The 40,805-nt window shown below is 34.2% G+C and carries 30 protein-coding genes; 10 read left to right on the forward strand and 20 right to left on the reverse strand.

Translation table 11 applies throughout. From position 1 onward, the window contains the following. Positions 1-547: 547 nt before the first annotated feature. The 13 genes from AAEO59_RS14155 to AAEO59_RS14215 form a co-directional block, all read right to left on the reverse strand. Positions 548-1,726 carry an aldose epimerase family protein gene (locus AAEO59_RS14155; RefSeq protein ID WP_341701402.1) on the reverse strand — a complete coding sequence of 393 codons (1,179 nt, stop codon included), beginning with the start codon at positions 1,724-1,726 and terminating at the stop codon, positions 548-550. Positions 1,727-1,820: 94 nt separating this feature from the next. Then, positions 1,821-3,329, reverse strand: a complete 1,509-nt coding sequence (araA, locus tag AAEO59_RS14160; RefSeq protein ID WP_055090117.1) for an L-arabinose isomerase — start codon at positions 3,327-3,329, stop codon at positions 1,821-1,823. A 49-nt stretch (positions 3,330-3,378) separates the two neighbouring features. Continuing rightward, positions 3,379-4,080 (reverse strand): L-ribulose-5-phosphate 4-epimerase, encoded by a 702-nt coding sequence (locus tag AAEO59_RS14165; RefSeq protein WP_341701403.1) that lies wholly within the window; start codon positions 4,078-4,080, stop codon positions 3,379-3,381. An 8-nt stretch (positions 4,081-4,088) separates the two neighbouring features. Continuing rightward, positions 4,089-5,756: a ribulokinase gene (locus tag AAEO59_RS14170; protein ID WP_341701404.1), complete on the reverse strand. Its 1,668-nt coding sequence runs from the start codon at positions 5,754-5,756 to the stop codon at positions 4,089-4,091. A 137-nt stretch (positions 5,757-5,893) separates the two neighbouring features. Next, positions 5,894-7,879 carry an alpha-L-arabinofuranosidase C-terminal domain-containing protein gene (locus AAEO59_RS14175; RefSeq protein WP_341701405.1) on the reverse strand — a complete coding sequence of 662 codons (1,986 nt, stop codon included), beginning with the start codon at positions 7,877-7,879 and terminating at the stop codon, positions 5,894-5,896. A 78-nt stretch (positions 7,880-7,957) separates the two neighbouring features. Then, complete coding sequence (locus AAEO59_RS14180) at positions 7,958-9,028, reverse strand: glycoside hydrolase family 43 protein (protein ID WP_341701406.1); 1,071 nt, start codon at positions 9,026-9,028, stop codon at positions 7,958-7,960. A 91-nt stretch (positions 9,029-9,119) separates the two neighbouring features. Next, positions 9,120-10,085 carry an arabinan endo-1,5-alpha-L-arabinosidase gene (locus AAEO59_RS14185; RefSeq protein WP_341701407.1) on the reverse strand — a complete coding sequence of 322 codons (966 nt, stop codon included), beginning with the start codon at positions 10,083-10,085 and terminating at the stop codon, positions 9,120-9,122. A gap of 3 nt (positions 10,086-10,088) precedes the next feature. Further along, positions 10,089-11,072, reverse strand: coding sequence for a glycoside hydrolase family 43 protein (locus AAEO59_RS14190; protein ID WP_341701430.1), 984 nt, complete (start codon positions 11,070-11,072; stop codon positions 10,089-10,091). A 12-nt stretch (positions 11,073-11,084) separates the two neighbouring features. Then, a complete protein-coding gene (locus AAEO59_RS14195; protein ID WP_341701408.1) occupies positions 11,085-12,632 on the reverse strand; it encodes an alpha-N-arabinofuranosidase in 1,548 nt (515 codons plus the stop codon). Positions 12,633-12,775: 143 nt separating this feature from the next. Beyond that, a complete protein-coding gene (locus AAEO59_RS14200; protein WP_341701409.1) occupies positions 12,776-14,392 on the reverse strand; it encodes an arabinan endo-1,5-alpha-L-arabinosidase in 1,617 nt (538 codons plus the stop codon). Between the two features lie 209 nt (positions 14,393-14,601). Continuing rightward, positions 14,602-16,164 (reverse strand): RagB/SusD family nutrient uptake outer membrane protein, encoded by a 1,563-nt coding sequence (locus tag AAEO59_RS14205; RefSeq protein ID WP_341701410.1) that lies wholly within the window; start codon positions 16,162-16,164, stop codon positions 14,602-14,604. A 30-nt stretch (positions 16,165-16,194) separates the two neighbouring features. Next, complete coding sequence (locus AAEO59_RS14210; RefSeq protein WP_341701411.1) at positions 16,195-19,554, reverse strand: SusC/RagA family TonB-linked outer membrane protein; 3,360 nt, start codon at positions 19,552-19,554, stop codon at positions 16,195-16,197. Between the two features lie 97 nt (positions 19,555-19,651). Further along, positions 19,652-20,815 carry a FecR family protein gene (locus tag AAEO59_RS14215; RefSeq protein WP_341701412.1) on the reverse strand — a complete coding sequence of 388 codons (1,164 nt, stop codon included), beginning with the start codon at positions 20,813-20,815 and terminating at the stop codon, positions 19,652-19,654. Between the two features lie 119 nt (positions 20,816-20,934). On the opposite strand from AAEO59_RS14215, the gene AAEO59_RS14220 reads away from it, so the two are divergent. After that, the gene (locus AAEO59_RS14220) at positions 20,935-21,510 is read left to right on the forward strand and encodes an RNA polymerase sigma factor (protein ID WP_341701413.1); all 576 of its coding nucleotides are present in this window, start codon (positions 20,935-20,937) and stop codon (positions 21,508-21,510) included. A 168-nt stretch (positions 21,511-21,678) separates the two neighbouring features. Then, positions 21,679-22,368 carry an NUDIX hydrolase gene (locus tag AAEO59_RS14225; protein WP_341701414.1) on the forward strand — a complete coding sequence of 230 codons (690 nt, stop codon included), beginning with the start codon at positions 21,679-21,681 and terminating at the stop codon, positions 22,366-22,368. A gap of 80 nt (positions 22,369-22,448) precedes the next feature. On the opposite strand, the gene AAEO59_RS14230 is transcribed toward AAEO59_RS14225, so the two are convergent. Then, on the reverse strand, positions 22,449-24,029 hold the full coding sequence (locus AAEO59_RS14230; protein ID WP_341701415.1) for an NADP-dependent glyceraldehyde-3-phosphate dehydrogenase: 1,581 nt from the start codon (positions 24,027-24,029) through the stop codon (positions 22,449-22,451). A gap of 45 nt (positions 24,030-24,074) precedes the next feature. After that, entirely contained in the window at positions 24,075-24,386 is a 312-nt protein-coding gene (locus tag AAEO59_RS14235; RefSeq protein ID WP_341701416.1) for a rhodanese-like domain-containing protein, read from the reverse strand. 326 nt (positions 24,387-24,712) lie between these two features. Between AAEO59_RS14235 and AAEO59_RS14240 the strand changes: the two genes are divergently transcribed. Continuing rightward, positions 24,713-25,348, forward strand: coding sequence for a Crp/Fnr family transcriptional regulator (locus tag AAEO59_RS14240; RefSeq protein ID WP_341701417.1), 636 nt, complete (start codon positions 24,713-24,715; stop codon positions 25,346-25,348). Between the two features lie 70 nt (positions 25,349-25,418). After that, positions 25,419-26,204: a sulfite exporter TauE/SafE family protein gene (locus AAEO59_RS14245; protein ID WP_341701418.1), complete on the forward strand. Its 786-nt coding sequence runs from the start codon at positions 25,419-25,421 to the stop codon at positions 26,202-26,204. Between the two features lie 104 nt (positions 26,205-26,308). Here the strand turns inward: AAEO59_RS14245 and cydB are convergent, their stop codons facing one another. Beyond that, positions 26,309-27,385, reverse strand: coding sequence for a cytochrome d ubiquinol oxidase subunit II (gene cydB / locus AAEO59_RS14250; RefSeq protein WP_341701419.1), 1,077 nt, complete (start codon positions 27,383-27,385; stop codon positions 26,309-26,311). 58 nt (positions 27,386-27,443) lie between these two features. After that, the gene (locus tag AAEO59_RS14255; protein ID WP_341701420.1) at positions 27,444-28,775 is read right to left on the reverse strand and encodes a cytochrome ubiquinol oxidase subunit I; all 1,332 of its coding nucleotides are present in this window, start codon (positions 28,773-28,775) and stop codon (positions 27,444-27,446) included. 189 nt (positions 28,776-28,964) lie between these two features. On the opposite strand from AAEO59_RS14255, the gene AAEO59_RS14260 reads away from it, so the two are divergent. The 3 genes from AAEO59_RS14260 to trxA all read left to right on the forward strand — a co-directional run bounded on the left by AAEO59_RS14260 (position 28,965) and on the right by trxA (position 31,116). Beyond that, positions 28,965-30,383, forward strand: coding sequence for an MBL fold metallo-hydrolase (locus tag AAEO59_RS14260; RefSeq protein WP_341701421.1), 1,419 nt, complete (start codon positions 28,965-28,967; stop codon positions 30,381-30,383). A 79-nt stretch (positions 30,384-30,462) separates the two neighbouring features. Continuing rightward, the gene (locus AAEO59_RS14265) at positions 30,463-30,675 is read left to right on the forward strand and encodes a YgaP family membrane protein (RefSeq protein WP_341701422.1); all 213 of its coding nucleotides are present in this window, start codon (positions 30,463-30,465) and stop codon (positions 30,673-30,675) included. A gap of 135 nt (positions 30,676-30,810) precedes the next feature. Continuing rightward, complete coding sequence (trxA, locus tag AAEO59_RS14270) at positions 30,811-31,116, forward strand: thioredoxin (protein ID WP_341701423.1); 306 nt, start codon at positions 30,811-30,813, stop codon at positions 31,114-31,116. 158 nt (positions 31,117-31,274) lie between these two features. On the opposite strand, the gene AAEO59_RS14275 is transcribed toward trxA, so the two are convergent. Beyond that, the gene (locus tag AAEO59_RS14275) at positions 31,275-34,640 is read right to left on the reverse strand and encodes a PAS domain S-box protein (RefSeq protein WP_341701424.1); all 3,366 of its coding nucleotides are present in this window, start codon (positions 34,638-34,640) and stop codon (positions 31,275-31,277) included. 216 nt (positions 34,641-34,856) lie between these two features. Between AAEO59_RS14275 and AAEO59_RS14280 the strand changes: the two genes are divergently transcribed. Then, a complete protein-coding gene (locus AAEO59_RS14280) occupies positions 34,857-36,239 on the forward strand; it encodes a glycoside hydrolase family 28 protein (protein WP_341701425.1) in 1,383 nt (460 codons plus the stop codon). Positions 36,240-36,250: 11 nt separating this feature from the next. Further along, positions 36,251-37,663, forward strand: coding sequence for a family 43 glycosylhydrolase (locus AAEO59_RS14285; RefSeq protein WP_341701426.1), 1,413 nt, complete (start codon positions 36,251-36,253; stop codon positions 37,661-37,663). Positions 37,664-37,733: 70 nt separating this feature from the next. Here AAEO59_RS14285 and AAEO59_RS14290 read toward each other — a convergent pair whose 3' ends face one another. Both AAEO59_RS14290 and AAEO59_RS14295 read right to left on the reverse strand, forming a co-directional pair. Then, complete coding sequence (locus AAEO59_RS14290; RefSeq protein WP_341701427.1) at positions 37,734-38,777, reverse strand: RluA family pseudouridine synthase; 1,044 nt, start codon at positions 38,775-38,777, stop codon at positions 37,734-37,736. Further along, the gene (locus tag AAEO59_RS14295) at positions 38,770-39,390 is read right to left on the reverse strand and encodes a PASTA domain-containing protein (protein ID WP_341701428.1); all 621 of its coding nucleotides are present in this window, start codon (positions 39,388-39,390) and stop codon (positions 38,770-38,772) included. Before AAEO59_RS14295 ends, AAEO59_RS14290 begins: the two co-directional genes overlap by 8 nt. A 267-nt stretch (positions 39,391-39,657) precedes the next feature. On the opposite strand from AAEO59_RS14295, the gene AAEO59_RS14300 reads away from it, so the two are divergent. Further along, positions 39,658-40,629 carry a D-alanine--D-alanine ligase gene (locus tag AAEO59_RS14300; RefSeq protein ID WP_341701429.1) on the forward strand — a complete coding sequence of 324 codons (972 nt, stop codon included), beginning with the start codon at positions 39,658-39,660 and terminating at the stop codon, positions 40,627-40,629. Positions 40,630-40,805 lie beyond the last annotated feature (176 nt).

Raw genomic sequence — 40,805 nt, forward strand, 5'->3', positions numbered from 1 at the left:
TGCAAATGTAAAACGCTTTTCAAAATCTCACAAGCTTTTTTTAAACTTTTTTTTCAAACTCTCGTTTTACTTTATTACTTATTATTAGCCTGTATTTCTTAGAACGTTTTCGCTGTTGCGGGTGCAAAAGTAGAACCTTTATTCGATTAAACAATAGATTTTATCTACTATTTTTGATTTATTTTTTAATCAATTGAAAACCTGATGCTTATTTTTAAAAGTTTTTTAGGTTTGTAGGAGTTTGGACAGACGAACACCATGATTTATGGCTTTTCGTAAAGATTCGCTAAAGGGGTTTCCTGAATTTAGTGCAAAAAAGTTCTTTTTACCTCAATCCCATAGCCCTGACCTGCCTGCCGGCAGGCAGGTAGTAGCGAAAATCCTTGTTTGCCGGCGTTCGGTAAACAAGATTGTAGCCGATAGCAGGAAAAAGCTCCAAAAAAAACCACTCTTATATATGTATAGAGTTTCAAAGAAGACATAAAAAAACCTGTCTCATTTAGAACGAGACAGGCCTTATAATTTAAACTAACTCTGTTTAACTTTATTATTTAGTCGAAAATTTGAAAGCAGTTTTAGTTTTGTATGTTTCTCCGGGATTTAAAACCGTAGTTGGGAAAGCTTTTTGATTAGGTGAATCTGGATAATGTTCGGTTTCTAAACAAAGACCCGTTCTGTGTGCATAGGTTTTCCCATCTCTTGTTGGCAAAGTTCCATCTAAGAAGTTACCAGTGTACAATTGAATTCCTGGTTCATCTGTATACACTTCCATCACTCTTCCGCTTACAGGCTCATAAACTGAGGCAGCAAAACGGAAACCTTTATCCTGATTATTTAACACCCAACAATGATCATAACCTTTTCCTCTTTTTAATTGCTCGTTAGCCACTTCAATATCTTTACCAATCGCTTTTGGTGTTCTGAAATCGAATGGTGTACTAGCAACATCATCCAACTTACCTGTAGGTATCAAAGTTTCATCAACCGGAACTAATTTATCAGCATCAATAGTGATTACGTTATCCAAAATCGTTTTTGAAAAATCACCTGAAAGATTGAAATAAGAATGTTGAGTCAAGTTCACCACTGTCTTTTTATCAGTAGTAGCTTCATAATCTACTTCTAAAGTATTATCAGACTTTAAAGTATAAGTTACAAAAACCATTAAGTTTCCAGGGAAACCTTCTTCCATATCTTTTGAAACATATTTTAACTTTAAAACACCATCAGCTCCACCTTTAACTTCAACAGCTGTCCAGATTGCTTTATGAAAACCCATTGGTCCACCATGTAAACTATTAGGACCGTCATTAGCAGCCAATTTGTATTCCACTCCATCTAAAGAAAATTTAGCTTTACCAATACGATTTCCGTATCTTCCAATTAAGGCTCCAAAAAACGGATTATCTTTAGTGTATTGTTCGAAATTATTAAACCCAAGCACCACATCTTCAGAAACACCTGCTTTGTTTGGCACTTTTAGAGAAGTAATAATTCCACCATAGGTCATAATATCTACTTCCATCCCTTTTTGATTTTTCAGCTTATAGCTTTCAATCTTTTCTCCTTTGGTCGTAGTACCGTACTCTGATTTTTCAATGGTTACACTATCTTTTTCAGCAACATTTTGTTCTTGGTTTTCTTTCTTATCCCCTTTACATTGAACAGAAAGTCCCACTGTAGTAGCAACTACTAAACTTAAGACACAACTTCTTAATAAATTCATATTTTTTATTTTATTGGTTAATAGAAGAAGTCATAAAGCTAAAAAGAATTTCCTTTCAACTTTATGACTTTATTATTTTAGTTCCTAACTAAGATTACAATCCCGTTTGAAATAAATGGTAGTAAGCTTCATTTGCATTCAAAGTTTCTTTGAAAGAACGAATCTTAGTATCGTTATCGATTACTACTAATTCGATTCCTGCAATATCAGCAAAATCTTCCATAAACTCAGTAGTTACCGCTTGACTGTAAACTGTATGGTGAGCACCACCAGCTAAAATCCAAGCAGTAGCAGCGATATCCAAGTTTGGTTTACAATCCCAAAGTACACGAGCTACCGGTAATTTTGGTAAATCAGCCATTGGTTTTACAGCAGTTACTTCGTTAACGATTAAACGGAAACGAGTTCCCATATCTACCAATGAAACATTGATTGCATCACCTGCAGGTGAATTGAATACTAAACGAACAGGATCTTCTTTTCCACCAATTCCTAATGGGTGAATTTCGCAAGAAGGTTTTCCGTCAGTAATCGAAGGACAGATTTCCAACATGTGAGAACCTAAAACATACGATTTCTCAGGTGTAAAGTGATACGTATAATCTTCCATGAAAGAAGTTCCTCCTTCAAGACCAATGTTCATTACTTTTAAAACACGAACCATAGCAGCCGTTTTCCAGTCACCTTCTCCACCAAAACCGTAACCATCAGCCATTAAACGCTGAGTTGCAATACCTGGTAATTGTTTTAATTCTCCTAAGTTCTCGAAAGTATCAGTGAAAGCACCAAAACCACCTTCTTCTAAGAAAGCTCTTAAACCTAATTCGATTTTAGCAGCATCTAATAATGATTGTCTTTGCTCTCCTCCTACTTGTAATTTTGGAGCTAAATTGTATGATTCTTCATAAACAGCTACTAAAGCATCTACTTGTGCATCAGTAACTAATTTCATTTTATTAACGATATCAGACGAGTCGTATCCGTTTACAGAAACTCCAAAACGAATTTGAGCTTCCACTTTATCTCCACAAGTTACAGCAACTTCACGCATGTTGTCACCAAAACGCGCTACTTTTAAGTTTTGCATTTCGTCCCAACCTAAAGCTACTCTTGTCCAGTTCCCTAATTTTTGTTGAACACGTACATCTTCCCAGTGACCTACAACCACTTTACGTTTTTTACGCATTCTTGACATGATGTAACCAAACTCTCTATCTCCGTGAGCTGATTGGTTTAAGTTCATGAAATCCATATCGATAGATGCCCATGGAATTTCAGCATTGTATTGTGTATGTAAGTGACATAATGGTTTTTTAAGAATACTCAAACCATTGATCCACATTTTAGCTGGTGAGAAAGTGTGCATCCAAGCAATAACTCCAATACAGTTTTTGTTTGTATTTGCTTCCAAGCAAATATCAGTAATCTCACTAGGAGATTTTGCTACCGATTTGTAAACTACTTTTACAGGAACGTGAGATGAAGCATCGATTCCTTTAGCAATAGCCTGAGAGTGAACAGCAACTTGTTTTAAAGTTTCTTCTCCGTATAAATTTTGGCTACCTACTACAAACCAAACTTCTTTTTTAGAAATATCTATCATTTTTTATTTATTGTTTAATCGTTTATTTATGTGTTTTTGAAATCAAAATTTACTGTCCGTAATACGAATCTTTTCCGTGTTTACGTTCGTAATGTTTTTTAATTAAAGAATCCTTCAATCTTGGAGCAGCCGGATTAATTTGCAAAGTCAAATAAGCCATTTCAGCACAAACCTCTAATACTTTAGAGTTATAAACTGCTTTAGCTGCATTTTTCCCCCAGGCAAATGGACCGTGATTTCCAAGTAAAACCATTTCTACTTCTTCATAAGAAAGATTTTTTTCTTTGAAACAATCCAAAATCTGGATTCCTGTATTGTGCTCGTAGTTTCCTTCGATAAGATGATCAGCCATTGGAGCAGCACATGGAATATCAGCTGTTAAATGATCCGCATGAGTAGTTCCAAAAATTGGAATATCTCTTTGAGCCTGAGCCCAAGCCACTGAATAAGTAGCGTGAGTATGAGCAATCCCACCGATATTTGGCCAGTGTTTGTACAAATAAGCATGAGTTTTAGTATCAGAAGAAGGACGTTTGTCTCCTTCGATAATGTTATTATCAAAATCAACAATAACAATATCCTCAGCTTTTAAATCTTCATAAGGCACACCACTTGGTTTAATAGCAAAAACGCCATTTTCTCTGTCAACAGCACTTACATTTCCAAAAGTATATACTACTAAATTCAATTCATTTAGTTGCATATTAGCTTCGTAGCATTCTTGTTTTAACGCTTGAAATTTTGAACTCATCTTATTTATTATTTTGTTATTGATTCAACGAACTGACTTAATTCTGAATAAGAATCCATCAATTCCTGGTATTTTTCAATTTTATCAGCCTGAGGGAAATATTCGCTTTCAAAATCACTTCCCATTTTTTTAGCCGCTTCAATTACATTTGGATAAATTCCGGCAGCCACAGCAGCATAAATAGCAGCTCCTAAAGCAGGCGCCTGATCAGAAGCACAAACTTTAATTGGTTTGTTCAGTACGTTAGCCAAAGTTTGCATGATAAATGGCGATTTTCTAGCCACACCGCCAATTCCGATAACGCTATCAATACGAACACCTTCTTCCTCAAAACGATCTACAATTTTCTTAGAACCAAAACAAATTGAGTTGATTAAGGCTTTGAAAATATGTGGTGCTTTCGTTCCTAAAGAAAGATTCGTCATTGCACTTTTCAATCCTTGATTAGCATCCGGAGTTCTACGACCGTTTACCCAATCCAGCGCCGTTGGAATACTTTCTGACAACGGAATTGCTTCTGCCTGTTCGGTCAAAGTTTTGATGAAATTAGATTCTACCTCTTCTTTCAACTTAGCTTTTTGCTCAGCAGATAAAACTTCAGAAGTATACACTAAATTATTCAAAGGCCATGACAAAGTATCTTTGAACCAAGCCAAAACATCTCCAAAAGCAGATTGTCCTGCTTCTAAACCGATGTATCCAGGAATCACAGAACCATCAACCTGTCCGCATATTCCTTTCACTGTTTTACTTCCCACAGCTTCTTGAGAAGCCACAATAATATCACAAGTTGAAGTTCCCATTACACGAACTAATGCATGCTCATCAATTTTAGCACCTACAGCTCCTGAATGTGCATCAAAAGTTCCAACAGCAATAATAGTATCGGTAGTTAATCCTAATCTTGTTGCCCATTCCTGGTTTAATTTTCCGGCAACTAAATCTGAAGTATAAGTTTCATTGTATAATTTCCCTCTTAATTGAGCCAAATAAGGATCTAATTTTGTCAGGAATTCTTCCGGTGGTAAACCATTCCAGTCTTCGTGCCACATTGCTTTATGCCCTGCTGCACAACGGCTTCTTTTAAAAGTAGCTAAATCTTTATCGTCAATTAACAAGAAAGTCATGTAATCACAGTGCTCCATCCAAGAGTGAGCTGCATTTTTCACCGCTTCGTCTTCACGAACAATGTGTAGAATTTTTGCCCAAAACCACTCAGAAGAATAAATTCCTCCTTCATATTTGGTAAAATCTTCACCTCCCCAGGAAGCAGCTAATTCATTGATTTCGTTCGCTTCGTTGATAGCGGTATGATCTTTCCACAAAATCATCATCGCATTTGGATTATGCTCAAATTCTTTGGTTAAAGATAATGGAGTACCATCGACAGTTACAGGAATCGGAGAAGAACCTGTAGTATCGATACAGATACTTTTTATTTCTGATGGATTAACATTTGCCTGAGCAACAACTGATTTAATTGTTGATTCCAATCCCTCAATATGATCCAAAGGATGCTGACGGAATTGATTAATTGACGGATTACAATATTCATTGTTTTTCCATCTCTTATAATGACAAACGTCTGAGGCTAATTCCTGCCCGTTTTCGGTATCAATTAATACGGCACGAACTGAGTCTGAACCGTAATCTAAACCTATTACATAATTTTTCATCTTCATTTTTTAAAATATGGCTACAAATATATAATAAAAAAACATTAAGTGTACCACTTACACTTAATGTTTTTATTAAATTTTTAATAAATTTAGTTAAATTATTTTTTGACTAAAATTAGCCATTAAAATTTCAACTATTTCAACTTTAATTTCAATACTACAAAAGAATAAGCTGGCATATTCACAACTGCTTTTTTCCCAGCTGTTTTATACTCTTTTTCAACAGGAATAATTTTTGTTGGCTCCGCCAAAGTATTATAATCATCTAACTTTTCATGAGTCAGCACAATCATTTTTCCTTTAGACTCTACTCCATTTCCTGACAAATTAATCGAAAGACCCTGAACTTTAGCTGAAGTATTTACCAATTTCACAATCAGTTCTTTTTGGTTCGCATCTTTGGCTGCCGAAGCATACAAATCATTTTGTCCTGTCAGGGCTTTTCCATCCTTAGTGATTGATAAAACATCTGTTCCTTTATTATTAGAATACAATTTTTGTACATAATAATTAGCCGTTCCGTAAGAATTCAAATTATCAAACCAAATCATATCAGGAGCCCATTGATAAGCCTCAACATGAGCCATTAAAGGCGCATAAGAAGTTAAATGAACCACATCGGCATTACGCTCTAAACCAGTCATAAATGCTGATTCTGAAAGTGCTGACAACCAGTTATTTTCTTTCATTCCGTCTTCAACTCCTTTTGGATGTGCTGCATATTCACCTGCGAAAACCTTAGGTCCTTTACGGTCATAATTATCGTAACGTGCAGCATTATCTTTAAACCAATCCGGATTTTTATAATAATGTTCATCAATAATTTCGGCATTCATTTGTTTCAACTCCTCCCATCCATAATCAAACATTACTCCATCAGGTGAAGGTCCTGAACCGGAAACAATCGTTATGTTTGGGTATTTGGCTTTTATAGCTGCTGCAAAAACTTTATATCGTTCAATATATTGTGGCCCCCACTGTTCGTTACCCACACCGATGAACTTCAGATTAAATGGTTTAGGATGTCCCATATTGGCACGTAATTTTCCCCATTTAGTAGTTACAGCGCCATTGGCAAATTCAATTAAATCCAAAGCATCCTGAACATAAGTATCTAATTCTTCCATAGGCACTAATTCACCTGAATTATACTGACAGGCAATCCCACAACTTAAAATGGGTAAAGGTTGCGCACCTAAATCTTCTGAAAGCTGGAAATATTCAAAGAAACCTAAACCAAAAGACTGGAAATAATCAGGAGCTTGCTTGTTTTTAAACTCCACATTCCATCGATTAATCATCGTTTCACGGTCTTCAACAGGTCCAACTGTTTTTTTCCATTGGTATCTGTTATCCAAAGTCATTCCTTCAACAATACAACCTCCTGGAAATCGGATAAAACCCGGTTTCAAATCGTACAATAACTGAACAATATCTTTTCTCAAACCATTCTTTCTGTTTTTCCAGGTCTCCTCAGGAAAAAGTGAAATCATGTCTAAATCGATAATTCCAGTTCCTTCAAAAGTAATTTTCAATTGGGCTTTCGCTTCTGTAGCTGTTGCTGTAAGCTGAACCGAATAATTTTTCCATTCAGCAGCTGTTGGCGTAATTGCCGTTTCTCCTAAAACATTTTTGTTAGCATCTATAAATTGGATGATTATCTTTTTGATTGCATTATCATGATTGGCTGCTTTTAAAGAAAGATTGTATTTCGCATCCTTCTTAATTCCCATCCCCCTGAAACCTTCATTAATAATTTGGTATCCTTTATCATTATTAATTGTAACTCTGCAAAAATCATCATTCTTTTGATTTTGATTCGCTCGCATCGGCAAGGCTAATCCAGAATCTTTGTTCATGGAATGCGTGTTGCTATTAGGTTGCAACCATCCCATCATCGGTGCATTAAATTCAAATGAGCGGTTTTTTACCATTTCGGCATACAAACCACCATCAGCAGCAAAATTGATATCTTCAAAAAAGACACCGTACATCGTAGGTTGAATTTTGGCTACCGACTTTGTCAAATCGACATTAAGATTTGTTTTTTGAGCATTTGCTAAAAAACTACTCAATAATAAACCGTAAAAGGTTGTTTTGGTTAATAAATTCATTTTCATGTATTAATCGTGCTTTTTTAGAATAAGAATTAACAAGGACAAATTTCACATAAAGATAAAATTTGCCCTGTATACTTTTTAATTATATTCGAAAACTGGTCTTCCGTTTTCATCAAAATTTAATTTCATCATTCTCGCATGGCGATTAGGATCGTATAAAGGATCTGCAATGATTTCTTTCAAAGGTCTTTTATCTGATGCAGGCACTACTTTTGGATCACCAACCGCTTTTTCATAATCTCTCGCATGATAAATTACTAATGGTGCTCCGTTTTTATCAATTGTAAAAGAGTTATGTCCGGGACCATAAATTCCTTTTGACACATCGGTTTTTAATACCGGATATCTTGATTTTTTCCAGGAATTTCTGTCTAATAAATCAGCATTTTCATCTGCTTCCATCATTCCCATAGCGTAACATGCACCTGTAGCACTTGCCGAAAAAGTAATATAAATTTTTCCTTTGTTTTTAATTACAGCCGGACCTTCATTTACCCAAAAATCGATGCGTTCCCAATCATAATCCGGAGTAGTTAGCATAAACTGAACTGTTTTTAGTTTTATAGGAGATTCCATTTCGGCTAAATACAAATTAGAAGCAGCGAACTGTCCACCGGTTTTTTCTGCCCAACAGAAATAGCGTTTGCCTTGATGTTCAAACACAGTACCATCTAAAGAAAAATCAGTAAAACTTTTTGGATCTGCATCAGCAGCCTGCATTTGTCCCAACTCAATCCACTTGTCATGCAAAGGATCCTGACCTGTACACTCCAAAACATATGGTCTTAATTTCCAAATATCGTCTTCTTGGCTTGCTGCAAAATACACATACCATTTTCCATCTAAATAATGAATTTCAGGAGCCCAGACATGACGACTCATCGGGCCACTTTTATGTTTTTCCCAAACCCTAAAAGTTTCAGCATTTTGAAGTTCTTCAATAGATTTGGCACGTCTTAACTCTATGGCATCATAGGTAGGAATTGACCCTGTAAAATAGTAATAGCCATCGGTATGCTTGTAGATAAATGGGTCTGCTCTTTGCAACACAATTGGCTTATTATTTTGGGCTTTTGTTTCGGTACAGAAAACGATACTGACCAAAACAAGAGCTGACAATGCTAGTTTTTTAAATGTATTTGTTTGCATGTTATACGTTATAGTTTGATTAAAATTTATTTGAAAGGAATCCAGAAATCCCACCTCAACCAACTTTTTCTTTATTAAAAAATGTCAGGCTTTATAAATAGGGCCAGAAATCGGAATCCCATTTTATTTCTTTTATCAGCAAAACAGATTTCCCATTTTGTTGCGCATCATAGCCATGATAGACCAAATAATCTACGCCATCAAAAGTATAAGCACTATTATGGCCTACGCCAAAATAATTTTCATCTCCTTTTATTAGAATAGTACCGCCCCCCTGACTTAGTAAATTTCCCTCTTTGTCTACATATGGTCCGCTAACCGATTTGGATCTGCCTACAGCAATTTTATAGGTACTTTCTTTGCCTTTACAACACAAATCCCAGGAAGTAAACAAATAATAATAGTTGTTTTTCTTAAAAATAAAAGGCGCTTCAATAGCTGAATTCCCACCTGACAAAGCCGTATTTTTACGTTTAGCAATCGAATGCCATTCCTGTGGTTGGGCAATAGATAGCAAATCGGAATTCAATTTCACCATTTTTATTCCGTCCCAAAAAGAACCAAAAGACAACCAAGGCGTATTATTATCGTCAATAATCACATTCGGATCTATGGCATTCCACTCGTCTCTGTTGGGATAAGATTGCAGCAGAATTCCATGGTCTACCCATTTAAAATTCGAATCATTTGCATTCAAAGTAACATTAGTAGCCACTCCAATGGCGGAAGTATTTTTCCCAAAAGCTGAAATCGAATAATACAAATAGTATTGATTCTTGTGAAAAATAATATCTGGAGCCCAAATATGATTTCCAAAATCTGGTACAACCTTGTCTGTCCAAATTGGTTTTTCAGGAAAAACTGCTGGTTCTGATTTCCAATTTTTCAAATCGGTTGAACTTAAACATTTTATTCCTTTTCCAGTACAAAATAAATAATACGTATCCTTTTCTTTAATGAGTACCGGATCATGAACGGAAATGCTTTGTGCTTTTGATATAATAAATACCAAAAACAGTAATACGGAATAGTAATATTTAGTGCTATAAAAATTCATCTTTTATTCCTGAATTCCCTCTGAGGTCATAACAACACGTTTCATTGTTCCATCCGGATTGTAATACAAACGATCTACACAAACCGAACGTCTGAAACTTCCACCTTCTGTAGGGATTACACCATTATGATATATAAAATACGATTTGCCTTTAAAGTCAATAATCGACTGATGATTGGTATTCGAATTACCGGCCACCTCGTTCAAAATACCTTTGTATTCCCAAGGTCCATTGATGGATTTACTCATTGCATAAGCTATTTTTTCAGGAAACTGATAAGCATACGATAAATAATACCAGTCCTTTTTTTTATGTATCCAAGGCGCTTCGGTGAAATTTGGCAAATCGATGATTTGCATTGGGCCATCCATTTCAATCATGTTTTCTTTCAATTTCACATAATTACATACGGTATTTCCCCAAAACAAATACGCCTGACCATCGTCGTCAATCCAAACTGATGGATCAATATCATCCCAACTAATGTTGGTTTTGGTTGTCATATCATTCGTAATTAATGCCTTCCCTAAAGCATCTTTAAAAGGACCGGTTGGGCTGTCAGAAACAGCAATTCCGATTGCTTTTCCATGGATTGTACCATGTGTAATAGCCACATACCAATAGAATTTTCCATTTCTTTCAATTACCTGTCCAGCCCATGCATCTCCTTTTGCCCAAGCAAAATCGGAAGTTTTTAAGGGAACTGGATGTTCTTGCCAATGCACCATATCAGTAGTAGAATAAACTAACCAATCGTTCATTCTATAGGATTGTACCCCTTTTTCTGGCACATCATGTCCGGTATATAAATACACCTTATCTTTATAGACTAAAGCGGCCGGATCAGCAGTGTATTTATCCGTAATAATGGGATTGTTCATTTTCAGCGATTGCTGATTTGTATTTGTTACAGTATCTTTTACAGCAGCTGTTTTACAAGAAACAACTGCTGATAAAAGACCTAAACCACATGCTATATTTTTAATTCTCATATGATATCATTTAGCTTCTAACATTACAACTGAAAAAGCAGGTAAAGTAATTTCTAACTTTCCTTTGGATTTTTTAAATCCTTTGAATTCTTTAGGTTCAATAGTATTTGGTTTATCAAAGGAATTGTAGTCCTGTAATTTTTTAGAAGTCAAAATTGTTCCTGTGAAATTTTTCAAGCCAAGTCCGGCCAAATCAATCTCGATTTTGTTTTCTTTTTTGGAATCAATGTTTACCAATGAAACATGCACCAATCCGTTTTTGTCTTTTGAAGCCGAAGCTGAAATTGCAGGCAGACTTTTACCTTCAAAAGTATACATCGGCGAATTAAAACTAACAGGCAACAACTCGGCATCCTGATGCACACGATACATTTTCATCACATGATACGTAGGAGTCAAAATCATTTTTGCTTTATCTGTCAAAATCACCGCTTGCAACACATTAACACATTGTGCCAAATTAGCCATACGAACACGATCAGCATGGTTGTTGAAAATGTTTAAGGAGGCACCTGCAATCATGGCATCACGCATCGTATTTTGTTGGTACAAAAATCCAGGATTAGTTCCTTTTTCTACTTCGTACCAGCCCCCCCATTCATCAACAGCCATAGTTACTTTCTTCTGCGGATCATATTTATCCATAATCGCAGCATGTTTTGTAACCAATTCTTCCATTTTTAAAGCCGATTTCATCGTTTCAAAATATTGATCTTCGGTATAATCGACAGCATCACCTTTTTTATTCCAATTGATAACAGCATAATGATGCACTCCTAAACCACCTAACATGTTTGTTGGAATATTTTTCATCAAAACTTCTGTCCAATTATAATCTGCGCTATTAGAACCTGAAGCAATACGTGTCAGACCTCCTGTATTTTCCCAATCAGACATGAAAGTCGCATATTTTCGGTATTCCCCAGCGTAATAATCGGCTGTCATATTTCCACCGCATCCCCAGGCTTCATTTCCTACTCCCCAGAATTTTACTTTCCAAGGTTCCTTTCTTCCGTTTTTGATACGCAAGTCACTCATTGGGCTTTTCCCGCCAAAGTTTACATATTGTACCCAATCAGCCAATTCTTGAACGGTTCCACTACCGATATTTCCTGCCAAATAAGGTTCAGCTCCCAGAACTTCGCATAAATTTAAAAAATCATGTGTCCCAAAACTATTATCTTCCGTAGTTCCACCCCACCATTTGTTTACAATGGTTGGACGGTCTTCTTTTGGCCCAATACCATCTTTCCAATGATAGGTATCTGCAAAACAACCTCCTGGCCATCTTAAATTTGGAATTTTTAAATCTTTTAACGCCGCAATAATATCATTTCGTACTCCATTAGTATTTGGAATTTTAGAAGTATCACCCACATAAAATCCTCCGTAGATACATCTCCCTAAATGTTCTGCAAAGTGACCATATATATTTTTGTTAATGGTAATTGGTTTCTCCTCCTTTTTAAAACTAATTACTGTTACCTCTTTTTGAGAAAAAATGAATTGGCTACATAAAGATAGAGCCAACAATAAGAACAGATTTTTTTTCATTCTGATTTTTTATTTTTGATTGGTTATAAGTGTGTTTTTAACATTTGTAAATGTAATTAAAAAATATCTATAAAAACAAATTAATAACAAGCCTATTTTTGAACAAATAACCCCTTCGGAATTGAAAGGGTTATTTTGTATAATTAATTAATTTTTTTACCCCAAACAGGTCTACCGTCAGCAGTTAGTCCGGAATAAGTAATCGTAACTTTTCTAGTTGAGGATTCCCAATCCCAGGCATCACTTACTTTACATTTAATACCGTTAACCGTTAAAGTCTTATTGGCACTATCATAAGACCAGGTTCCCGTAATAGCTCCACTTACTTTTTTGTCGGCAGTTAAATTAATCGTAACCGATTTCTGAATGGTTTTATATTGGTAATTCATAATGATTTGCTCCCAAGTACCAATAAAAGAAGCATCAGTAATAGAGGTTTCAGGAACAGCGGCATAACGCTCCGGATCTATTACAGGCCAGCCATCTTCAGTCCACTTAATCGTTCTCACATGCCCCATCATAATAGCATTTGAAACATTAATTCCAGGTACTCCTTCCGGTAAACGACCTTGAGAAGAATAATACCATTGTTTAGTATCGGGATTTTGAAAAACGGCACAATGTGAAATCCCCACCCATCCAGTATGATTATTAAATCCATAAGGATGCGTAAGCATTGGCCAGCAATCGGCGCCATTAGTTACATTGGCGCCATTTATTCCATAATACGGACCAGTTATCGTTCTGGAGCGGGCAACGCGTGTATTGTAAGCAACAGAAAGTTCATCATAAGCCATAAACAAATAATAATATTGTGTATCAGGATTGTAAATAATTTCTGGACCTTCCGATGCCTGCCAACGACTAGTAGCATTTCGTGTTGCAATGCGTGTCCCATAATCTGCTAATGTTTTTAACTGATAAGGTTTCCCTGTTGTTGGATCTAATTTTACAACAGCAATTCCCGAATGCCAGGAGCCATAAATCAAATATTGATCTCCTTCTGGTGTTTCAATAAAACTAGGGTCAATAGCATTGTACTTAAAATAGGCGTTTTCCCAATTTCTTGCACCTGTGAACGAATAAGGTTTTACTCCATCCGGTTCTGAACAAATTACCATTCCCTTATCGGTCCAAACATTAGAAGCTAAGTCATCTGTTTCTGCTAAACCAATAAAAGCCCTTTCTGACCATGACGTATCAAAACTAGTTCCTACAATAGGATTATCTACCACAATACTATAATACATACGGTATTTTTTCCCTACTTTTCGCACACAAGGAGCCCAATATCCATAATTTGGATTATCAATAGGTGGTAAAGCCGGATTCATTCTAGCTCTTTTGTTATTCAAAGAATCTTTAACCCAAGCCGGAGCTGTAGTCATAGTAGATCCCATAAATTCCCAATTGACTAAATCTTTAGAACGACGGTAAAAAAAATGTCCATGTCCGTCGTGTGCATTTCCATAAGAAGCATCGGTTTGATACATATAATAATATTCTCCCGATTTCACTACCGATGGATCGTGAACGTTAGCTAAATTCCATTGCGACCTTGTATTCCAAGATGCAATTGATGAGTAATTATCGGCATAAGTAGGTCCTTTAAATGTGACAGGAGGTACAACAACTACAGGAGGGTCTACCGGATCCGGAGTTGTTGCATCATCACCACTCGAACAAGCTGTTACTAATACTACTAAACCTATAACCGTCAAATATTTTTTTAATCTTAGAATTGATTTTAAATCTTTCATACTTTCATTTTTAAATTTTCTTTCCACACAACTATCCTTTATCATTTAGTAGTTTTTCATAAAATTCTTTACACTAAAAATTTCATCAGCTGGATAAATTTTAGTTTCAATCTTGCTTTCAAACTTCAATAAGATTATAACACCATAATGGTTAATTCCTAAAAACAGGGACCATTATGGTGTTTTACAAATACTAACTATGAAAAAAATTAATAACTATCGTTTTGAATTGTACCCGGATTATTATCTCTTTCTAATTGTGGAATTGGGAAAAACTCTCTTCCCGGTGCATAAGAATTAAACTCAGCATCTCTTGATTTTAGCCAAGCTAATTTTGCTTCATCCTGCAACCATCCCCAACGACGAATGTCATCAAAACGGTGTCCTTCTAAAGGAAATTCTAAGAATCTTTCATGACCAATTTGATCCCTCATTTGTGCTTGAGTCATATTTGGTTTCACTGTTGCTAAATTTGGCAAACCTACACGGCTTCTTACCATTTGTATATAAGTATAAGCTCCCGGAGTATCTCCTGTTTCATTTAAACATTCTGCATACATCAATAAAACATCAGCATATCGCATTAAACGTTCATTAATACCTGAACGCCAATCAAACTCATTTACTTTTTGTCCATCAGAATTTTGATATTTTCTACAAAACAAATCGTTCAAATCTGCTGTATTAGAGGCGTACTTTGTAGCAAAATCTACTCCGTATAATTGCATTCCTCCGGGTTTATTATAAAACATAGTAGCATCTAAACGTGGATCGATTGTATTAGCAGTAGTTTTTTCGATTTGATATTCATTAAATAAGGTCCAGGTAGGTTGCACATCTGTAAATCCAAAATCTCTAGGACCATAAGTAATTGCTCTGGCCGAAGTTTTTCCCCAACCTGAAGCAGGAGCACCTCCCCAACCTAGGTCAACTCCACCTGCTTCTCTACTAAATTGCACTTCAAATATAGATTCTGAATTGTTCTCATTGGTTTCCGTAAAATTATCTCTGTAATTAGACACTAATGAATAAACCCCTAAATCAATTACTTCTTTAAAAGTATCGCGTGCATTAGTGAAATCTTTAGTAAACAAATAAGCTTTTCCTAAATACCCCAATGCAGCACCTTTAGTAGCACGTCCTTTTTGACCAACATCTAAACCACTTACATTATCATATGAAACCGGTAGTAAGTCTGCAGCCATTTTAAAATCGGCTATCACCTGAGCCCAACCCTCAGCTTCCGTTTTTTGAGGATAAATTGCAGCTAATTGAGTGGGAACTGGTACATTTTTAAACATATTTACCGCATGAAACAAATACAATCCTCTCAAGAAATAAGCCTGGCCTAAGATTCTGTCTTTTAACGCAGTATTTTCAAAATTAATTCCTGGAACATTAGCTAAAACCTGATTTGCTCTAAAAATACCCTGATAATAGGTTTCAAAAGCCCAACCATAAATAGCTGCATCACTAACATTAGAATTAAATTTACCTACATTAGCCATTGCTGGCCATGGACTATTACTTCTACAATCATCGCCTTTTAAATCTAACAATAAAGGGGTACTTCTCATATAAGTTCCATCTGTCAATAAACTTCCATAGGCAGCATTTACTCCTAATAAAGCATCACTATCCGTTTTCCAAAAAGAATCTACTGCTTTATTATTTGGATCAACCTGTATTAAATCTTCATTGTTTACACAACTAGTTGTTATTATTGCCATCGAAAAGATTCCGGCTAAATAATTATATATTTTATATTTCATTTTGATTCGTTTTAAATTAATCTACAGCTATTAGAAACTTACTTCAATACCCAAAGAAACTGTTCTTGGATTAGGAAAAGAACCTCCGTCATATCCTCTTGAGAACAATCCATCACTCATGAAATCAGGATCATATCCTCGGTATTTAGAAATAATCCATAAGTTTTGTCCATTAGCATACACCCTTGCGTTTTTAATAAAACTAGTCTTATTTATTGGTACATTATAACTAATCTCAGCAGTTTGTAATTTGATATAATTGCCACTTTCTATAAAACGATTAGAATCTCGACTGTTACCGTTACCATCCTCTATTGTTGGTCTTGGTACATTGGTATCGGTGTTTGTTGGAGTCCAATAATCTAACATATCGGTATGATGGTTTCCATATTTCCCTACCATTAAGTCACGGTACAAACCATTAAATACTTTGTTTCCGCCACTTCCCTGCCAAAACATAGTCGCATTCCAGTTTTTGTACGAAGCACTCAAATTGATACCATAGTTGTATTTAGGTATAGTAACTCCCTGAAATACTCTGTCTCTATCATTTATAACGCCATCTGCTGCATCTAAAATGCCATCTCCATCAGTATCCACTGTTAATTGATCTTTAAATTTCATGTCACCTACTTCCACATTAGTTTGTGAAGGTGCTGCATCAATTTCTGCCTGAGACTGAAAAATACCATCTGTTTCATAAGCATAAATTTCACCTATAGATCTTCCTACTTCTGTCATAGCGGCAAGACCCGGAATAGGGTTTCCACTTTCAGAAAAACCAATTTGTGTTACTTTGTTTTTTAAAGTACCAATATTTGCCCCAATGCTGTACTTGAATTCATTTTTGTTATTATTATAAATTAATGAGAACTCGAAACCTTTATTCTCCACAGCTCCTGCATTGGTTGTAATATCAGCCGGGAAAGCTCCAGACGAATAAGGCAACGGAACTCTTATCAATAAATCATTTGATTTTTTATGAAAGTACTCAGCTGTAAACTGTAAATCATTATCAAACAATCCTAATTCAAGAGCGACATTGGCTGTTTTAGTTTCTTCCCAATGTACATTTGGATCTAAGGCATTAACAACAGTTGAACCAGGAGCCAATTCATTATTGAAATTATAGCTGGCAAAACTGTTCATCGTAGTAGCAAAGAAATATTGCGGTATAGTATTGTTTCCTATAATTCCATAACCTCCTCTTAATTTAACATTACTAATCACTTCTGGTAAATGAATGAATTTTTCATTGCTCAGTTTCCAGGCACCTGAAAAGGAGTAGAAATTTGCCGAATTGTATTTTTGACTGAATAGAGAAGTTTTATCCTGTCTAAAGTTAGCGGTTAGTAAATAGCGATCATCATAGCTATAATTTAATCTGCTGATATATGATTTCCCGGTAATAGTGTATTCATATTCATTAGTATTTCTTTCATCAGCAAATTGTAATTTTTTAATATCAGTAGCATCATAGCCAACACCCGAAGAAAAATGGTTGTAATGCTCATTTCTTTCATCAATTGATCCAACTAAAGCATCAATATTATGTTTTCCTAAACTTAGATTATAAGTAAGAATGTTATTTACAAAGGTTTTAGTTTGGTTCCCTGTAGCAATGTTAAGGGTAGCTCTGTCGCTTGGCACTCTATAATACCATCCTAATTCAAACTCAGGAGTATATTTTCGGTCAAACCAATGTAATTTATCATAACTAACATCCAGTTTGTATTTTAATCCTTTAACAATTTCCAATTCTCCCCAGATGTCTCCAATAAAATGGTTTCTTTTTCCTGTATTAGAAATTAAATTATTATATCCTATAACATTAAGTGATATTGCTCTTTGAGTATTATTATAAGTTCCTCCGTAACCACCAATCCAATGATCGTCATACACCGGCATAGTAGGAATTGCAGTTACTAAAGCCTGAATAGCCGATTCTCCTACCCAGCTATTAAAATTTTCTTTATCTGATTCGGTATAAGCTATTTTTGAACCGTATTTGAATTTTCCTTTTTTTCCATGCAAATTCAAATTCATAGAATACCTTTCATAATCTTGTGGTGTCTCTAAATAAGAAGTGTTTTTAAAGTAATCCACATTCAAATTATAACCTAAAAATTCTGCTCCTCCATTGAAAGTTAGGGAATGATTTTGAATTGTACCTGTTCCATAGGCTTCACTTTGCCAATTAGTATTGACATTGTTGATGTAAAAAGGACTTGTAGGATCATTTCCCGGAGCAATACTCAAACCATCATTCCTTTCAGCAGCCGAAGTAATATTTTGATACCCCACTCTATCGGTTACTGACCATTCTTTGGCTACATTTTGAACTCCATAAAGCGATTTATATTTAATCTCCATCGCTCCTGTTTTTCCTTTTTTAGTAGTAATAATTACTACTCCATTTGCTCCACGAACTCCATAAATAGCAGCTGAAGAAGCATCTTTTAAAACCTGCATCGATTCAATATCTCCAGGTGCAAAATCAAATGGTGAGTCTACAATTACTCCGTCTATAACAAATAATGGATTATTATTACTAAAAGAATTCACTCCACGGATTTTGATATTTACAAATCCTCCCGGTTCACCTGAAGACTGAACACTAACCCCAGGTGCCTGACCTTGAAGCATTTTAGCAACATCATATGTCACTGCTTTTTTGGCACTTTCTACATTTACCACAGCTACAGAACCTGTTAAATCGGATTTCTTTTGCGTTCCGTATCCTACAACTACAACCTCCTCTAACTTAGCAGAATCTTCTATAAGCTTTACACTAATATTAGTTCTACTGCTTACATTAAGTTCTTGTGTAATATAACCTAAATAAGAAATCACAAGTACTGAATTTGAAGTTGGAACATCAATAGCAAATTTCCCTTCAAAATCAGACTGCACTCCTTTAGTGGTTCCTTTAACAAAGACATTAACTCCCGGAAGTGGTATACCAGCTGCATCTGTTATTATTCCTGAAACTTTTTGCTGCTGTTGAATTTTGGCTTCAACTTTAGCTTTAGTGATAATAATTTTATTATTCCCTGAAAGTTCAAAATTAAAACCTCCCGTAGACAGGTTATCACTTAATAATTTATTCGCTGTAATGATTCCTTTTTTAAGTTTTACCTTAGGAACATCTTTAAACATATCCTCTTGGTATATAAATATAAAATCTGTTTGTTGCCTAAGCAAATCAAAGACTTCATCAATAGTTACGGTCTTATCTTTATCGACAGTGATTTTTACATTCTGAGTAAAAACCTTACCCGAAGTAAAACTAAATGCAGTCGTACAAAAAAACAATATCAATGCTTTCATACTGGTTAGTAAAAATTTTCTTTTCAAAAAGAAAAAATGGTTAGTAATTTCAATTTTCATACATTTGATGTTTATTGGTTAATTTTTATTAATTAATAAGTCACACTTAGGGGAAAAAGTAGCGTACTGTCCAGGTATTACTTTCTTCCCCTTTTTTTTATTTAATAGTAATTTTTCGGTCTTTTATCTCATAGTCATTTATAAAATTGGTTTTCTTAATTATGGTTAGTATTGCTTTTATATCATCATTTTTACTTAGAACTCCGTTGAATTTTATTTTCTCCATAGCTGCTTTTTGAAACACTACATCAACGTCATACCAGCGTGACATTACAGTCATAATTTCTTTGAGGTTTTTCCCTTTGAAACTAAAAATCCCTTTAGTCCATAAAATTTCGTTGTAGGCATCTATTGATTTTATAGTAATATCTCTATTTTTTAAATTGATAATAGATTGTTGATTAGGCGTCAAGTACTTTTTTGAAGCTGCGTTACTTACAGTTACTTTTCCTTCTACTAAAGTCGTGTAAACATTCTCTTCCTCTTTATAAGCTTTGATGTTAAACTCTGTTCCTAAAACTTCTATTTCCTGATTTTCATTTAAAACTTTAAATTTTGCGCCTTTATGTTCAGTACTTGGAGAAACCACAAAAAAAGCTTCCCCATATATTAATTCTACCTGACGCAAACTACCTGCTTTAAATGCAACTGGAAATCTCAACTTTGACTCTGAATTCAACCAAACATCGGTTCCGTCAGCTAATCTCAATTTAAACTGACCTCCCCTTGGAATAGTTAAATAATTAAAAGCAATTTCTGAAGATTTTTTATTGGTAGTTTTACAAACTAATTCTTTACCATTACTAACCACATTATCCTTTTCATACTTCTGATCTTTATCTAACACCACCGAAGTACCATCTTCTAAGGTTAATATAGCTTTATCAGTCCCTACCTTAATAATATTATTTACTAGTTTTTTGGCTACTGGCTCATTAGAAAAATTCATACGGTAAAAAAATGTTGTAGCCATAATACCTACAATAACAGCTGCAGCAGAATAATACATTAGTTTGCGCAACTTTTTCATTTTTAAAGCTTTTTGTTCCTTATCAAAAGCCTCTAATAATTTCATCCTTAATTTATGTGAATCAAATTCATTCATATTGTAATCTATCCCATAATTAATTTTGACATACTCATCAAATATTTTTTTATTCTCAGAATTCTCAATCCATGCTTCCAATTCGGTTAACTCCTTAGCTGTAGCCTGCTGAGTTAAAAATTTCACTATTATATTTTCAATATTTGCACTAATCATCTTAGGTTCTTTTTTATTAATACGTGTAATATTTACACTACCCTAACTTTTTTCGTAATTTTTTTTATATTTTTTTTTACATTGCACAAAAATTAAGGCTATAAATTACATTACTCCCAATGAAAGAGCAATTTACAGATAATACCGAACTTATTCTAGCATTAAAACTGGGAGAACCAAAAGCTTACTCTTATCTGGTAAATACCTATCACCATAAATTATGTGTTTATGCATACAGCTTTACTCATGACCATAATTTATCAGAAGACATTGTTCAAAATGTATTTATGCGTATTTGGAACAAAAGAGAAAACCTGAAAGATGATTTTTCCATTATAAATTTCCTTTACAAATCGGTTTACAATGAATTTATCGATCAGTATAGGACACAAAAATCATTTTATCCTCTCGAAAAAAAATACATAGATGCACTTAATACTATAGTAGAATCAGAAGACGAACATTCTCTAGAAAGAATCATAAAAGTGGTAAAAAGAGAAATTCAAAATCTTCCACCTAAGTGTAAAGAAATATTCTTGCTTAGTAAAGAAGAAGGACTTACTAACATTGAAATTGCTGAATACAAGAATGTTTCTATCAAATCAGTTGAAGCTCATATCACTAAAGCCTTTTCAATTTTACGAAATTCACTTGGTGACAAAGCTGACTTATACTTATTCCTAATGTTTAGATAATCATTACAAAAAACAGTTTTCTCATCAATAAAATAAAATTTACTGATGCGATTTTATTAAAATCTAAATGATTTTTCAAAAAAACCATGACAAAGTGTTTACTCTACACTAATTAATTATGATACTTTTTAGGAAGTGTTTATATTTACACAAAAATTAACAACTAAGATGCTAAACAGTTATAGTTCTGAAGACAAAGTGCTACTCTCAGTCGATTGTATCATTTTTGGTTTTGATAACGAAGGCCTTAAAATCCTTTTAATCAAAAGGGATTTTGAACCCGAAAGAGGAAAATGGTCATTGATGGGAGGATTTCTTAAAAAAGAAGAATCTCTAAATAATGCTGCAACCAGAGTATTAAATCATTATACAGGACTACAAAATGTATATATGGAACAGCTTTACGCATTTAGCGAAGTAGATCGTGATCCTGTAGACCGTACCATATCAGTAGCTTACTATGCTCTAATTAATATTGAAAATCACAACACCGAATTAATCAAAAATTATGACGCAGAGTGGTTTAACATCTCCAATATGCCCAAATTGATTTTCGACCACGATGATATGGTTGCACATGCTATAAGAAGATTACGCTATAGAACTTCTACAAAACCTGTAGGTTTCGAGCTATTACCTGAAAAATTCACTATGCGCCAATTATTAGAATTATACGAAGCAATATTAGATAAAGCTTTAGACAAAAGAAATTTTATCAGTAAAATCAATTCATTAGATATCTTAGTTAAACTAAACGAAAAAGACATGCTTTCGTCTAGAAAAGGGTCTTATTTATATATGTTTGACAAAGAAAAATATGATGCCAAATCATTAAATAATTTTGCGTTAAATCTATAAATATCTTTTATAAAAAAATTAAAAAACCGTTCTAGATTTAGAACGGTTTTCTTGTTTTTAGTTTTGTTTTTAGTTAAGTACTACAAGATATAATCGGTATTAATAAAGTTAGATTCTTTACTATTCAATAATTCTTGTAATATTTCGTTATTGTAAGCATTATCCTTAGAAGCTACGAAAGTTCTAATAGAAAATGAACGTAAGGCGTCAAAAACACTTAATGTACCTACAGCAGAATCTTTACGCCCTGTAAACGGATACACGTCTGGTCCACGTTGGCAAGAGCTATTCAAGTTTACTCTACAAACTAAGTTGACTAATGCATCAATAAGAGGAGCTAATGTTTTAGCATTCTTACCAAATAAACTTACTTGTTGCCCATAGTTTGATTCAGCCATATCATTTAAAGGTTCCTGAATATCTTTAAAAGTCATGATTGGAACCACTGGACCAAATTGTTCTTCGTGGTATACTCTCATTTCTTTGTTTACCGGGAATAAAACAGCCGGGAAAATATAATTTTCTGAGATTTGACCACCTTTAGCATTGATTATAGAAGCTCCTTTGCCAGTTGCATCATCAATTAAACCTTGAATATAAGCCGGTTTATCAACTTCCGGTAGCGGCGTTAATGAAACAGATTTATCCCAAGGATTTCCATAAACCAATTCGTCAACTGCTTTAGAGAATCGTTTATTAAATTCTTCAGCGATTGATTCATGAACATATAAAACTTTCAAAGCTGTACAACGTTGTCCGTTGAAAGATAAAGTTCCTGTAATACACTCGGTAATAGCCAAATCTAAATCGGCATCCGGTAAAATAATTGCTGGATTTTTTGCTTCTAATCCAAGAACCAAACGCAATCTGTTCTTATTCGGATGTTGATCTTGTAAAGCAATGGCTGATTTACTATTTCCAATTAATGCCAGAATATCAATTTTTCCTGATTTCATAATTGGAGAAGCAATTTCTCTTCCTCTACCATAAACGATATTAATAGCACCTTTAGGGAAACTTGATTGAAATGCTTCCAATAAAGGAGAAATCAATAAAACTCCATTTTTAGCCGGTTTGAAAATTACAGGGTTCCCCATAATCAAAGCAGGAATCAATAAAGAGAAAGTCTCGTTTAAAGGGTAGTTATAAGGCCCAAGACACAAAACTACTCCAATAGGACCTCTGCGAACCATTGCATTCACTCCCTGACTTTTAGTAAAACGAGCATTACTTCTGTCTAATTGCTTATAATGCTCAATAGTATCGTAGATATAATCAACTGTTCTATCGAATTCTTTTTGAGAATCACCTAATGATTTTCCAATTTCCCACATCAATAATTTAACTACTTCTTCGCGTGTAGTTTTCATTTTGGACACGAAATCTTCCATGCATTTGATACGATCAGCCACTTTCATTGTAGGCCATAATCCCTGACCGTGGTTAAAAGCTTTACTAGCCGACGCTACAACTTCATTAGCTTCTGCCTCTCCCATAAAAGGAATAGTTCCTAATAAAGTAGGTGCATATTCCTCTGTTGAAGAAATAGTAGAATAAACTTCAGTTGTTTTACCTGTCCATTTTTTTAATTCACCATCAACTAAATAAGTATCTTGGTGCAATAATTCTTTTATCTTAAATTCTTCAGGGATTAAATTCATCAATTATAATATTTTAGTTAGTGTTGTGATTAAGATTAGTTAGTTTTAAGGAGCGACCACTTCTCCGTCCCAATCTAACATACCTCCTAATAAGTTGTAGGTATTGTCAAATCCTAATTCATTCATGATTTCGCAAGCTTTTGCACTTCTAGCACCAGAACGACAATAGATATAGTAATTTTTACTTTTATCTAATTTTTCTATTTCAGCAATAAAACCCTGACCTTGGTGAATATCAATATTGATAGCATTAGGAATAATTCCCTCATCACATTCGGCTTCTGTTCTTACGTCTAAAATCACAGCATTCCCATCTTCTTCGAGCTGAGTAATCCAATCTTCTTGTGTTAAATTCATAATAAAGTTGTGTTTTTTGTAAAATTACAATGTTTTTGTAAAAATACAGTCTCTGAAATTTGAATTAGGAAATATTTTAATGAAAACGTTTTAGTGGCCTACAATAATCAGCAAAACTTACATTCCTCTATTATTTTATTAAAAACTACCTCAATATTATCTTCTTAAATACAATATCTACATTTTCGTTTTTTAACAATCTTAATAATATTCTTAACGAAACATTCAAAATTGATCATTAAATTTTACTTACTTTTACCAAAGTCTTATAATTTCACCTAAAAAACCAACATATTAACAAGATTCGATTTTCAACAACTATAAATATGTCCAAAAATATAAACACTATAAAAACAGCTTTTCCAAATTTCTCTAACGATCTTATTAATGAAATTGAAGCAAACTCCAGTTTTCAATCATTTAAAGCAGGTGACGTAATCATGCGAACGGGTCAATACATCAAAAGCACCCTTTTAATCCTGAAAGGACAATTGAAAATCTATCGTGAAGGAGAAGATGGAGAAGAATTTTTAATGTATTATTTACAACCAGGTCAGGCTTGTGCAATTTCATTAATATGTGCTACCAAAAATCAAACAAGCCAAATCACCGCTAAAGTAGTTGAGGATGTAGAAGCAGTAACAATTCCTTTAACACTAATGGATAAACTGATGATGAATCATCGTTCTTGGTACGAATTTGTCATTTTCACCTACCGAACCCGATTTGAAGAAGTTCTCGAAGTTATCGACAACATCGCTTTTAGAGCCATGGATGAGCGCCTGGAATTCTATTTAAAACGCCATGCTAAAGCTTGTGGATGCACCACAATCCATTTATCCCATCAGGAAATCGCCTTAGAGTTAAACACCTCAAGAGAAGTAATTTCTCGATTATTAAAAAAAATGGAACAACGTGGTTTAGTAACTTTAAATCGTAACCAAATTGAGCTACTGATGTAAAAAACTGCTCGTGTGACAAATGTTACTGTGGCTATCCACAATACTTCCAACCTTTGTGAAAAAATTACAAATGGAATATTTTGGTTATTTAGCTTCAATTATAATTGGACTCTCTTTAGGATTAATTGGAGGTGGTGGTTCCATACTTACCATCCCAATTTTAGTTTATTTATTCAAAATCGATCCTGAATTAGCAACCACTTACTCATTATTCATTGTTGGGCTTACTTCTTTTTATGGAGGCTATAGCCATTACAAACTGGGAAATTTAAAATTAAAAACAGCGCTTTACTTTGCCATACCTTCTATAATTGCAATATTGATTATCAGAGAAGTTATTTTCCCAAAGATTGCCTCAACATTATTCACTGTTGCCACTTATGCTGTATCTAAAGATTTATTAATTATGATTGTTTTCGCTATTTTAATGATAAGCGCATCCATTTCTATGATTAAAAAAAACAAAACAGAAGAAGCAATCTATAAAATTAATTATACTCAACTTTCAATTATTGGATTCTTAGTAGGAATCGTTACCGGATTTTTAGGTGCTGGAGGCGGATTTTTAATCATACCTGCTCTTTTGTTCTTTGCTAATTTACCCATGAAACAAGCTGTAGGAACTTCGCTATTGATTATTTTCATCAATTCAGCTATAGGTTTTGCCGGCGATTTATACCTCAACAGGCCAATAGATTACAAATTATTGCTGCTTATCTCTGCCATGGCATTTATAGGAATGTTTATAGGAATTATACTTTCTAAAAAAATTGATGGTAACAAACTTAAACCTGTTTTTGGCTGGTTTGTATTAATAATGGGAATTTATATCATTATCAAAGAAGTCCTGTTATAACAATAATCATAAAAATAATTTATATCCAAACCCTATTATTGCCAAAAGAGCCCGGTTTTGTATTGGTCAAAACAGGCTCTTTTTTTATATTAAGTTCAAAAGAATCAATGCTCACCATATCCCACATCATCCATTTTACCATTAAACACTTTGTATTGAATAATGAAGTATCCTATTACTAAAGCGAGCGCAATAGCAAACCAATAAACGCCTACTGATAAAGCATAATCTCCATTGGCAACATTGTAAATAGTCAAAGAAGGGTTAACTTTATTAGTTGACGGTAATACCACTGGAAAAATAGAAGCAGTTGTCGAAGTGAATCCACCCACAAGGAAAAGGGTTGAAAACAAGAATCCTGTTCCATCTTTTTTGAAAGTTTTTACTTTAAATAGGCCAAACAACCCCACAAAACAGATTATTGGAAAAATAAAAAGAATCGGATTATCGATAAAATTATGAAATGGCTCTTTTTCTATAATATGCCAAACCGAAAGAGAAACTATAACTAAAGCCAACAACACAAAATTTAGCTTGAAAACCACCTCTTTTAATTGGGAATTTAAAGATGAATTGGTCTTAAAAATAATCCAATTGGCACCGTGAATCATCAAAGCTACTACACTCACCACTCCCAAAAAAAGCGTGAACCAATCAATAATTCCAAGTTGAGAATCTTCAGGACTAAAACTCGAATTCCATAAAGGCAAAAAGAAGAAATGTGGTTCCTGTGTAGCGACTCCGTTAATAACCATTCCTAAATTTACACCACGAACAACATTCCCTAGTGCCATCCCGAAAAACAACGCTAATAACAAACTCGCTACTCCGAAAGCCTTGTCCCAAACTGCTTCCCACATTTTATTGTGAATTTGCCCACGAAGCTCTAAACCAACAGCTCTAAAAATCAACAGCCACAAAATAATCATTAACGGCAAATAAAATCCGCTGAAAGAAGCCGCATACAAAGTTGGAAAAGCATAAAACAACACCCCTCCTCCAGCAATTAACCACACTTCATTGGCATCCCAAAAAGGACCAATTGCATTCGTAATTGCTTTTTTATCTTTTTCAGTTTTAGCAAAAAACAAATGAATGATTCCCGCTCCAAAATCATAACCATCCAGCACCAAATAAGTGGCCAAAATACCAATCAACACTACATACCAAAAGAATTCCATACTTATATTTTTATATTTTTTTTGATAGATATACCTTTTATAAATTCACTTTAAACCATTAAGAATGTTTTGGTTCAGGACCGTGATAAATAATTTTACCAACTAAAATGGCAAACAACATTCCTAACAAAGCATAAAGTCCCACAAATCCCATCAGCGTAAATAAGGTATTTCCGGAAGAAACTGTTGGCGAAGCACCATCAGCAGTACGCAATAAATCATATACTAACCAGGGTTGACGCCCTAATTCAGCTGTATACCAACCTGTAATATTTGCTATATATGGAAATGGCATTAAGAACATAAAAGTCCACAAAAGCCATTTGGTTTGAAACAATTGTTTTCTACTTAATTGGAAAACTGCCAAAACCATTACTCCAATAAAAAGCGTTCCTAAACCCACCATAATATGATATGCATAATACAAACCTGAAATATTGGTTGGATGCTTGTCTACTGCAAATTGGTCTAAACCTTTCACTTCAGTATCCCAATTGCCATAAGTTAAAAAACTCAATACATTAGGCACCGCAATTTTATTATCCAGTTTTTTGTCTTTCACATCAGGTTGACCAATAAGTACAATTTCGGCTCCTTTTTTCTCTGTATGGAAAATTCCTTCCATTGCTGCAAATGTCACCGGCTGATGTTTCACCACGTTTTTAGCCAATAAATCACCAGTAGGCATAGCAACAATAATACTCGAAATCAATCCGAAAACAACTCCTGTTTTCAAAAACAATTTCCCGTAAGAGACATTTTTGTTTAACAAAATATAAAAAGCCCCAATTCCTGCCACTACAAACGAACTCGTAACCATAGAAGCTGCCTGATTGTGCAAATACGAAGGCCACAACCACTCATTAGAAAACAATGCTGCAAAATCATTAAGTACAAATTTTCCGTTGGCCAATATTTCATAACCTACCGGATGCTGCATCCAGGAATGTGTGGCTATAATTAAAAATCCGCTGGCCCAGGAACCCAGACAAATCAATAATCCGGTTATGAAATGCCAACGATGACCGAGGATTTTTTCACCAAACAAAAACATTCCTAAAAATGATGATTCTAAAAAGAAAGAGAACATACCTTCCATAGCAAGAGTTTGCCCAATAATACCTCCCGTCAGTTCTGAAAACTTAGCCCAATTGGTTCCAAACTGAAATTCCATTGGGATTCCCGTAACGACTCCCATCGCAAAATTGAGTGCAAAAATGCGCATCCAAAAATGAGTAGCTTTGTTATAATGTGGATCGTTTGTTTTTAAAAATTTCCATTTGAAATAAACAACAATTAACGAAAGTCCCATTGTTAACTGCGGAAACAAATAGTGAAAAGTAATGGTAAATGCAAATTGCATTCGATCATAAAAGAGCATTTCTTCCATTGAAAAGGAGTTTTTTTGATAGCCCAAATTTAATTCAAATAGCTTGAAAACACTGCTTAAAAACGCATTTATATTTATGTTTTTTTCTACATTTTGTAAAAACTATAACTGCGATACTTTATGTAACTTTAGTCACTATATCTACACGGTGCATACCTTATCTTTGTTATGTAAAAAAAAATCATTTTTATGAAAATCGAACAAATATATACCGGATGTCTTGCTCAGGGAGCTTATTATATTACTTCAAATGGTGAAGCAGCAATTATTGACCCATTACGCGAAGTACAGCCTTACTTAGAGCGTTTAGAGCGTGATAATGTAAAACTAAAGTACATTTTCGAAACCCATTTCCATGCCGATTTCGTTTCTGGACATGTGGATTTAAGCAAAGAAACCGGTGCCCCAATTGTTTACGGACCAACTGCCCAACCTGAATTTGAAGCTATAATTGCTGTTGACGGAGAGGAATTCATAATTGGAAACATCAAAATTAAAGTCCTTCACACACCTGGACACACGCTGGAAAGTACCACTTATTTATTATTAGACGAGAACGGAAAGCAACACGCTATTTTCTCTGGTGACACTTTGTTTATTGGCGATGTAGGAAGACCGGATTTGGCTCAAAAAGCGGCCCACATGACTCAGGAACAATTAGCCGCTACCTTATTTCATTCATTAAGAGACAAGGTTATGACTTTACCAGACGATGTAATTGTTTATCCTGCCCATGGAGCCGGAAGTGCTTGTGGAAAAAACATGAGCAAGGAAACAGTTTCAACCATTGGTAATCAAAAAGCAACTAATTATGCTTTGAGAGCTAACATGACCGAAACTGAATTTATTAAAGAAGTGACCGATGGATTATTACCACCTCCTGCTTATTTTGGAATGAATGTAGCCATGAACAAACAGGGTTATGAAAGTTTTGAATCGGTTTTAAATCAAGGTATGGTAGCTATTCCTGCAAATGAATTTGAAGCAGTAGTGGAAGAAACCGGAGCTTTAATTTTGGATACGCGTAAAAACACTGTATTTGTAAAAGGATTTATTCCTCAATCTATTAACATCGGTATCGAAGGTGATTTTGCTCCATGGGTTGGCGCCTTAATTGCTGATGTCAAACAACCTATCATTTTAGTTACTGAAATCGACCAAGAAGAAGAAACAGTAACCCGATTAAGCCGTGTAGGTTTTGACAACATACTTGGACACTTAGAAGGAGGTTTTGCTGCATGGCAAAACGCAGGATATGAAACTGATACCGTTCATCGCATTACTGCCGAAGCATTTGCCAAAGAAATAAAAATCGGCGAAAGCAAAATCATTGATGTTCGTAAAGAAAGTGAATATGCGGCTGAACATGTTGAGGATGCTTATTCTAAACCATTAGCTTACATCAACGACTGGATTAAAGATATCAATCCTCAGGAACCATTTTACCTACACTGTGCCGGCGGTTATCGCAGTATGATTGCTGCATCTATCCTTCAGGCAAGAGGTTTTAGAAATTTTATTGAAATCGAAGGTGGATTTAATGCTATTGCAAAAACTACTGTTCCTAAAACAGATTTTGTATGCCAAAGCAAAACTTTAAAACCATAACCACTTGATTTAAAGCGTTTTTATACGTAAATTTATATGATATTATGATTGCATTAATAACCCTTAAATTGTAGAAATCATGAAACATAACATAGGGAAAACTGATAAAACAGTCCGTGTAATTATTGCTCTAACCCTGGCAACTTTGTATTTTACACACGCTGTTACCGGTAATCTTGGCATCTTTTTATTAGCATTTGCTGCGGTACTTTTAATTACTGTTTCTATTAATTTTTGTCCCTTTTATACACCTTGGGGAATCACTACTAATAAAAAGAAACTAAGTCATTAAAATAATGATCTATCAAAGAAGTTTACAAACAGTAAAAAACACTTTTTACCTTTGTAAACTTCTTTTGTTATTTGTTCAAAAATCAATATTAAGAACTATAAACAAACACAAAATCCAACCATAATTTCCATTAAAATGAACAGCAATTTTGACCAACTCATACAATCTGAAAAACCTATTTTAGTTGACTTTTTTGCTACTTGGTGTGGTCCATGTAAAATGCTAAGTCCAATATTAAAAGAAGTAAAAGACCAACTAGGAGATCAAATTTCTATTATAAAAATTGATGTTGATAAAAACCAACAAATCGCTTCACTCTATCAGGTACGCGGTGTTCCAACTATGATTTTGTTTCAAAACGGGAAACAATTATGGAGACAATCCGGTGTGGTAGATAAAAATACCATTGTGAATATTGTTTTGGAAAAAAGAATAAAATAATGATTCGTTCCCATTGCAACTATGGTAAGCGGCAGAAAACAATCTTTTGTTGAATCTTGTTTAATAACCCAAAGTTGACTGATTTGATAAAAACTGCCCACTTTTCGATTAGCTTTATTTTTACAAAATGATCATCAATGATTTCGTAGTTTAAATTATTAGTCCATTAACCATTTGAAAACAATCGATTCTAAATCGTTAATATTTATAGGTTTAGTTATATAATCATTCATACCTGACTTTAAGCATTCTTCTTTTTCTTCTACAAAAATTCCTGCTGTAAGAGCAATAATTGGTGTAAATCGACCATCATCAATTTTTCTAATTTCATTGGTTGCTTCAAATCCATTTTTATTTGGCATTTGAATGTCCATCAAAATAATATCTGGTTGTTCCATTTTGTATTGCTCAATTGCTTCGTCTCCGTCCCTTGCTTCAATTATAATACTTTCAGGGATAATTTTTGTAATTAAGGTTTTGGCTAAAAACATATTGATTTTATTATCTTCCACAATCATTACTTTTTTGCTTCCAAAAATATTTTCCTTCATAGTTTCTTGATTCTTATTAAGAATTTGCTCAATGTGCAAATTTGATTTTTCCAATCTAATCGAAAAATAAAATCGGCTTCCTTCACCAAAAGTACTCTCTAATTCCAATTTTGAATCCATTAATGCCAAAAGCTGGTTTGAAATAGCTAACCCAAGTCCGGTTCCACCAAACTGGCGACTAGTTGAATTATCTTCCTGAACAAAAGAAAGGAATATCTTGGCCTGATTTTCTTCTTTAATCCCTATTCCAGTATCTTTCACCGAAAAAATCAAATTAACAAAATTCTCTTCCAGAGGCAATTCGGTTTTTACTTCTAATTCTATTCTTCCTTTTTGGGTAAATTTAATTGCATTTCCTATTAGATTTACAATAATTTGTTTCAAACGCAATGCATCTGTAAAAAGAAATTCAGGAACATTATCATCTATAAATAATTTTAACTCAATTTCCTTTTGATTAGCCTGATATTGAAACAAAGAAAAAATCTGATTAATCAGTGCAAAAAGATCGATTTCTTCTATTTTAAGTTCTAATTTACCGGCTTCAATTTTAGAAAAATCCAAAATATCATTTACAATATCCATTAAAGTAGTTGCCGATTCATTTATGGTAAGCATATACTCTTTTTGAATATCATTTAGTTTTGACTCCATTAAAAGCGAAGTAAAACCAATGATTCCATTCAAAGGTGTTCTAATTTCATGACTCATATTTGCCAGAAAATCAGTTTTAGACTTATTGGCAGTTTCGGCTAACTCTTTTGCTTTTTGAATTTCATAATTCATCTTCCTTTGCTCAGAAACATCAATAAAACTGATAACTACTTCCTGAATATTTCCGTTTTCGTCTAACATTGGAAAACCACTAACTAAAACCCAAACTATGGAATCATTTACTGCGTCTCTAATTCCCAAAGGAAAATTTTTAATTGCTATTTTATCTTTAATAATCTGAGAAATAGGATAATTTTCAACTTGCATTTCCGAATAATCTTCATTCACAAAATCCCATTTCAAAACATTCTCATCATTTGAAATCAATTCATCAACAGTATACCCTAATAATTCACCAGCCTTGCTATTGCTCATAATAATTTTCCCCAAGGGATCGTGAACAATAATTCCTGCCTCTAAATTTCGGAGCAGTCCGGCATAGCGTTCCTGATTTTTTCTCAGTGCTTGTTCAATACTTTTTTGTTCTGTAATATCTCTTGAAATAACAATAAAATGAAGTTCTTTTGCTTCATCTTCTTTCATTGGAACTAATGATAATTCAAACCAATGCTTCCCTTTTGACAATTCTAATGAATATTGTTTTCCTCTAGAACAACCATCTTTATGGGCTTCTTCCAATCCTGAAAGACATACCTGAGCCGCCTCCTGAGGCAATACTTCTGTTACATTTTTGCCTATAAAAAGATAAGATGGCATGAGCAATAATTCATCATTTGAAGAATGATAATTAAATATGTTACCATCTAAATCAACTTCAAACATCAAATCAGGAATGGCTTCAATGATGGCCTCCATCTTCTTACTTGTTTTGACAAACTTTACTTCGGCAAGTTTTTTCTCTGTTATATCGGTTATAGTACCTATAAAACCAATAATTTGATTTTCTGCATTTGTTTCAGGTGTCGCCTGACCTATTACCCAAACTATATCGCCATTTGATTTAACAAACCGATACTCTAAAAGTGATTTTTCTCTATTACCTACTACTTTTCTCCATTCCTCATAAAATTTAACTCTATCGTCAGAATGAATTGCTAAAAACCACCCATTTCCTAAAGATTTTTCAAAACTCAGTCCTACAATTTCAGTCCAACGTTGATTTACATAAGTAGTTGCTCCATTTAAATTGGTTCTGAAAATCCCTACGGGAGATACTTCAGTAAGCGTATGAAATCTTTTTTCACTTTCTGTAACGGCTGATTCCGCAAGTGTTCTTAAGGTTTCTTTTTCAAAAAGTTCCAATGCAAATGTAACATCAGCGGTTGCCTTATTTAACAACCCAATCTCTTCATCATCAAAATAATTCTCCTCTGCAGCATAAATTACAAAAACTCCAATGGTGGTATCAAATTTTTTAATTGGAATAGCTATCAAAGATTGAAATCCTCTTGCTAAAGCTTCCTTTCTCCATGGATTCATTATAGGGTCATCTGAAATAGAATTACATACATAATAACTTTCCTGCTTCAAAGCCGTACCTGCAGGTCCGGTTCCTCCTATTTCATCTAACTTTAAACTAATTGTTTTTATAATCGACAAATAGCCTTGATCCTCTCCTGCGTAACTTACAGGATTTACAGTATTAGTAACAAAATCAATAAGACCAATCCAAGCCATTTTAAAATTTCCCTCTTCAACCGCAATCGAACAAACCTCATTGAAAAGCTGATTTTGCTCCTGAGAACGAACAATAATTTGATTGATTTTCGATATAAAAAGATACAGTCGTTTGGCTTTACTTATTTTTTGTTCTGCCATCATTCTTGATGTAACATCCGTTACTATTCCATTCAAGCTTATACTTCCATCTTTATTAGCCACAGCCTTTGAATTAATTTCATGCCACATCAGCCCTTTCACTGGATGAATATATCGATACTCCATTTGTACTGAAGAATCATTGTCAAGTGAATGAGGAAGACTCTCCTTTAGGGCTAAAAAATCATCAGAATGTATGTTTTGAAGGATTAAATCAAAATCCTTTAATTCCTTTAAATTAAAACCAAAAATAAAATCATCCTCATTGTTTAAATAAGGAAAATAAAAATCACCATTAGCTTTAATAACTAAAGAATAAATTAAAACAGCAGAAGTTTGAGTAGAGTTTTTTATTTCATTTAAAAAATTGTTTTTTGAATTTAAATCTTTTTGTAAAATTTCAATTTGTTGCTCTTGTTCTTTAATTCTTGAGATTAAATTTTGATAATCTAAATTCAATTCATCCTTGTATTCATTCATAAGCACCTATTTTGAAGCCTAAATATACTGAAATCCCTATAATAATTTTAGTTTTTTTAACAAAAATACCAGCTGGACACAATTTTTACAGGCTGTCTGTCTTTCAATCAGGACACCTTTGATTTAAGACTTTAATATATTTGCGAAGCTCTCCAAATTAAGAGTGCAATTGAAATAAAATTTCAATGCTTTAAAAAACGAACCAAATAAACCAAAATGAAAAAAATTATTCTGTTTACTTTTTTAGTGGTTTCACTTTCCCTTTATGCTTTTAAAATTGATCCACCAAAAGTCAATCAAAAAACAATTAAAATCAAAGCTCCTTTTGGAACCACTAAAATTAAAACACCTGATTTTAGGACATGTCCCACATTCTTAATTACTGATTTTGGGGCTATTAAAGGAAACAAAGACAAAAACACAGAAGCAATTGCTAAAGCCATTGATGAAGCAAATAAAGCAGGAGGCGGAACTGTTATTATTCCGGAGGGAGAATGGGAAACAGGAAAAATACATTTTAAAAGCAATGTAAATCTTCATTTAAACAAAGGAGCTTTACTGCTATTCTCGGACAATCCAAAGGATTATTTACCTGCTGTACACTCTACCTGGGAAGGACTGGAATGCTACAATTATTCGCCATTAATTTATGCTTATCAATGTAAAAATATTGCTATTACTGGTGAAGGTGGTATCAAAGCCAAAATGGATTTTTGGAAAAAATGGGCAGGTCGCCCAGCTGGTCACATGAATAGCTTAAAAAGGCTATACAATATGTCTGGTCAAAATGTAGCCGTTGAGCAACGTATTATGGTTAACGACACGGCTAATCTTCGTCCGCAATTTATCCAGTTTAACCGAAGCGAAAACATTTTATTAGATGGAATATCTATAACTAATAGTCCTTTTTGGACTGTTCATATGTATCTATCAAAGGATATTATTGTTCGAAATCTAAACATCTATGCACATGGTCACAACAACGATGGTTTTGACCCAGAAATGAGTCAGAATATCTTAGTAGAAAACGTAACTTTTGATCAGGGAGATGATGCTATAGCTGTAAAATCAGGTAGAAATCCCGAAGGATGGCGCTCTAAAACACCAACCAAAAACTTAATTATTCGAAATTGTACGATTAAAAACGGACATCAATTATTAGCAGTAGGAAGTGAATTATCAGGCGGAATTGAAAATGTCTTCATTGACAACTGCGAAGTGCTGGACGGAGCAAAAATGTTCAATTTGGTATTCATTAAAACCAATGAACGCATGGGTGGTTATGTAAAGAATATATATGTTCAAAATATAAAAGGAAGTAAACTGGATTTTGGAATACTTGGTATCGAAACAGATGTGTTGTACCAATGGAAAAATTTAGTTCCAACTGTAGAACGTCGCCTAACTCCTATTTCGGATGTATATTTAAGTAATGTTACTGCCAAAAATGTACAATTTATAGCCCGAATCAAGGGAGAAAAAGAATTACCCATTCGCAACATTTTCCTTAAAAGTGTAACTGCAGATAAAATGGAAGAAAAAGAAAAATACATTACAGAAAACGTTCATAATTTTACTGTTAATCCTAAAGAAAACTAATCAACTATAAAATGTCTCAAAAAAGAATTTTTACAATAATACTATTTGCTTTTTGTTCTTTTGGATTCGCCCAGAAAAGCAAAATAGACGCCATTTACTCCGGAATTCCCTGGTTTGACCAAAACGGAAATACGGTGAGTACTCACGGTGCAGGCATAATCAAAGAAAACAATCGTTACTACCTTTTTGGTGAATATAAAAGCGATGATGCAATTGACTTTACAGGTTTTAGTTGTTATTCCTCTGAGGATTTATACAACTGGAAATTTGAAAAAATAGCACTTCCGGTTCAGGATTCCGGGAAATTAGGTCCTAATCGTATCGGTGAAAGACCCAAAGTCATGAAATGCCCTAAAACAGGCGAATTTATCATGTATATGCATACTGATGATTTGAAATACAAAGATCAGTGTGTGGGCTACGCGACTTCTAAAACTATTGATGGCGAATATACTTTTCAGGGACCAATTTTATTTAATGGTGAACCAATCAAAAAATGGGATATGGGCGTATTTCAGGATACTGATGGCAGCGGTTATATCATTACGCATTCCGGAAATTTGTACAAACTGAGCGATGATTACAAAAGCGTTACTGAGCAGGTTGTTAAAGATATGACCGGGCAATGTGAAGCACCTGTCATTTTCAAAAAAGACGGCACTTATTTTTGGCTGGGTTCAGGGTTGACATCTTGGGAACGCAATGACAATTATTATTTTACTGCTACATCTTTGAAAGGCCCTTGGGAATCACACGGGAATTTTGCTCCCAAAGGAAGTTTAACATGGAATTCTCAAACTACTTTTGTGCTTCCAATTGTTGGCTCAAAAGAAACCACCTATTTGTTTGCGGGAGATCGTTGGGCATTCCCGCATCAAAAATCAGCAGCCACTTATGTTTGGCAACCGCTTTTGGTTTCCGGAAAAACAATTTCACTACCTAATTACAAACAAAGTTGGCAAATCAATCTTGAAACCGGACAATGGTCGGAATCAAAATTAAAAGGTAAAACTATTCCTAATTCTGATAACAAAAAAATTTACTGTTCCGGACTTTGGAAAACACAAAATACTGATAAAGATTCCTTTGCAGACAAATCATCTGATGAAAAAGGAGCCTCTTTTTCAGTTGATTTCAAAGGAACCCAAATTGGTTTGTACGGAGTCGCACGACCAAATGGTGGCTATGCTCAAATTGAAATTAAAGATACCACCGGAAAAACCATTCATTCTCAAATGATTGAAATGTATTGTAAATACTCTGAATCTTCTTTAAAATATTTAAGCCCTGTTTTGCAAAAAGGAACATATAAATTTATTGTTACTGTTTTAGGCAAACATGGGAATTGGTATAAAAAAGACGGAACGGAATTTGGAAGTTCAGGTAACTATGTTTCAATCGATAAAATAATAGTTAAAAAATAATATCCCCAAAAAACAAAAATCCCGTTCTGATGGCTATCAAAACGGGATTTTTTATGATAATTAAAGAAAATTACTCTTCCTCTTCTGCGTGATGTGATTTAGAATAATTACGCCATTTTTCAATACATTCCTTAAAATCATCCGGAAGTTCTGTATCAAATCGCATCATTTCTCCACTGTTAGGATGTACAAATCCAAGTGTTTTAGCGTGCAGGGCCTGTCTTGGCAACGCCTTGAAACAATTTTCAACAAACTGTTTATATTTAGTAAAAGTAGTTCCTTTTAAAATTAAATGACCTCCATATCGTTCATCATTAAATAATGGATGTCCAATGTGTTTCATGTGCGCTCTAATTTGGTGTGTTCTTCCTGTTTCCAAAATACAGGAAACCAAAGTTACATATCCAAAACGCTCTAAAACCTTATAATGGGTTATGGCGGGTTTTCCAATTTCAGGATCATCAAAAACAGCCATTTGCATGCGGTCCTTCAAATGACGGGCTAAGTTCCCTTCAATCGTTCCGCTTTCCTCTTTGACATTTCCCCAAACTAAAGCAACATATTCTCTTTCGGTAGTTTTGGCTTCAAATTGTTTGGCCAAATGCGTCATAGCAGCCTCGGTTTTGGCAATAACCAACAAGCCCGATGTATCCTTATCAATTCGGTGCACTAATCCAGGACGCTCACTGCTGTTCATTGGCAAATTTTCAAAATGAAACGCCAAAGCATTTACCAGAGTTCCTGTATAATTTCCGTGACCCGGATGCACTACTAGTCCCGGTTCTTTGTTGATCAAAAGTAATGCCTCATCTTCATAAACAATATTCAACGGAATATTTTCAGGCAACACATGATTTTCAAAAGGCGGATGCGTCAACATGATGGTAATAATATCAAAAGGCTTCACCTTATAATTTGATTTTACTGTCACATTATTGACATAAATATTGCCTTCGGTAGCCGCGTTTTGTATTTTATTTCGGGTAGCATTCGGAATCAATCCCATCAAATATTTGTCAATTCGCAAAAAGGCCTGCCCTTTAGGAACTTCAAACTTATAATGTTCAAATAATTCGTCTTCCTCTAATTCATTCGGCTCAATACTATTATTCATTCGGTAATTCTTCTTCAGTTGTTGGAGTTGCAATCGTATCTGTTGCTATGTCTTCCTCATAACTTGCTTTTCCGTCTCCTAAAACCAAATCAATTTTAGAGGACTTCAAAACACGATCTCCCGGTTTTATATTTCTTCCTTTGTAACGCATTTCCAGTACCATATCTTTACCAAGATTTGGAATATACGTAATTGTTCCTTCTTCCAGTCCTAAAGCTTTCAAAGTAGGAACCGCTTCACGATAGGTTTTCTCAATCAAATCAGGTACTTTCACCGATGAAAAACCGGAACTGTTAATTTTGATATATACTTTACGACCATCTTTAACTTTTTCGCCCGGCATAGGATCCTGTTGCACCACACTAAATTTCGGGTAATCGCCTCGGTAATCTACACTGTCAAGCAACACATAATCTAAGTCTAACTCGTCTAACTTCTCTTCTACCTGTTCTTCAGTTAATTTTCTCAAATCAGGCACCGTAATTTCATGTCCGTGATCGGTTGTAAAAGTCAGCCAATGCATAAAAAGATAACCTAAAACGGCAATAATCAAAGCTGCAAGAAACAATTGTCCAAAGAACACTCGACTCGTTAAGTATTTACGTAAACTCATATATATTTTTTTAATGGTGTCAAAGATAAAGCTATTTCGTTTCAAAAAAAATGATAATTTTGTTTTATGCACCTTAACCTCAGCAATAGTCAAGATGAGGCGCTTTTTACTAATATTAGCCACAGATTAAAAAATTTTCTCAGATTTCTTGAAATAATAAAAAATAAAATCAGTGTTAATCTGTGAAATCAGTGGCAAAAAAAATTAGATACATTTCAAGGAAATGTCATAAAACAGAATCAATTTTTAAAATACAAACGAAACTAAATGAAAAACATTGCCATCATCATGGGCGGCTATTCCAGTGAATACAAAATTTCATTGATTAGCGGTAACGTAGTTTACAAATTTTTAGACAAATCAAAATACAACGGATTCCGCATCCACATTTTCAAAGAAAAATGGGTTTATGTGGACGATGCCGAGAACGAATTTCCAATTGACAAAAACGACTTTTCAGTTACTATCAACGGAAACAAAATTACATTTGACTGTGTTTTCAATGCTATTCACGGAACTCCGGGTGAAGACGGATTAATGCAGGCTTATTTTGAATTATTAAATATTCCACAAACCGCTTGCGACTATTACCAAGCAGCCTTAACGTTCAATAAAAGAGATTTACTATCTGTTTTAAAACCATACGGAATCAAAACGGCAATTTCTTATTATTTAAACCAAGGGGATGCAATCAACACTACCGAAATTATCAATAAAGTAGGTCTGCCTTGTTTTGTAAAACCAAATAAAGCCGGTTCCAGTTTCGGAATTTCAAAAGTAAAAACCGAAGCCGAATTGCCAGTAGCCATCGAAACAGCGTACAAAGAAGACAACGAAATCATCATTGAAAGTTTCCTGGATGGAACTGAAGTTTCCGTAGGAGTTATCAATTACAAAGGCGAAATTATTGTTTTACCAATTACAGAAATTGTTTCTGAGAATGATTTCTTTGATTACGAAGCCAAATATCAGGGAAAATCTCAGGAAATCACTCCTGCCCGACTTTCGGACGAAATGACTCAAAAAGTAGGCGCTATTGCTAAACGCGCTTATGAAGTCTTAAAAATGAAAGGATTCTCCCGTTCTGAATTTATCATTGTTGACGGCGAACCACATATGCTGGAAATGAACACCATTCCGGGATTAACTACCGAGAGTTTGATTCCGCAACAGGCCGCCGCAGCCGGAATTTCATTAGAAGATTTGTTTACTAATGCGATCGAGTTAGCATTAGCATAATTTTTTAGCCACAGATTAAAGGATTAACAAAGATTTATTCTTTCTAATCTGTGGCTATTTTCAGGCACATTCAGAAGTAATCTATCTTTTGAATAAAAATTAAAGAAAATGACCGATTTTAGATATCCATTATCGGTCATTTTTGCTTTTTGAGATTTTTCAAGATATAGTTTCGG

It is taken from the genome of Flavobacterium flavipallidum (assembly GCF_038289905.1).
In the GTDB taxonomy this organism is placed as follows: Bacteria; Bacteroidota; Bacteroidia; order Flavobacteriales; family Flavobacteriaceae; genus Flavobacterium; species Flavobacterium flavipallidum.

Excerpts from the sequence above, each read along its gene's own strand:
- AAEO59_RS14155 (WP_341701402.1), bottom strand. The coding sequence starts at position 1,726 with ATGAATTTATTAAGAAGTTGTGTCTTAAGTTTAGTAGTTGCTACTACA.
- araA (WP_055090117.1), bottom strand. The coding sequence starts at position 3,329 with ATGATAGATATTTCTAAAAAAGAAGTTTGGTTTGTAGTAGGTAGCCAA.
- AAEO59_RS14165 (WP_341701403.1), bottom strand. The coding sequence starts at position 4,080 with ATGAGTTCAAAATTTCAAGCGTTAAAACAAGAATGCTACGAAGCTAAT.
- AAEO59_RS14170 (WP_341701404.1), bottom strand. The coding sequence starts at position 5,756 with ATGAAAAATTATGTAATAGGTTTAGATTACGGTTCAGACTCAGTTCGT.
- AAEO59_RS14175 (WP_341701405.1), bottom strand. The coding sequence starts at position 7,879 with ATGAAAATGAATTTATTAACCAAAACAACCTTTTACGGTTTATTATTG.
- AAEO59_RS14180 (WP_341701406.1), bottom strand. The coding sequence starts at position 9,028 with ATGCAAACAAATACATTTAAAAAACTAGCATTGTCAGCTCTTGTTTTG.
- AAEO59_RS14185 (WP_341701407.1), bottom strand. The coding sequence starts at position 10,085 with ATGAATTTTTATAGCACTAAATATTACTATTCCGTATTACTGTTTTTG.
- AAEO59_RS14195 (WP_341701408.1), bottom strand. The coding sequence starts at position 12,632 with ATGAAAAAAAATCTGTTCTTATTGTTGGCTCTATCTTTATGTAGCCAA.
- AAEO59_RS14200 (WP_341701409.1), bottom strand. The coding sequence starts at position 14,392 with ATGAAAGATTTAAAATCAATTCTAAGATTAAAAAAATATTTGACGGTT.
- AAEO59_RS14205 (WP_341701410.1), bottom strand. The coding sequence starts at position 16,164 with ATGAAATATAAAATATATAATTATTTAGCCGGAATCTTTTCGATGGCA.
- AAEO59_RS14210 (WP_341701411.1), bottom strand. The coding sequence starts at position 19,554 with ATGAAAATTGAAATTACTAACCATTTTTTCTTTTTGAAAAGAAAATTT.
- AAEO59_RS14215 (WP_341701412.1), bottom strand. The coding sequence starts at position 20,815 with ATGATTAGTGCAAATATTGAAAATATAATAGTGAAATTTTTAACTCAG.
- AAEO59_RS14220 (WP_341701413.1), top strand. The coding sequence starts at position 20,935 with ATGAAAGAGCAATTTACAGATAATACCGAACTTATTCTAGCATTAAAA.
- AAEO59_RS14225 (WP_341701414.1), top strand. The coding sequence starts at position 21,679 with ATGCTAAACAGTTATAGTTCTGAAGACAAAGTGCTACTCTCAGTCGAT.
- AAEO59_RS14230 (WP_341701415.1), bottom strand. The coding sequence starts at position 24,029 with ATGAATTTAATCCCTGAAGAATTTAAGATAAAAGAATTATTGCACCAA.
- AAEO59_RS14235 (WP_341701416.1), bottom strand. The coding sequence starts at position 24,386 with ATGAATTTAACACAAGAAGATTGGATTACTCAGCTCGAAGAAGATGGG.
- AAEO59_RS14240 (WP_341701417.1), top strand. The coding sequence starts at position 24,713 with ATGTCCAAAAATATAAACACTATAAAAACAGCTTTTCCAAATTTCTCT.
- AAEO59_RS14245 (WP_341701418.1), top strand. The coding sequence starts at position 25,419 with ATGGAATATTTTGGTTATTTAGCTTCAATTATAATTGGACTCTCTTTA.
- cydB (WP_341701419.1), bottom strand. The coding sequence starts at position 27,385 with ATGGAATTCTTTTGGTATGTAGTGTTGATTGGTATTTTGGCCACTTAT.
- AAEO59_RS14255 (WP_341701420.1), bottom strand. The coding sequence starts at position 28,775 with ATGGAAGAAATGCTCTTTTATGATCGAATGCAATTTGCATTTACCATT.
- AAEO59_RS14260 (WP_341701421.1), top strand. The coding sequence starts at position 28,965 with ATGAAAATCGAACAAATATATACCGGATGTCTTGCTCAGGGAGCTTAT.
- AAEO59_RS14265 (WP_341701422.1), top strand. The coding sequence starts at position 30,463 with ATGAAACATAACATAGGGAAAACTGATAAAACAGTCCGTGTAATTATT.
- trxA (WP_341701423.1), top strand. The coding sequence starts at position 30,811 with ATGAACAGCAATTTTGACCAACTCATACAATCTGAAAAACCTATTTTA.
- AAEO59_RS14275 (WP_341701424.1), bottom strand. The coding sequence starts at position 34,640 with ATGAATGAATACAAGGATGAATTGAATTTAGATTATCAAAATTTAATC.
- AAEO59_RS14280 (WP_341701425.1), top strand. The coding sequence starts at position 34,857 with ATGAAAAAAATTATTCTGTTTACTTTTTTAGTGGTTTCACTTTCCCTT.
- AAEO59_RS14285 (WP_341701426.1), top strand. The coding sequence starts at position 36,251 with ATGTCTCAAAAAAGAATTTTTACAATAATACTATTTGCTTTTTGTTCT.
- AAEO59_RS14290 (WP_341701427.1), bottom strand. The coding sequence starts at position 38,777 with ATGAATAATAGTATTGAGCCGAATGAATTAGAGGAAGACGAATTATTT.
- AAEO59_RS14295 (WP_341701428.1), bottom strand. The coding sequence starts at position 39,390 with ATGAGTTTACGTAAATACTTAACGAGTCGAGTGTTCTTTGGACAATTG.
- AAEO59_RS14300 (WP_341701429.1), top strand. The coding sequence starts at position 39,658 with ATGAAAAACATTGCCATCATCATGGGCGGCTATTCCAGTGAATACAAA.